Raw genomic sequence first — 47,131 nt, forward strand, 5'->3', positions numbered from 1 at the left:
GCGCAACCACGCGCTGCGCGAGGTCTTGAACGGATTGCGCTGGATCGTCCGCGCTTCGGCAGGCTCAGCGCATCGCACGGGAGCGCCCTGGCGCATGATGCCCAACGCTCCGCCGCCGTGGTACACCGTCTATCAGCAAACACAGCGCTGGCTGAAGGCCGGGGTCGTTGCAACGCTCGTCCATGATCTGCGCGCGCCCCCCCTTTCCCCCCCTGCAGGGGGGGAAAGGGGGGGCGCGCGCCTGCGCCGCGCGCGGTGATCGTTGACGCGCGCACGATGCAATCGCCCCCCTACCCCCCCGCAGGGGGGGTAGGGGGGGGCGCAGCGCGCGCCGGCTATGACGGGCATCAACGTCCCCCCTTTCCCCCCCGCATGCGGGGGGGGGAAAGGTCCACGTGGCTGAAGCGGTTCATTACCTTTATGCTCGAAAGTACATAACAGGCTCTAGGGATTCGCACCGGGCGGACATCTGCGCTCGCATGTGTATATGCGGGTCAACGAGACGCAAAACATCACGCATTTCTTGCACGATGTGTGAAAGAAAACCGGTTGCCTGCGCCAAAGTCTGACGGTATATCCCTTCAGACAATTGTCGCGGAGGTGCAGGTATGCCGTATGACCCGGAGAAACATCACCGTCGCAGTATTCGCCTGAAGGGATACGATTATTCGCAGCCAGGGGCATATTTTGTTACCATCGTTACGCATAATCGCGTCTGTCTATTCGGCGAGGCGGTCAATGGCGATATGCGGTTAAGCCGGTATGGCGAAATCGTTCAACACGCCTGGTTCGATTTACCCCGCCATTATCCATATGTCCGATTAGGGGCATTTTGTGTCATGCCCAATCATATCCATGCCATTATCATTATTGTTGATGATAACCATGATGATGATGGTAACGATGATGTAGGGGCAGGTCTGAGACCTGCCCCTACGTGGGTATCACCCGCCGATTGTGGGGCGATCCCCATTGACGACGGCGCGGCGCCCGCAGATGATGGCGCAGCGCCCGCCGATTGTGGGGCGATCCCCATTGACGACGGCGCGGCGTGCGTCGATGACCGGGCGTCCCCCACGGATGTTGGGGCGCCCCCCGTCGATGGCCGCACGACGCCCGCGGACGACGGCGCGGCGCCCGCCGATTGTGGGGCGATCCCCATTGACGACGGCGCGGCGTCACCCCGTCATCCGTTACCCGAAATCGTGCGCGCCCTCAAATCATTTTCGGCGCGGCGCATCAATGACATCCGCCAGACCCCTGGCATTCCCGTCTGGCAACGGAATTATTACGACCGCATCATCCGCAATGCGATGGAATACAACTGTGTGCACCACTACATCGAGACCAATCCCGCTCGATGGATGAATGACCGTAACAACCCGCAAAAACGGCGGTGATATGCCCTGACGTACCGATCTGTGGCATCTCCTGAAGAGGTGAGACGTTTGTGCTCTCAGAACGTGTCTGAAACCTCGCCTCACACAGTGCAGTTGGGAAGACGAAGGCCGCACCTTCGCCCACCCGATTCACTGTTTCAGACACCCTCTCAGAAAAAGCAGGCGCAGTTGCAGATTGTTCATCCGCCATAGAGCACTGAGAGTACAGGTCGTGACCAGTAAGAGGGCGCCTCGAACCAGCACCCTCGCAGCGACAGGGGTCATCGTTCTTCATCTATGCATCGGCGTGCGCCATACGCCCATTTGCCACTGCCTCGTCGCCTGCGCGCACATCATCCGCCGGCGTCTGCCCGGCAGTTTCGGCGTACCCGCCAATGCTGAACTCCTGCGCCCACGCCTGCACGTCGGGCCAGTCGCGCAGCGCCAGCTCAACGACCGGATCGGGCCGCCACAGGCTTCGCAGGTATGGCAGATCGACCGTGTCGGGATGGAGACTGGCGATTGGCAGCACTGTGGTGGTTTCGCCTTTGCCCCACTGCTCCTCTTGCCCCGGACCGAGCGGCAATGCCAGTTCGTAGCAATGGATCACATCGGGATGCTTCGACCGATCCACCAGCATATCAGCAATTTCGCATACGCGCACATGATCGACCAGAGCAGCGAGGAGTTCATCGGTCATGCGGGAACGTACCGAGATCTGCACCAGGCGCGGGTAGAGCAGCCATTCATCGTGCACACCAGCGTCGGAACGATTTTGCTGCCGGATCTGCATATAGCCGCGAATCGCCATCTTTGATCGCTCGCCCTCGCCGCGCCCCCAGCGCAAACCAATCCCTGCTTCGATGGTGGCGGCAATGTTGCGCGGCGACAGACTGGCAGCCACGGTCGTCGCCACCGGACCGCTGGTGACGGGAAAGAACCGCAGACGTTCGCCGAGGTTCCAATGCCGGACGATCTGTGCGGCTGCGCCCTGCCGTGGGTGGCGGATCTCCATCTGAGACACACCTGCCTGATAGACGAATCGGTCGAACTCGTCGTCGCGCCCAACTTCGGCATACCAGCCGACATGCGAAACGAACCGCCCGCTGCCGGGGGTGAGCCGCGCTTCGTTCTTGCCGTTGGCCCACTGGATGGTCATTGCATCGGTGAACTGGCGGATTTTGTTGCGACCAATCGCCATGGCTGCCTCGCTGACCTTGAATATCCGTACATTTGTTCTATTTTATGCGATAGTTTCCTATATGTCAAGACCTGTGAGCAACTTCGTCGGGGAGCAGAGTGGCTAGAGACGTTGAGCGATCGGAGGATACACGTGGCTGCGTGCTGCTGCCGCGTCGCCATAAGGCAAGCGCTGCTGCACTTTGGAGGTGCGCTTTTGCCGACCGGCGCATTGACTCTGGCAATACTTATACTCAAGCGGTTGATGAGATTCAGCGTCGAAAGCCGATGATGGTCCCTTTCTGATGCGAACTCAGGGCAGCACCTTGATCGTGGTCAGAACCATCGACGTTTCGCCCTGGACTGGGAGGCGTGTGTGCGTTTGGGGGTCGTAAAGACTGACCAGCAGGTAGAAGTAGAGAGAAGGATACATAAACCGACGAGGATTCCAGTCCCTCTCCTGCACCATCCGTACTGCCGTTTCGACAAGGGCAGGCTCATCGGGATGCTCGACATACGGCAACCCCCAATCCAGCGCCCACAAGCGGGGTACGAGTGCGAGAAGAAAGAGCGCAACAAGCATGCGTTTCATGGCGCTCGCTGCGAATGCTGTGAAGCCAGGAACTCCTGTACCAGATGTATGAACTCTGCAGGGCGTTCGTCCTGCACCGAGAGGCGGGCGTTCTCCACAACCGCGAGACGTGCGCGCGGGTTGCGCGCCAGGAATGCATCGGCGCTGCGCAGCGGCGTCAGATCGGCATAGCGCCCCCATACCAGCAGGATTGGCTGACGCAGTTGCGCAAACGCTTCGCGCACATCGCAGTTCAACAACCCCGTCAGAAAGCAGATCGGCGCCCACTTCGCCCCTGCCTGATATGCAGCGCGGTAGAACCCTTCGATCAGATGATCATCCACGACCGCAGGATCATAGTACGACTGCGTGCGCAGAAAAAAGGCGATGCTGGGTCGACTTGCCAGCGCCCGAAAGATCAGGTCGCCCAAAGGACCGGCGAGCACGTCGTAACTCCAACCCGGCTGTTGCGGTTGTGCCAGGTTGCGAATGCCGGTCGGACAGATCAGCGTCAGCGGACCAAAGAGATCAGGATCGCGGGCAGCCGCACGAATGGTGTACGCCGCACCAAGCGAACTGGCGATCACCACTGCGCCTTTCCCAACGACTTTGCGGGCGAAGTCGCCGATCAGGTCGATATAGTCGTCGGCGCTGTATGCGCGCTTTGGATGGTCGGAACCGCCGAAACCTAGAAAATCGAGCGCGAAGACCTGATGATCGCTCCGCAACGTGGCAAATGGACGCCGCATCTCGAACGAAGAAGCGGCAGCGTTGATACTATGGATCAGCAGAATGGGTGAACCACTGCCCGCCGTGTAGTATGCAACTCGATAATTGCGCCAGTGGTAGAACTGTCGCGGCGCATCGACAGGATATCCGTTGTTGCTCATTGATTTCTCATTTCTATGAGGCTGTTGAAGCCGCTCGTATACAGTATACTCTGGGAAGTATCGACTATCGCCAGGTCCAGCCCGCGCAGGCGGGCTTCGCTTCCCGTAGCCCGCGGCTTATGGAGATTAACTAATTAAAATCGGCACACCCAGGCTGGCGGTTGAAACCGCGCCTTGGGGCGCGTGCGCGCCGGGCGTCAGCCTGCGCCGACGCGGTCCCGTTCGCGCAGGCGGGTGGCCGGCCGGAGGACCACAGGCGCGAAAGTATTCGCCAGCTCGCATACCAGGATTTAATTCTTCATGTTCATCAGCCCGCAGCGCCCCGGCGGTATTGTACGAATGACCGCGCATGAGTATACGGTGTGCCATGCCCATGCAGTTTCTTTCACTTCTGCTGATGATTGCAATCGGTATGCCGCTGGCGCCAGCGGCATCATCTGAGCCGCAGCGCCCGGCGCTCCCCGGTCAGGGACGCATTCTCTTCGCCGCGTCGCGTGGTGACAATGGCGCCTTCGACATTTTCAGCGCCGATCTCGCTGGCGAACGGGTGGTGAATCTCACCGCTGACCCGCATCCCGACCGCAGCCCTTCCTGGTCGCCTGACGCAGAGCGGATTGTGTTCGCCAGCCGCCGCAACAGTAATTGGGACCTCTACACGATGCGCGCCGACGGCAGCGATCTCCGGCGGCTGACCGATCATCCCGCCTACGACGGCGAACCGTCCTGGTCGCCCGATGGTCGCCGGATCGCGTTCACCAGCGCGCGCGACGGCAACCTCGAGATTTACACACTCGACCTCATCGGCGGCGACGTCCGGCGTATCACCAGTCATCCGGCTGCCGACTCACAGCCGGCGTGGTCGCCCGATGGACGACGCATTGCGTTTACCTCCTGGCGCGACGGCAATCAGGAGATTTATATCGCTGAGACGGAAAGCGGTGCGGTAATTAATCTGACGAACCACCCCGCGCCGGATCACAGTCCGGCATGGTCGCCAGATGGACGGTGGATCGCGTTCATTTCGGATCGTGACGGCGGCGGCAATCTGCACATGTATCACGTGATCACCGGCGAAGAACTGCGCGCCGGACCCGATAATCTGGGGTTGCGCGATCCGGCGTGGACGCCTGGCGGCGGACTGATAGCGGTTGCGCCATGGGCGTTGGGAGGGCGACGCTTCTTTTCGCGGCAGGGAGTGGCATTGTTCAGTCCTGGCGTGCAGGGTGGCACGTTCGTGGTCGCCAGTCCACACGGGTATGCCGAGCCAGCCTGGAGCAATCGCGCCGTGACGCCGCTTGTGCCGGACGAACGCTGGCAGGATGGTCGCTTGTTCGGCGCAACCACGCCGCCGGTCGATATGGCGTCGCTTCCGCGCGGCATGATCGCGCTCGGCGATGTGCGCGCCGGCGGCATTCCAATGCTGGCTGCGGCAGTTAAGCCTTCATTCGACGCGCTGCGGCGCGACGTGATCGACGCCAGCGGGTATGATTTCCTGGGGCAGTTGAGCGAAGCGTCGCGTGCGGTTGATTTTCAGAATGGCACATCATCGTTTACCAGCTGGCACAAAGCCGGACGGGCATTTGATACCCGTTGGGATTACCAGGTCAACGGGCGGCAGATCCTCTATATTTCCCCTGAATGGCGCGTCGGACGGCTCTTCTGGCGCCTTTACTTGCGTGCGGCGCAACAGGATGGCAGCATGGGCGAGCCGCTGGCGGCGCCGGTGTTCGATGTGCAGAACCGGCGACTACTGCCGCCGCCGGTCGGATATTTCGTCGATTTCACGGCGCTCGCCGCCGCGCGCGGCTGGAGCCGGATAGCGGCGCAGGAGCGCGAAACCTTCGACTGGCGCACCCAGCCGCTGGCGCTCGAATACTGGCACTTCGAGCGCCGCGACGGGTTGAGCTGGTACCAGGCGATGCGCCTGGTGCACGAAGACCAGACGCTGGAGCGCATCTTCACCCGCGAGCGGTTGCTGGCAGCCGGGACGCGCCCGCAATTCTTCCCGTTTCTGGGATTACCGTGGGCGCAATTGTCGCCTCCTGTCGCCGGACCGATCACCTTGCCGCCAGGTCATCGACAGTAGACGCTTGCTTAAGCGCCATAAGCGCCCTCGCCCCAGGGTGTGTCTGCACCAGCCCGGCGGTGGCGCGCCTGTGTTCACTTCCGCTCCACCGGCAATCCGTACACCAGGTGATTGACCGGTCCATACCCTTTGCCAATGGCTGGCGCAGAGACAATCGCATCGTGAAGGTAGGCATGCGCCTGGCGCACCGCTTGTTCGACCGGCAATCCGCGCGCAATCAGGGCTGCAATGGCTGCGGCATAGGTGCAGCCGGTGCCATGGGTGTGGTTGGTCTCCAGACGCTGTGCACGGAGTTCGATCAACTGCTCGCCATTGTACAGCAGATCAACGACGGCGCTCCCCGGCAGGTGCCCCCCCTTGAGCAGCACATACCGTGGACCCAGCGCGTGCAGATCGCGTGCAGCCTCTGCCATGTCGTGTTCATCGGTCACCTGGCGGTTCAGCAATACCGACGCTTCCGGCAGGTTCGGCGTGATGACCAGCGCCAGCGGCAACAGGCGCTCGCGCAGGGTCGTGATCGCATCTTCTTCGAGCAGGCGCGCGCCGCTCTTGGCGACCATCACCGGATCGATCACCAGGCGCTCGACGCGGTACCGATCAAGAGTATCGGCGACCGCCTCGATAATGGCGGCATTGCCGAGCATGCCGGTTTTGACGGCATCAGCGCCAATATCGTCGAGCACGGCTTCAATCTGTGCAACGACCATTGCCGGTTCGAGCATGACAACGGCGCGCACCTCGATGGTGTTTTGTGCGGTAATCGCGGTAATCGCACTGGCGCCGTAGACGCCGTGCGCCATGAAGGTTTTCAGATCCGCCTGAATGCCAGCCCCGCCGCCAGAGTCGGAGCCGGCAATCGTCAATGCTCGTGGGACCATTGGATGCTCCTTACCATACAAGAAGGATTGTCAACAGCAGTGCGGCACCAACCAGCGCTCCATCCCGCCAGCCGAACCGGTATGCGCGCAGGGAGGTGCGCTGTGGACTGCCGAAGCCGCGTGTTTCCAGACCCTCTGCCAGGTCATCGGCAAACCGCATCACACTCAATAGCAACGGCGTCAGCACGAGTGGACCATTGCGCAGAATATGGCGTCCATCGAAGCGTATGCCGCGACTCGCCTGCGCCTCGTACACCTCGCGCGCCAGCGCCCCCATCATCGGCGTGAAGCGGAGCGCCCCTTCGAGCAGAAATGCGACCTGCGACGGGACGCCGCTCTCCAAAAGCGCATCTCCCAACTCTTCCGGGGGTGTCATACCAAAAAACGCAACTCCCGCACAAACGAGCGCCGTCAGACGCAGCGCCGCGCCGAGCGCCGCTTCGTACCCGCTGCTCCACCCGGCAACCAGCGCAAAGAGCGCCAGCGTCGGCATTAACACGCGCATCACATGCAGCCAGCGCCGCCAGAGTCCTACCATGCTCAGCAACAGCGCCAGCGCGCTGCTGATGACGGCAAGCCGCACGAGATCGAGCGTCAGGATGATCGCTGCCGAGCCGATCAGGTATGTCAGCGCTTTCGCGCGTGGATCAAACGTACCTGTCGCGTTCACCTTAAAGCCGCCTGTTGCTCGTTGTGCTGCCGGATCGCCGCTTCCGCCGGCAGACGAAGATTCGCCCGCGCCATAACCTCCGGCTGGATGCAGATCGTCGTCGGCGCACCGCTGGCAACAATCCTGCCATTGCCCAACACTGCCCAACGGGTGCAGAGCGCATATGCCCATTCGGTGTCGTGGGTGGCGGTGATGACTGCCACGCCATCACGCGCAACATCGGTCAACAACGCTCTCAGCATCTGCCGGCTGACCGCATCTTGTCCCGCTGTCGGCTCATCGAGCAGCAGCACAGATGGATGCGATGCCAGCGCCGCGCCGATTGCCACGCGTCGTTGCTCACCGGCGCTCAACCGGTGCGGCGAACGGTGGAGCAACGATTCCAGACGACACCGATCAATCACGTGGCTGATCCAGGCGCGATCATGCCGCTGGAGTGCGCGCGGTCCCGCTTCCAGTTCGTCCTGGACTGTCGGTGCGAAGAGCATATGCCCCGGATGCTGCACAACCAACCCGACGCTGCGCGCAATCTCCCAGAGCGGACGTCGCCCAATTGCCTGACCCTGCATGCGAACCGTTCCGTGTTGTGGACGAAGCAACCCGTTGCCCAGTTTGAGCAGCGTCGTTTTGCCAGCGCCATTGGCGCCCAGGATGCCAATAATCTCACCCGCACCCGCCGCCAGACACGCCCGACTCAGCACCGTTCGGTCGCCGTGTGCAAACGATACGTCTTCCCATGCGATAACCGGCAGAGTTGCGGGAATATCGCCTGGCGACGCAGGAACCACACTACCGTTTGGCAACGCCAACTCAAGCGCCTCATTCAGTGTCAGCGGCGTGGCGTCAATCCCGGCAGCACGCGCCAGGCGCACCCATGGCGGCGCTTCCAGCCCCCATTTCGACACATCGCACGCCAGAACTGTCCGTGGCGCGCCATCCGCCACGACCCGACCGTCCTGGAACACAATCAGGCGTGTTGCCAGGTCCGCCACGTCAGCCAGGCGATGCTCGGCAACGATGATGGCGACACCGCGTTGATGGAGCATGCGGAGCGTCTCACGCAGCCGGATAGCGCCAGCCGCGTCGAGAAACGCAAATGGCTCATCGAGCGCCAGCACCCCCGGTCGCAACGCCAGCACCCCGGCAATCGCCACTCGCTGCACCTCGCCTCCCGAAAGCGTGATCAGCGGTCGGTCGAGGAGCGGTTCGATTTCCAGTAGTGCAGCAACCTCACGGACACGCGCCGCAATCGTTGGGCGGTCAAGCCCCTGACAGGCAGGACCGAGCGCCAGATCACGGGCGACCGTTGTTGCCAGGCTCTGCGCTTCAGGGTTCTGCAACGCCAGCCCCACATAGCGACTCAGAACGTATGGCGGTGTCTGGCGCGTATCACGACCTTCGATCAGCACGCGACCGGTCAGCGCGCCGCCGTGGAGGTGCGGGATCAGACCATTGAGCAAGCGGCAGAAGGTGGACTTGCCCGAACCGCTGGCGCCTGCCACAACCACAAACTCTCCCGGCTCGATGGTCAGCGACACCTGGCACAGTCCTGATGCGCCGTCCCGGTACCGATAGGTCACTTCATCAAAGACGACCAGCGGGTTCATTGATTCGTGTCCGGGCGCTCCAGGTAACCGGTGCGCCGCAACGCCAGCAAGCCGAGCGCACCCAGCACTGCACCGACCAGCGATGAAAGGGCAAATGGGATGATTAAAGCCGTCGCACCCATGGGGCGGTTCATCACATACGGTGCAACAACCAGCGCGCCGACCAGTGCGCCAATGAGGCCGGTGCCGATCACTTCACCGGTGACCGTCAGCGGAATGCTGCGAGTGGCGCGATAGATCAACCCGGCGAGCAGCACGCCAAAGATGCTGCCGGGGAATGCCAGTGGCGTGCCCAGACCAAGCGCATTGCGAATGATCGAGGTGACCAGCGCCACCCCCAGTCCCCACCAGGGACCAATGAGCGCCCCGGCGAGCACATTGATCATATGCTGCACCGGAAATACTTTCGCAATTCCGACCGGAATGCTGATCGGCGATAACGCCACCGCCAGCGCCGTCAACACAATGGCATACGCCAGTCGTCGCGTCTGACTGCGCACGAGGGAGGTTGCTGCTGCCATGGGTTCTTCCTTGTTGTAGGCGGTGGGGGGTTAGGGATTTGATCGCTTGCCTTAACCTTCCCACCTGCTTTTTGAACGATAGAGGGACAGAGGGTGCTGAGAGCCGCTTTGCCACCTGCCACCATCCCTCCTTCAAGATGGCATCTTCTCACCTTACGCCCTGCGCCGCTTGCCTCTGACCGGGCCTTACCTCACCATCCACTCTCAACTATCCAGCTCCACGACCTTTGCCCCTGCCGCCACCTGTTCCGGCGTCAGGTTATAGATCTGGTCGAACAGCGCCATTTTGAAGCTGGCGGGACCGTGCGCTTTCTCGGCAGCGAGTTCCGCCGCCAGCCCGAACATTGCCAACCCGCCTGCAGCCGCCAACAGATAATCACGTTCAACTGCTGCAAATGCAGCAACCATTGTTGTCGCCATGCAGCCGGTGCCGGTCAGGGTTGTCAGCCAGATGTGACCATTGCTCACGGTGAAGACCCGCGCGCCGTCAGTGATGATGTCGCGCGCGCCGGTGAGCGCCACAACTGTGTGATACGTCTGCGCCAGAGTGCGTGCAGCCGCCACGGGATCGTCTGGCGCTGCGATGCTCTCCACGCCGCGCACCTCGCCGCCAATGCCGCTCAATGCACCGATCTCGCCGCCATTGCCGCGCACGATGCCGATGTTGAGCGAACGCAGCAGTTTGAGATCGGTTGCCGTGCGCAACTGTGTCGCACCGGCGCCCACCGGATCGAGCACAATCGGGATGCCGAGTTCGTTCGCCCGTCGCCCGGCAACCAGCATCGACTCGACCCAATCGGGCGAGAGGGTGCCGACATTGAGCACCAGCGCACCCGCATACGTTACCATTTCGGCGACTTCTTCCACATCGTGAGCCATAACCGGCAAACCGCCCACGTGCAATGTCACATTCGCGGTATCATTCATGACGACCAGATTAGTAATATGGTGGATCAAGGGTTTCGTTGCGCGAATGCGAGAAAGCGCCTCGCCAATTCGCTGGTTGATAGGGTTCATGGTGCGTCTCCTTGTTGTACCAGGTCTCAGACCTGCGCCACCGGTCGTTTCCGCTGTAAGGTGAAGACACGTGTAGACCCAAAGACCACCCTCCGAGAGGGCGCCCATCGGGGCGCTCTCGTACCGGGAGTGCAGACGTCCCGCCTGCCGACCAAGACCCCCTCTCTAAGAGGGCATCCCCTTGTGGACACCTCTCGCGCATGGCTTTTTCAGATGCGAAGTGCATTCTCGGCGTCCCGATGCTCATTTCCCCTCATCCCCCCTTCTCCCACACACAGTGCGCTGAGCCTGCCGAAGCGCGGCACCGAAGCGGGGAGAATGGGGCGCTTGGGCATCCCAATCTCCTAACGCGCGCGACGCAATCGAAGGGCTGGTCAAAAATGCTCCACTTGTAAGCCTGCGGACGCCCTCTCGAACATCGTCAGGATCGCCCGCGACGCGAATCACCAGGGATGTACCTTCGCTTCTGCTGTTCACCCCTTCGTGTCCCTTCGTGCACTTCGTGGATGACCCCCGCCAGTCGTCTGGTGCGGGTTGCACCAGGCGCCCGCAGCAGAGCGACCCTGCGTGTCCCTTCGTGCACTTCGTGGATGACCCCCGCCAGTCGTCTGGCGCGGGTTGCACCAGGCGCCCGCAGCTGTTCACCCCTTCGTGGCCCTTCGTGCGCTTCGTGGATGACTCCAGGACGATGCTCTGGAGTGAACGGCTACCCGCTACGCATCCGTTCATCAAGCGCCGACGCCACAGCATCGCGCAGCGCGCGTGTCGCCGCCTCGGGGTCCGGCGCGCCGATCACAGCCGAGATCACTGCAACACCAACCGCACCCGCCCGCACAACCGACGACGCATTGGCGATCGTGACGCCACCGATGCCCAGCACCGGCAGATCGACCGCGTGTGCAATCGCTGTCAGTGGCGCCAGGCCAATCGGCGGACCGGCATCCGGTTTGCTCGGCGTGCCAAACAGGTCGCCGACACTGACATACGTCGCGCCATCGCGCACCGCCTGCTGCGCCTGTTCCACAGTTGCGACCGACACTCCCAGAATGCGCTCTGGGCCAATGATCCGTCGCACCATATCCGCCGGAATATCGTCCTGCCCGATGTGAACGCCGTCGGCATCCAGCGCCAGCGCCACGTCAACGCGATCATTGACGATCAGCGGCACGCCAGCCGCGCGAGTAAGCGGCAGCAACGCCTCCCCCAACGCGCACATGTCGCGTGCCGGAACATCTTTGTCGCGCAGTTGAACGACATGCGCGCCGCCGCGCAACGCCGCGCGCACAATGTCAACCAGCGAACGTTCACCTGCCGCGCGCCGGTCGGTAATGACGTAGACAATGCCTCCTTCGGACGGAAACGGGATCGGATCGGTCAGAACCGATGGAGATGGATCAACAGGTGTGGACAGTGCCATAAGTTTCTTCTCCTGGAGCGCCAGAATCAAAACTGCCGCCGACCCAACCAACGTGGATCAGCGGCAGACTCCGTCTGGACACTTCCCTACGCCGGCATAACCCAGGTCAGGTTCAAAGGGTCTGCGACATCGGTCGGGTCGCACTCTCAGCCAGGCTCGCCCGGCTCCCCCAGTGGCGCTGCAAAGCAGCGCGTGATTATTCATTTGTCAATGGGTAGTTAAGGATCATGATACACGACTTTTAGAAAGATCGCAAGATGTTAAGAGCCGGCATCGGCTAGACGGGAATGCGCGCCCACGCCGCATCAATCTGCGCGCGAGTGGCATCGAGCGCCCCGCTGTTATCAATCACAACGTCCGCCTGCGCCACCCGGCTTTCCTGCGGCGGTTGCGCAACAATGCGCATGCGGGCCTCGGCTTCGCTCATGCCGCGCGTTTCCATCAGGCGGCGCAGTTGCTGATCCGGGGTGCAGGTCACCACCCACACCGCGTCGCACACCTGCTTCCAGCCGGCTTCCAGCAGTTTGACCGCGTCGATGACTGCGACGCGCGCATATGTTGCAGCGTCATCGAGCCATGCCAGAATGCGCGCATGCACCGCAGGATGGACGATCTGCTCCAGGCGTCGCAACGCCTGCGGGTCTGAGAAAACAATCGCTCCCAATCGCTGCCGGTCGATCGGTCCGCCTGGTTCGCACAGGATCGTCTCACCAAATGTCTCAACAATCTGCCGGTAGACCGGTTCTCCCGGTTGCTGCACCTGGCGGGTCACCTGATCGGCGTCGATCACCGCCGCGCCGCGCTCGCTAAGCATTGCCAGTACGGTGCTTTTACCGCAGGCGATATTGCCGGTCAGCCCAATCAGATAGACCCCTTTGTACGGCATGCTTTCCAACCCTCAGTGCTCGACTCCCGCCAGTTCGAGTTCAACATACTCCTGCTTGATCAGCGCATCCTCAGGAACGCCGAAGCGCCACAGCAGTTCGCTCATGAGTTCGACCTTGTGCTCAGCATCCTTCCGGCTCCACGTGCGACTCTTGATCTCCAGGTACGGTCCAGGGCGCGCATGCCCGACCAGCGTATCGAGGTTGACCGCGAAATCGGCGTCGCGGTACTGGATGCGCCAGCGGCGGCGGCGCTTTTCGATCTCCACGATCCGATCCGGCTGGAAGTATTCACGGTAGAAGCGCAGCGTGCGATCGGCGCGCGCCGTGTAGCGCGCCCGCCCGAAGAGCACCGCCATCTGATACTCGCCGCGCTGCGCGGGCGCCATCAGGGTAATCGTGTATTTTGGTTCGGCGCGCGCGCCCGGATCGGTCCGGTGATCTTCCCGAATGCGAATGCGCCCGCGCTCTTCATCGTCCCACAGGAAGTAGGTGTCGTACTGCGTGCGCTCACTCGCTTTCGTTATCGTGATGTCGGACTCGTGCAGCAACTGCACAACCCGTTCGGCGGTCTGCGGATCGATGAGCGCCTTCGCCTGCACCTCGAAGATCTCGGATTGCTGCACACCGCCGATTGCCAGGATTTTGTCGAGCAGGTTATCTTCGCGAGCCGCCAGAAAGACGTCGACCCGATCGGCAATTGCCTGCGCGCGCTGCAACACTTCTTCCTCGTCGATGGTCAGCAACTGCTGGTTCCGCAGCAGGAAGCGTCCGTCCACCAGCACATCACGCACATCCGCCGAGCGCGCACCATAGACCAGGTGCGAGTAGATTGCATCGGGAGCGTAGTGGTACCGCGGCGCGGAGTGCAACCGTCCCAGCACGACGACCGTGATGTCGGCGCGCTTCCCCGCTTCGAGCGAGCCGATCAGGTGGTCGAGGTGGATGGCGCGCGCCCCTGATGATGTCGCCAGCGCCAGCGCATCACGCGCCGGAACCGCCGTCGGGTCGCCGCTCACCCCTTTCGGCAGCAACGCCGCCAGGTGAACCTCGGTGAACATATCCTGATCATCGTTCGAGGCCGGTCCGTCGGTGCCCAGACCGACGCGCAGGCTGGCTTCGATAAAGCGGCGGATGGGAGCAATGCCGCTGGCAAGTTTCAGGTTCGAGGAAGGACACGGAACCACACCGACGTGATGTTCACGCAGCAGTCGAATATCGTCCTCCGTGGCGTGGACGCAGTGCGCAGCAATACACTTGCCATCAAACGCACCGACGCGCCTGGCGTAGCGAATCGGCGTCACCTCGCGCTCCTGGCGACTCTCCTCAACCTCGCGTTCGGTCTCGGAGAGGTGAGTGACCAACGGCACACCGTAGCGCCGGCAGAGCGCCGCCGCCTCGCGGTAGATCGTGTCGGTGCAGGTATACGGCGCGTGGGGCGCAATGGTCGGAATAATGCGTTCGTGCCCATGCCACTGCTCGATGAATGCGCGCGCGCGCTCCAGCCCTTCATCGAACGATGCGGCATCGGGGGTGGGCAGGCGCATCACCGTCTGCCCGCAGATCGCGCGCATCCCGGCCTGATCGGCGGCGCGCGCAACTTCCTCCTCGAAATAGTACATATCCACGAACGTCGTCGTCCCGCCCCGGATCATCTCGGCGCACGAGAGTTGCGCGCCGGTGAACACGAACTCCGGATCGACGAAGCGGCTCTCGACCGGAAACATATACCCGAACAGCCAGACATCAAGTTGCTGGTCGGCAACCAACCCGCGCAGCAGGCTCATCGGCACGTGGGCGTGGGCATTGATCAGACCGGGGATGATCGCGCATCCCTGGCAATCGACCGTCTCGCCGGCGGTGAATCGCGCAGTCAGATCGTCGGACGGACCGACCGCAACGATCGCGGTGCCCCGCACTGCCACCGCCCCATCGAGGAATACGTGCCCTGCGGCGTCCATGGTGACCACGGCGCCGTGGATGAGCAGAAGATCGACAGTTTCCATGAAAACTCCTTACTCGCGTGTGAAGCGCAACGCCGATTGGAGTCGCGCCTCGAGCGCCTGTGTTATGCTCTGAAGTTCCACCCGTGGATCGGCTTGTAGTCCCAAACATCGCGCGACGCCTGCTGTGTTTGTGCTCCATGTTGAACTCGGGGTGATACCAAATGATTGCCTGTCCGGGTCTCTACTCATGTGATACACGTGAAACCGCAGCGAGTCACTAATAACAGGCGGATTATGAAGGTGGTCGAAGGTAAACTGCTGCTTCATGTAATTGAATAACCTGTCTTGAAGGACCAAAACTATCTTCTTGCCGATATACTCGAAGGTCTGCACCTTGTGATGCATCTGGACAAGAACAGTCTTTGCGGTCATTTTCCAATTAATACCATACGAGGCTTTTTCTCCTCTGCCTCTTTCGTCTTGCTCGACACCCAAATCTCTTAGCAGTCTCTGCCGTTCTGGCCATACAGTGCCCGTTGTATCGAGCGCTTGAGTCTCTATTCCCACGAAATCTACGACCTTACCATTTCTGCTTGAGACCAGGAAGAAATCCACATTTCCACCAGGAACATTGACTTCCGATATAACGTATAATTCAACTCCTGATTCTGGCGGATCCATAAGATCAAGACAATCAAGAAACACTGTATTACCTGCCGTAAAGCGCGTAGGACAAATGATAACAGGATCTTGTTGATCTCCATAAATAACCGTACAGGACCCGATTGAGATCGAAGGGGCGCTTTTGCGGACCTTATAACACTTCTTTCCAAGAAATGGACACTTTTGCTCTGACACGATATTCTGCCAATCGATACCCTTCTGACCGGCAGAATATCCAAAAAGCTCCGCTACCCGACTCATAACAATGTTTGACACCGTTGCAATGCTATTTCGAGATAGCTCTGCGAAATATCAATACCTATCGATCTCCGCCCTAGATCACGCGCCGCCAGGAGTGTGGTTCCTGTTCCGCAAAACGGGTCAAGAACCACGCCATATTCTGGACAGGTGGACAGGATAGGGATTCGACAGAGATCGACAGGATACGGTGCAAAATGCACATCTCGCCGTTGCGTATCCTCAGGGAGAATGTCCCACACATCCCCGGGCTTGCTGCCGTGAGGATGGTAGCGTAAAAAATAGAATCCTTTCTCCTTCAGCTCACGCGCTCGTCCCGACACACGCTCGCGATCGGAATGGGTAGCCCTCTGCTGTCCGCGAATGATCATCCGGAAATCGGATATTTTACCGGCAGCGACATCTTCCAGCATTTTGTTCAATTCCCTGAGCGCTTCCTGCTTCTCTTCGTCAGAAAGAGCGGTTGAAAGTTCGATCTGACGGCGATAACGCACCCCAGAAACTCCTGTCGCCGATATGACCGAGCCGTTCACAACTCGGGATTGCCGTGGTTTTGAGCGAATTGCGTCGACGTTGTAGTAGTATTTCGGTTGTTTCACAAAATGAAACAGATATTCATGAACATTTCCTAATCGGTTCTTTGCGGTATCCATACCACTTTTGACCTTATTCCAGATCACACTATTGCGCAAGATCCATCCCTGATGATCGGTCAGTGCGAGCGCCACACGCCAGGGAATGCCGAGCAGGTGCATATGATGATAGGTATCGCCAAGGTTGAGCCAGAATGATCCTTCAGGTTTCAGCACCCGCTTGATGAGAGAACATATCTGTGTGAGATGACGGATGTACTCACGATGGTCATCCTCCATCCCAATACCGCCATCGTCGTATTCACGCTTCCCCCAGTACGGAGGAGAGGTCATCACCATATCGATACTCGCTTCTGGCAATTGCTCCAAAACGGTCTGCGCGTCGCCGAGCAGCAGGAGCGGTTGCAGCCGTGTGTCGCACAGATAGGCGTCAACCCTGGCGCGGTGATGAGTCTCGACAATCGTTGATCGCCACTGATCGGGTGTGACGAATGCTTGCGGCTTTGTGGCTGCGTCCATACGGCTTTTACCCTCCCTCCGCCGATGTCGGCGCATTCGCCGGGGATGCCGCCGGCTGCGGCGGACGGCGCGCATACAGCAGCATCTGAACCTGATCAACCGGCGTCAGCGACGCCTGACCGGGAAGAAAGACGCCATCGCAGCGACGACAGTAGGAGAGTTGCTGCCAGCGTTCACTGGCGCGATGCCAGGCGGTGAACGCCCGGCGGAAATAGCGACTTGCCCGCGCCTGCCGCCAGACAAACATCGCGTGCACGCCGACAAAAACGAACAGAAAGGTAATGATCCCGGTGAACACCGAGGTGTCGCGCACGCCGAACAGCAGACCGGTGCGCGGTGCGGTTGCAGTCAGTTCGGTCAGTCCTGTCGCAAAAATAGCGGCGCTGATGCTAACCATCGTGACAAAGAACGATGTGGCGCAGCCGATAACGGCAACCGGCTGCGGCGATCGCGGTGCGGCAAGTTTCTGCGCCAGCGGCGACTCCGGTTCATCCTGAACAAGGTCGCTGACTCGACGCACCTGATCGGTCTGCCCACACTGAGGGCAGACCGGCGGCGGAGTGGTATTGGCAGTCATAGGTTCGGACACGGTTCCTCTCAGTCGCGCGGCGGCGAGGATAGCGATGACCGCCGTTGTTCATACTCGTCGCGCGTGATAAATGCGCCGCCTTCGATCGTGCGGTTGATCTCACGGCGACGCACATCATACTCAATCTCGGCGCGCATTAACCGGAAACAGCGCGAGTCCATGATCTCCTTGATCAACCGGTAGCCGGTGAGATCATCGCCATCACCATACTCCGGCATCAGGTCGTTACGCGGATCGACGCGCACGTGCACAACCGCATGACAGCGCCCACACTCGACATACACATGGATCGCGCCATCATGCTCACGATTGTTGTCGTTGCCGCTAAACAGTCGTCGCAGGAAATGCATCTCGGGTACTATGCCTGGTCACTTCTTTCCGGCAAGTATACCACGGGCGCGCTATCACGGTTCGGCGATGATGACCCGCCCTTCAGCGGCGCGTATCAGCCGATCGCGAATGGCCAGACTCAACCCTTCCTGACCAGGATCGCGCACCAGGATCAGATCAACGCCAGTGCGTTCGATCTCGCGCAATGCAGCGAACAGACGTTGTGCCACCTGTTCTGGATCGGCCGCAGAACCAAGCATGACCAACTGCACAGGCAGGCCCGCCAGTGCCACTGTGTCCTCATCGAATGCCAGCACACCGACCCGTCTGCCAGCGCCAGCAGCGGACAACACATCAGCGCGAATACGCGCTAATGCCGCTTCACGCTTGCCTGCCACCACAATCAATGGAGCATTGGGGGCATAGTGCCGCAACAGCATCCCCGGCGCCGGCGCCGCTTCGTCTTCGGCAGTCAGATAGCGTGGCGCAAAAGTCAAACCGGGCAACAGCTCGAGCAGCGCCCCAACCGTCACACCGCCAGGGCGCAACAACACCGGCGGATCGACGGTCAGATCGACAACGCTCGACTCGACGCCGACCGGCGTGGGACCGCCGTCGAGTACCAGATCGATGCGCCCCGCCAGATCATCGAGCACATGCGCCGCCATCGTCGGGCTGGGACGGCTGAAACGATTGGCGCTGGGCGCAGCAATCGGCGCATCAGCCGCAGCGATCAACGCCAGCGCCACCGGGTGTGCCGGCATCCGCACCGCCACCGTCGCACGCCCGGCAGAGAGATTGGCGGGCACAATTGGTCGTCGCAGCACCACTAGCGTAAGCGGCCCGGGCCAGAAACGCCGCGCCAGCGCATACGCAACCTGCGGCACATCACGTGCCAGCGTATCGAGGTGCTGCACATCGGCGATGTGCGCAATGATCGGGTCGGTTGCCGGACGCCCCTTGGCGTGGAAGATTCGCGCCACCGCATGCTCGTCGAGCGCATTGGCGCCCAGACCATAGACCGTTTCGGTGGGAAACGCCACTAGTCCGCCCGCCCGGATCACCGCAGCGGCTTCCGCGATGATCTGCGGGTCGGGAGCGGACGGATCGACGGTCAAAACGCGGGTTGGAATGTGATTGGTCACTTCAACTCGTGATATCCGCGACGATAGTAGATAAGCGGCGAACCTTCGCGGATCTCTGCATTCTGCACTTCACCGACAAAGATCGAGTGGTCCCCGCCCGGAAACGTATCGGTCAACCGGCACTCGAACGCCGCCAGTGTATCGTCGAGGATCGGCAACCCCAGCTGGCCGAAATGCCAGGCGATGCCCATGAACTTATCGATTTCCGGCGTCGCAAAGCGGCGCGACAGATACTCCTGGTGTTTTTCGAGAATATTGACCGCGTAGCGCCCGGCGGCAGCAATCGCGTCGTGCGCCCGAACCTTCTTGTCGATACAGATCAACACCAGCGGCGGGCGCAGCGAGAGCGAACAGAAGGAACTGACCGTCAATCCAAACAGTTGCCCTTCGTGTTCCGTCGTCACCACCGTCACCCCGCTGGCGAAATGACCCATCAACTGGCGAAAACGAGATTCATCGACTGGCATGGAGACTCCATTGTTTCAGTAGAACTCACCGTATTATACGGCGCTGCGCTTCCTCTGGTTGGCGCCCCTGAGGGGCAGTCTGCGGTTGCCAGCGATTGATGAAGATTAAGCCTTCATTTGGGTATACCGACGGTGGTGCGCCCCCTTCGACCCTTCGACAGGCTCAGGGCTCAGGGGGTGCGCCGCCCGTCCGCCCTTCGACAGGCTCAGGGCACGGGCGGCGGCGTATGCCGAACTCAATAATCGGGTATCGCCGGGTCTAGCCCACGCAGGCGGGCTTCGCTTCCCGTAGCCCGCAGCTTGTGGTTTTTGAGCAAATAATCGGGTATCGCCACGTCCAGCCCGCGCAGGCGGGCTTCGCTTCCCGTAGCCCGCGACTTCAGTCACCGGGCTACAAGGCGGAGAGCGGAATATATATTCAAACTCCATCAGCCACCAGGCGCCAGTTTTCCGTTCCGGGGGCTGCCCTCGAACTCCCGTTTTGGGCGACCGGCGGCATCGTTGACCCCAACCGTGAACAGTTCCATGACGATACACTGGCGCTCTGCCCGCTACACCGGGCAGATCAGGTTGAACGGGCATGAATCGCACTGCGGACCGAACGACGGTTCCCAACGTCGCGCGCGCATGGCTTCCAGCAGACGGTCGATCTTTTCGGTATGGTTCGCCAGCACGCGCTCACTCGGCATGGCGGGTCGCATGTCGCCGGTTCCGGTGTAGGCGATGACGATCTCGTCAGGGGGATGAGCCGTCTCCTGACGCGCCAGAGCGTACAGCATCACCCGTTCCGCCAGGTGATCGTCACTGCGCGGCATACCCGGACGCACCCACACCCAGCGCGTTATCCCGTTCTGCGTCTCCTCACGATCAATCCGCACCTCGATAGTCCCGGCAGGTCGCCGCACGATCACCCGCCGGTCCACCTGTTCCGGCGTGATCCGCCCGTTGCGCAGGTCGTCCCATACGGTCTGCACATGCCGCAGCGTCTCGGCAGCGTAGTCATCGGCATACAAGACGGTGTCGAGTTCGTAGCGTTGCAACTGGCCAAACACCAGGGTGCGCAGTGCGGCTTCATCAGCCGGAAGAACGCCATCACGCGCCTGTTCGGTCAGAGTCTTGACGCATTCGCGGATTGCCTGGTGCATGCGCAAGAAGGGCGAGAGGTCGTCATACAACTGGTAGACGTACTGGTAGAGAAAGCGCCGTTTGCAGCCATCAAGATCAATGCTCGACGCCGGCAGCAGCATACGCGGCAGCGGCGTGTCGTACAGGCGCATGTCAAGCGTCGGGGGCGGGCAGTTCGCTGCACCCTCCAGCACGCGAACGCGCCATGGAACGCCATTCCCTTGACCATCTCCGGGCAGCAGCGACGAGCGCTCTACCGGTCTTGCGCCGTCGCTTCGCATCAGCGCCCGGCTGAGCACCAACCGGTTGCGCGCGCGGGTCATCGCCACGTAGAGCAGGTAACGTTCCTCCTGCTCTTCGCTCTCGATTGGACCGCGGATGAGACTGTCGGGCAACTGGATGCCTCGCCGGTTGCCACGCGCCGGGAAGCGTCCTTCCTGCAACCCCGGCACATACACGATAGGAAACTCCAGCCCTTTTGCGGCGTGAACCGTCATAATCCGCACAGCGTCCACCTGCGCATCACTCGATGATCGCGGGCGCACACCGGCAGCGCGCAGTGCGCGCACGTAGTCAATGAAATGAGGCATATCACCTTCGTCCGCTGCTGCCAGGCGCACGAAGGTGCGCGCAATCGCAAGGAGTTGACCGAGTGCGGCGAGTTCACGCTGCGCCTTGACGTCCTTCCGCGCGGCGCGGATCAAGCGCTCGCGCATCGCCTGGCTGTGCCGGAACAGGTACGCTGTCAACACCTGCCAGGCATCGCCTTCGCCCTCCAGCGCTTCGACCATCGCCTGGAGCTGTGCGAGCGTCCGCTGCCCCGCTTCACTGAGGCGCGCAACAATCTGCGGGTCGCGCGCAGCCCGTGTCAGCGCCTGTTGGGTGTGCCGCGCCAGATCGACCAGCCGGTTGAGATCGGCGGAGTCGAGGCAATGTTCGGGCATGGTCAGCGCACGCAACAACCCGGCGCTGTTTGCTGCGCCAACCTGAGCGCAGACCGCCAGGGCATCCTTGACTTCGGGCGCATCGAACACGTCGTTGATGTAATCGACTGGCACGCCGTGCGCTTCGAGCACGGCAGCAAGCGCACCTGCCTGCTCGTGGGTGCGGCAGAGGATAGCATGATCGTAGAAGCGCCACCGGCGGATCGACAGCGGAGAACGCCGCGCCATCCGCCGCATCCTTCCAGAGCGCGCCATCCCGCGCCGCGCCGCGCAGCCCGGCGCCAACCGGCGGTTGCGCAGTCGCACCCGGCGCAGAATGTCGTGCGCAATGGCGGCATACTCATCCGGGCTGCGCGGCGCGGCCCACTCGACGACCGTGCGGGCGCCGCCGCCGTTGCGCTGCGCCACGAGCGGGGGACGTTCAGCGGCGCGCGGATCGCTCGCCATCACCGCAGCGCTGGCGTCGAGGATCGGTTGCAACGAGCGATAGTTGCGCGTCAGGTAGCGGATGTGCGCATCTGGATAGTGCTGCGTGAATTCGTCGAGGTTGGCGGCGGACGCGCCGCGAAAGCGGTAGATGCTCTGCCATGCATCGCCGACCGCCCACACCTGCCCGCGCCCGCCGTCGAGCAACCGGATAAGCTCGCCCGAAGCGTAGTTGATGTCCTGAAACTCATCGACCAGCAGATAACGATAGCGGCGACGGAGATCGGCGGCGATTGCCGGATGGTCGCGCAGCGCCTTTACCGGCAGCACAATCAGGTCGCCATAGTCTAGCGCGCCCGCTTCGCGGAGCATGGCTTCGTAACGTGGATAGACCTGCGCCAGTTCACGCAGAGTGGCGGCCCGGCGCACAGCGCGTTCGCGCACTTCGGTCGCTTTACGGGTCGTGCCGGGGTGATCCCGTTCCGCATCTTCGATCAGGCGTCGCGCTTCTATTTCCGCCAGACGCGCAAACTCCTCCGGCGACCAGAGCTCATCCTTGATGCGACTGATCGCCTGAATAATCGTCAGCAAATGCCGGGTTGGTTCGCGCAGGTCTTTGAAATGCTCCAGGCGCAGATCGTTCAGGCGTTTCGACAGCAAAATGAAGAGATCGGCAGTGTCGAGCAGACGCGCATCGACCGGCAGCCCCAGGCGCGCGCCGTAGACCCGCAGCATATTCAAGCCCCATGAGTGAAAGGTGCTGATTTCGATGCATCCGGCGAGGTGCGGCGCTTCCTGGCGGAGCGCCGCAATAATCCGCTCGCGCATCTCTTCCGCTGCCCGGTTCGAGAACGTCAACGCCAGCGTGGACGCCGGATCGACCCCCTGACTCACGAGTGACACATATTTCGCCACAATACTGCGCGTCTTGCCAGTGCCGGGTCCTGCGGCGAGCAGCAGCGGCAGCGGCGCATCGACCGCCGCCCGCTGCTCCGGGTCGGGCGTGAATGTGGAACCTGACCCGGCAACCGGCGCTGCCAGCAAAACCGGCGGTTCGAGGCAGCAGACATTCACCAGTTGCGCGCGCAGCGCATCGGAAGAGACGGCAAAATGCGCTGCCAGCGTCTCGATGCTCCACTCCGGTTGCTGCACCGCCTGCCAGAGTTCCTCCGCCGGCACGAGCAGTTCGAGTGCAAACAGGTTCGCCTCCTGTTCACGGCGCTCGCGCGTGTTGTAGGTGCGCACCGCCGACTCATCGACACCCTCGCCGGCTGCGCGCTCATCGAGGGTATCGGCAGTATCACGGAAGGAATCGGCGGTCAGTCCTTCGAGCGCCACGTGACCAATTTCGTGCGCCACCACGAAGCGCAGGCGGGTCGGCGGAAGATCGCGCCGCACCCGAATGACCTGAAGTTCCGGCTCGACCTTGCCCTGAATGCCTTCGGCGAGCGTTGTTGTCGGAACGACCGTCAACTCCCAGAGCGTCTCCGCCAGATCGTCGAGCGGGAGCGGATGGTCAGGCGCGCCACCGATGCGCTCCAAGTACGATCGACGAACATCACGCGCCAATGCGCGGATATGCCTTGAACGCACACTCATGGTCGCCGTCGCTCCTCATACCAATGCGCGGTCAATCGTACAATACTGCCGGGGCGCACAGCGGGACGCCGGGGCGCTGCGGGCGAAAGCCCGTGCTAAGGACATGAAAGTTTGCTTTGCTGCGCCATTCCGCCCTTCAGATAACCAGCGCTGCGGGCGAAAGCCCGCGCTGAGGACGCGGTTCGACATGCTCACCGCATGCGGTTCGACGGTGCTCACCGCAAGTGGAAGCCCCGCCGGGGCTGCTGATACCACTGCGCAGTCATGCGTCCACGACACGGACTGCCGGTGTGCGTTGACTGGTGCGCCTTGCGAACCGGGCGCGCGAACATCTTGTCTGACTGACCGCAAGTCAGTATCACATCGGCACAGGTCTTACCCGGTTCATCGCCTGCGCCAATTCAGAACCGGCGCGATCACTCACCGCGCGCATACTCCCCCGTGCCGTTCTATACAGTGCATCCGTGTTGGGCGGCAATGCAGGTATGACCATTCACCTGTTTTATCGTCGGTCCTCTGGCAGCACATCAGCCCAGGCTGCCCGCTCTTCGTCGGTCGGAGCGCTGTCTGCGAACGCCCGTGCGAAGCTGACCACTGTCTCTTCCGGCTCGACGATTCCATCTTCGGCGTTGAGACGCGCTCCTGTGCTGGCAGGCGGCGGCGCGAGCAATGCCGCTTGAATAACGGACGTAGCGGTTTGCAGCGCATCGGCAAGGCGCTCAATCAACCGTTCGGGGATCGTCGCAACGCGCACTTTGCCGCGCTCCAGGCGCGCCAGCAGATCGACCGGCAATTTCAAGTGGCGCGCCAGTCGCCCGACCGTCATATGACGCGCCTTGCGCAGGTCGGTCAGATTCTGGAGCGGCTTGCCGCTCAGCTCGCGTTCCCACGCCGCCCCCGCCAGCGCCATCACACGGTCGGCCGCCGCCTCTTCCGTCGGCGATAGCACCGCCGGCTCGTCCAATTCGCCGAGCGTCAGGTTAAACTCGAGAAACGCGCGCAGTTCCTCGCGCACCTCTGGCGGTTCCTGCGCCACAAATGCATCGAGGCTGATGATCTGCCCCGATTTGAGCAGTTCCTCGTAACGCAACGCCGCCTCGATAAAATACGAACGGTCTTTCATGATGATTCCCCGGCAGCCAATGCCTGACGCAACCGATTGATTGCGCGCTTGTAGATACGTGAAACATTTGCGGGCGACATAACAAGCATCTGTGCGATGTCGATCCCGCGCACTCCGTTCAGGCGATGCGTAACAACCACACGTTCGATTTCAGGAAGCGCCTCGATCGCTTCGTACAATCGTTTGCGAACCTGTTCTTCGTCATGCTCTTCGGCAAGACGCGCTAGCGTCGGATCTTCGATGACCTCGTGGAGCGGTAGACCATCGTCACCCATCGGCGCATCCAGACTCTCAAGAGAAGATAAGATGTGCTGCTGGTTGTTTTTTCTTTCGTAGAGAATGCGGTTAACTGTTGTTGAGATGTACGAGCCGAGTTTGCGCTCCATACTGCGGAATCCGGGACTGCGCAGATCGCGCTGGAGTTGTTCGATGAACGCGAGCAGCACATCGGCGCAGGCATCCTCATCGAGTCCCGATTTGCGCGCCCGACCGTAGATCCAGTTGCGCGCTGCAAGGATCACGTTGTCGAGGTCTTTCTGAAGCGCTGGCGTCCACTCGCCGCCCGTCGTGAGCACTGCGCGGATGCGCACCACACGCTCCTGACACTCCTGCACCACTTCATACCACGAACGTTCCTGTGCCATGTCATCAACCACCTTCACCAGAGCGCCAGAGCCTCAGCACCCATCACGCATCCCGGTTCTCGGTTCTTGGTTCTCGGTTCTCCGAACAGACGTGCATGGATGACTTCACTGCAAAAAGCCGTAACCACGAAGGTCACCAAGGGACACACAGGCAATGCGCTTCGTGTTTATCCACCTTCGTGCACTTTGTGTCCTTGGTGGTTACTTCACGGCACAAAGCGAACCACGAAGGTCATCAAGGGACACACAGGCAATGCGCTTCATGTTTATCCACCTTCGTGCACTTTGTGTCCTTGGTGGTTACTTCACGGCACAAAGCGAACCACGAAGGTCACCAAGGGACACACAGGCAATGCGCTTCGTGTTTATCCACCTTCGTGCACTTTGTGTCCTTGGTGGTTACTTCACGGCACAAAGCGAACCACGAAGGTCCCAAAGGGACACACAGGCAATGCGCTTCATCTTTATCACCCGCCGTGCGCTTCGTGTCCCTGGTGGTTACTTCACGGCACAAAGCGAACCACAAAGGTCACCAAGGGACACGAAGGCAATGCGCTTCATGTTTATCCACCGCCGTGCGCTTCGTGTCCGTGGTGGTTACGCCTTTGTGCAGTGGACTCATTCATGGATAATACCCAATCGCTTTGGCGGTTGTCAACCGACAGAGATGAAAAAGCGGCGCGCGACTGTCTTATCTTGTTCATAGAAACAGGCTATGCTCAATGCAAATAGACGCTCTCCAGAGACAGGAGCGGGCGTCGCACCTGAATAGAGGAGGCTCGCATGATCGCCATCAGCAACCACGCACGCCTGCGACAGGCACAACGCAACCTGAAGGACGACGAGGTGGCATTCATCATGCGACATGGGCGTCGCATCCGCAGCGGCGGCGTGCTGCACATCTTCCTTGGAAGGCGTAACATCCCTGCTGATCGGGCGACCTTTCAAAAGTATCATCATCTGGAAGGCGCCACCCTCGTCATCAGTGACGCCGGTGAGACCCCGGTGCTCATCACCGTCTACCGCAACCGGCGCGCCCTGCGCGACATTCGCCGCAAACAGAAGTACGATCGGACGGCAGTGAAGGCGCTTGTAAGCGCCTGAAGCAGGAAGATACGAACGCGCGCAAAACCAGGCGCGCGGCAAGGGGCAGGCGACGCGAGGGTTGCGCTCAAGCGGAGCGTTGCCGATCACCAAAACCCCACGCGCAGGGCTGCGGGGCGATTGCGGACGCCAGATGGACAATGGTTGTCACCAATTCCCCGCGTGCAGGGCTGCGAGTAGGTTGACGACCGATGCCGCTCTGCGCCGGTTCGCCTGGCGACTCAAGTCGCAGGCTCCGGCGAGCGAAGCCCGCCTGCACAGGCTTGACCGGGCGATGCCATACTCATGAGCGGTCATTCGTACCATACTGCCGGGGCGCGCAGCGGGGCGCCGGAGCGCTGCGGGCGAAAGCCCTCGCTAAGGACGCGGCTCGACCCTGCTCGCCGCAGGCAGTTCGACCATGCTCACTGCAGGCGGTTCGACCGCGCTCACTGCACGTGGAAGCCCTGCCGGGGCTGCTGTCGCCGATGCGCGGGCGAGACCGGATTTCTTGCTCAATATTCATCAGCCCGCAGCGTCATCGCATACCGGATGTCATACGGCATCCTGGCGCCTTTGCGCCTTTGTGTGAATCTTCTACGAATGCGCGGTCACAATACCGCCGGAGCGCACGGCAGGACACCGGGGCGCTGCGGGCGAAAACCCTCGCTCATAGCGCGATCAACCGCAACCTGGAACATCAAGGACGTGGAGCGGCTGACGTTGGCTTCGACACGCTCAGCCGGCTTCGACACGCTCAGCCAACGTCAGCCGCTAGACGGTCACCACAAGCAAGTCTTGGGCAACATCCGGGCGGTGCGCGTTGATCGCTGATCCTTGCGAACCGGGCGATCAAACATCTGGTCTGACTGACCGCGATGTGGTATCAGACGTGTGGGTACTGTACCGACTGCGGGAAAAGGGGATGTTGGGGCAAGGCGTCATCTTGTCCTTACGCACATTCTGATGCTCGCAATGGGCGATAGAACTCAGACACACACCGCAGTATCCACCCCTAACTAAGGAACAGTCCAGATAGGGTGAACATGGCGCCTCACCCCTCACCCCTAACTCCTAACCCCTCGTCCCTGGCTTGACCGGGCAGGTATTGATGCCCAGCACCGAATAAAGCGGGCATACGCCGATGACAGCCGTTACGAGTAGCATAAACGCGACCACGCCGGCAACGATCTGCCAGACGCCGCTCAACAACGTGAATGCCGCCACCAACGCTGCGATGCCAAGCACCGCACGAATGCCACGATCCATCGGGCCTTCATTCTTCGCGAACATTGTCGGGCTCCTTTTCTAGTAGGCTGAGAAATATGTCTGATAACCGCCTCACTCTTGAAATGCAGCCATCGGCAAAAGGTTACACAACCACGGTAATAGCGCTGAGGTACAATAGTGACAGGAGCAGTCACTGCAACGCCTGCAAGAGAAGCGGCGCCATCAGACTGCCATTAATGCACCGGCGCGCAACGAGTTAAACAGACTGCGCGCCGTCTTGTTTGTGAGGAGAGAACATGCAGGCTACTGATCACCTTGAATGAATGGTCTGGCGACATCATTGAACGCCAGCAGGCGCCAGCATTACAACGCATCCTGCTCGCTATCAGCGGCGCAGCACTGATCGCGCTGATCGTCTTCCTTGCAGCGCTGGGCATCAACCCAACCGACGGCGTGCCTGCTGTCGGCGCCGTCGTGGTCATGCTGACCAGTATGGCAGGAGTGGCAGTCCTTCGCCGCGGGCGTTTTCGCCCGGCGGTTCTGGCGGCATCTGCCGGTCTGGTAGCAGCAGTGTTCTTTGTGACGGTCATTTATGGCTACCCGGCAGCGACGCCATTCCTGCTGGTGACGCTGGCACCGGTCATCTTAACCGGTCTCTTGATAGAAAACAGTCGATTGATTGCGGTCTCGGCAGCAAGCGGCTTGATCCCCGCCCTTGTCTTCTTCCTTAAGCCGGTGATCGCCCCGTTTGTCGCCACAGTCCAACCGCCCGGCGATCTCACGGTTGTCGCAGTGGCACTGTTTCTGCTTGTGCTGTTTGTGGTCACGACGATCATTGCATCGTTCGGTCCGGTGTTGCGGCAATCACTCGTGGCTGCGCTGGCGCGTGAACAGGAACTTGCTCATTTGCGAGATACGCTTGAGAAGACGGTGCAGGAACGAACCGCTGAACTTCAGGAAGCGCTCCATACCGTTGAGCAGCGCGAAGCGCAGTTGCAGCAAACGCTTGCCGATCTGCGTGCAAGCCAGGAAGCGATCCGCGAACTGAGCGCCCTGGTTCTCCCCGTGTTGCCTGGCGTGCTCATTGCACCACTCGTCGGCGCCATCGATGAAGCGCGCGCAGAGACGTTCGTTTCGAATGTCCTCCACGCTATTGAGCGCGAACGCGCACATCATATCATCTTCGACATCACCGGCGTTCCACTTGTGGATACGCAAGTCGCGCGCATGATCCTTCGGGCTGCCGATGCCGCACGTCTCCTGGGAGCGCAGGTCATCGTCGTCGGCATTCGCCCCGAAGTGGCGCAGACGGTTGTGGGTTTGGGGGTTGCGCTCAATCGGATGCGCACCTTTGCAAACCTGCAACAGGCGGTGATCGCGCTGGGTCTTGTGTCTATGGCGCGTCAACAGAATATGTCTGCCGGCATGAATGCCCAATCGTCAAAGGTGGAAGACGTTTGACCACGCACGATTTCTTGGGTACTGTGCGCCTGAGAGAATGTGTGCAGAAGAGTGTGTGATGGCCACTCCCGCAGGTTTCTTGAGGAAATCCGCCGCACTCTAGCCCGACCTTGATGAATATCGAGACAACAATCTGGCTGGTATCGCCTGGTCAAGCCTGTCTGCGCGGGCTTCGCTTGCCGGAGCCTGCGACTTGACTCACCAGGCAGACCGGCGCAGAGCGGCACAGGTCATTAATCTCCACGCCAGCCCCGCGCGCACGCAGAGACGCAACAGATTTGCGCCTTTGCGTCTCTGCGTTAACGCAGGCCCCGCGCGCACGGGATTTCGGTCGCCCTGGTGCCGCACACAGCGGCGGCGCTCGCAGGCCCCGCGCGCGCACGGGATTTCGGTCAGTCCGGTGATCGCCACAATCTGCGTACATGCAGGCCCCGCGCACGCACGGGGTTTCGGATGATCGGCGCGGGTAGTGATGCCCGCGCGTGTGATCTGATACGGCGCATGCCTGCAAGGAATGGGGTCGATAACGCAACGCGACATGTGTTGGAGCGATGCGCCGCCTCGACTGTGCCTACATCCTGATGCCTGAAACGGCTGATACGACGTGGAGGCTTGCTAAAAACGCTTCACGTGTTGTAAGCGCCCTGCTCCCGGGTTTGCAGCGTTACCCCAACGCTGAACACGCACAACCTGCGTTTGACGCGCGCACGACTCTGTGGTATCTTCTCCGCGTCTCGCAATCTGTAAACAAAAAGTAAATAGGTCCACGGCGACACTATGAAATCACGAAGCAGACAGCTGCGGCGTTGGCTTGCGCTGGTGATCGTTCTTGTTGCGTTCGTGCAGGCAGCGCCGATTGCGGCAGCAGACCACGCTGGCGTCGCCCCCGAACTCTGGTTGCCGACGCCCCCCGGTGAGCAGTGGCGCATCATTCAGGGGTACGCCTGTGGCACGCATAATGGCTGGGATCGCTACTCACTCGATCTGGTTCGGGTTGGAGGTCCAAGCGCCGGCGCTCCGGTACGCGCCGCCGCCGACGGCGTCATCTTCGTTTGGGCGCGGCGGAGTGGCACGCTCATCCTCCGTCACGAGGGCAATCTCTACACGATGTATACGCATATGCAGAGCGCCGAACATCCGCAGATCGGGCGGATCGTGGCGCGCGGCGAAGTGATCGGCGCCGTTGGTGATCGCGGGTCACCGGGGGTGGTGCATCTGCATTTCACGGCATTCACTGCAGAGGGACCCTGGGCGCGCAATCGGCGTTCTGTGCCGTTGCGCTTTGCAGAAGGGTATGACTTGCCGGAGATTGGCGGGTGCAACCAGCACGGCGGCAGGGTGCTGGAGGCCGGCAGCACACCGCTATCGAACATCGAGGGGATCGGTTTTGCCGGAGCGGAAACCGGTCGCTGGTACAGTGGCGATGTACGCATTGAATTCAGCGGCACAGCAATGACGGCGGGGTATCGCGCAGCGTGGGGGGCCGATCCCGCCGGCGCGGCGCCAGAGATGCCAACGCCGAATGGGAGCATACGCCTCGCCGAGGCGGGCGAAGGGTTGCATACGCTCTTCGTGCGCGGATGGGACCGCAACGGTCAACAGACGGTCGCCACGTTCGGTCCGATAGGGTATGACACGACCCCGCCGGAGTCCCCGCCGGCAATCGAGCCAATCGCACTGAAAGCCGGGCAATCGACGCTCATCGCCTGGGAACCGGCAGGCGACGCCGCTTCCGGGGTTGCCGGTTACCGCATCTACATCGGCAGCGACCCCACTGGAGTCTCGGAGTGGTTCACCCCTCTGCCGGAGGTCGAAGCGCCGCCGCTTGCCATTGGCGAGCACCTGTTGCGCGTACAGCCGATTGATTATGCCGGTAATGCGGGCGAGTGGGTAACGGTTGCCAGTATTATTGTGCGACCGTAATGGCAACATTTCTGACAAGGCTTGCCCCTGATCGCAGGGTGGGCTTCGGCAGGCTCAGCCCACTCAATCGTTGAGCGCAACATGTGCGAGATTGCTGCCTGATAGCGCAGAGTGGGCTTCGACAGGCTCAGCCCACCCTGACTGCATGACGACCCATGCGGGGTTCAAGCACTGCGAGAACAGCATGCACCCGGCAGTTTCGCCGCGTGCATGCCCACGCCCTCAAATATCCAGGTTCCGCACCTCGAGCGCGTGAGTTTGAATGAAGCGTTTGCGCGGCGGAACCAGATCGCCCATCAGCATGGTGAAGGTCTCGTCCGCCTGCTGTGCATCTTCGAGCGTCACCTGCAAGAGCAGGCGATTGAGCGGATTCATCGTCGTTTCCCACAGTTGCGCCGCATTCATCTCACCCAGCCCCTTGTAGCGCGTCACGACCGCTTTGTTCCGTTCCGAAGGCGAAAGGGTTGACAGATACTGATCGCGCTCGGCGTCGGTAAAGACATACTTCTCGGTCTTCCCATGGACGATGCGATACAGCGGCGGCTGCGCCAGGTAGAGGTGCCCGTTTGTAATGATTTGACGCATATAGCGGAAGAAGAACGTGAGCAACAGTGTGCGAATGTGGCTCCCGTCCACATCGGCGTCGCACATCAGAATGATGCGATGGTAGCGCAATTTGGACGGGTCGAACTGCTCGCCGACGCCGGCACCGATGGCGGTAATCAGCGCCTTGACCTCGTTATTGGACAGCATTTTGTCGAGCCGGCTCTTCTCGACATTCAGGATTTTGCCGCGCAGCGGAAGGATCGCCTGATAGCGCCGGTCGCGCCCCTGCTTTGCGCTCCCGCCGGCGCTATCACCCTCAACGATGAACAACTCGGTGCGCGCCGGGCTGGTATCCGAGCAGTCGGCTAGTTTGCCCGGCAGCGAGAACCCTTCCATCGCGCTCTTGCGCGCCGTTTCCCGCACTTTCTGCACCGCGATGCGAGTCCGTGCCGCTGAGATGCACTTCTCAACGATACGCCGCGCTTCCTGCGGGTTTTCCTCAAGCCAGGCGCTGAAGGCGTCGCCAAACACCGTGTTGACCGCGCCAGTGGCGGAAGGGCTGACCAGTTTCTCCTTGGTTTGCGAACTGAACTGCGGGTCGCGCAGTTTCACGCTGATCACGGCGGTCAACCCTTCACGCACATCATCGCCGGTCAGGTTCCCCTCGTTTTCCTTGAGGAACCCTTTGCTGCGCGCATACGCATTGATCACCCGCGTCAACGCGCTGCGAAAACCGGCGACGTGCGCGCCGCCATCGGTATTGTTGATGCCATTAGCAAATGCGTACACCGAATCGGTGTCGAAGCTTTCGGTGTATTGCAACGCCACCTCGACCAGCACATCATCGACGACGCGTTCGACATAGAACGGCTGCTTGTGCAACACATTCCGGTCTTTGTTGAGGTGACGCACATACGAGCGAATGCCGCCCTCGAAATAAAAGTTCACCTCATTCCCATCACGCTCATCGACGAACTTGAAGCGCAGCCCTTTGTTCAGGTACGCCATCTCGCGGAAGCGTTGCGCCAGAGTCTTGAACTGGTAGTCCAGCGTCTGAATGATCGTCGTATCCGGCAGGAAGCGCGTGATCGTCCCGCGCCGGGTGGTGGGACCGACCTTCTGCACCTCGCACTGCGGCGCGCCACAGCGGTACTCCTGATAGTAGTGCATCCCATCACGCGCATTATGGACATCAACGCGCATATAAGACGAGAGTGCGTTGACGGCTGACACGCCGACGCCGTGCAACCCGGACGACACTTTGTAGCTTTTGTTGTCGAACTTGCCGCCAGCATGGAGGACCGTCATCACCACCTGAAGCGTGCTGACGCCGAGTTTGGGATGCGGACCGGTCGGGATGCCATAGCCGTCATCGGCGACCGTCACCGACCCATCTTTATGGATCGTGACCTCGACGGTGGTTGCGCGCCCGGCCATGACTTCATCGACCGAGTTATCGACGACTTCGCGCACCATGGTGTGCAGGCCGTTGACATCAGTTGGGCCGATATACATCCCGGGACGACGGCGAACCGCCTCCATCCCTTCGAGCACCTGGATCTGATCTTCATCGTAGCCGGTCACATCGACCGATCGCAGCGGTTCTGTTGTCATAGACGACTCGAATCGTTCATTCATATGATTGCAATAGTGAGTCCACTGCACAAAGGCTTAACCACAAAGGACACGAAGCGCACGAAGGTAAAAAATGAAGCGCATTTCCTTTGTGTCCCTTTGTGACCTTCGTGGTTGCTTTTTGCAGTGAAGTCAATAGTTCTACCCTTTGGCAGGCTCAGGGCGCCGCTCCTGGGCGGATCGCCTGTTGTTCACTCAAACGGCGCAGGCGTTCGCGGTAGAATGCCATCCGCGCCGCTGCCAGACCGGCGCCGATGTAGGCGCTGCCAAGCGCCGCCGCCACGCCGCCAAGCGTTGATGTTCCCAGCACCTCCCAGATCACCTCGGTGCCGCGAACGATCAACAGCGAGAGAAGCAAGAACCCGACCACGCCCCACAGATTGCGGCGCACGAGTTCAAAACTCGCCCGCAGCGCGCGCAGCGGTCCGACGCGGCTCATCACAATCGCCTCGTTGGCGAAGCCAACGTAGATCTGCACCCAGATGATCACGACCAGGATCAGGCTGAACGCCAGCACTCCCAGCACTTCATTAACCGCCATAAGGAGCGCTGCCACAAAGGTGAACGGCACACCGATCAGAACGAATGCGGTTGCCAGAATGGCCATTACCCCAAGGACCGCGGCGCCAATGCGTGCTATGATACGCCACAGGTCGCGCTGCCATGCCGGTTCACCGCGTACTGCGGCGCCAACCAGCGCCAGAAACAGCACACCGATGGGAAAAACGATCACATTGATCACAACGAAGGTCAGCACTGCGGCTGGCACGCTGGCAATCGTGATCGCCGCGCCTGCGCTATTGGTCGCTAGCGCGCCCGGTGCAAAACGCGGAATAATGAACCGCGGCATTACGCTCATCAGTGCCAGCGCCTGACGCAGGTCAGTCTGACCGAGTTCTGCCAGCAGTGCGCTCATCTGGCTCTGCGCCTCGCCGTCGTATTCCGCCGACGCGCCTGCCAGCCTGGTCAGGAAGCTATCGAAGCGATCAAACAGCGGCGCAAACGAAACCGGCGCCGTCAGCAGCAACGCCAGGTTGAATGCGAACACCAGGAGCAGCGCAGCCGGCCTTCGGTGAATAGCGCGATATCCTTCGCTCAACGTGTCGATAATCGAGGCAGGTTGCCGCATACTGGCGCTCTAAAGATGTCATTACACAACCCTTGTATTATATCACATATCGCCGGGTGGCGGGGGTGATATGAACATGCGTTCCGCAACAACGGAAGGCGAAGCAGAGCGCGAGGCAAAAGTCGAGAGGTCACACGCAGGAGGATCGAATTCGAAGGCGGCAGGGAGAGATGAATCCATGGACATCTTACCGTTTCTCGAGTTCACGGAGCCACTTTTTGTCCAATCCGGAGCATTGTGGTTCGCGAGGGACATAACGCACGAACACTGTATCACGTGCTGCAAGCATAGAGTAGATTTTTCTGCTAATTGATTGCGCCTTTCTGAAGTGAACGGCGTCACCTCTTTGATCGGGTACGGTGAATTCCCACGCGATGTAATAAGATGTTTCGTTTGCTTTTTCCCCTTCTTCCACCCAAATATCAATAATACGCGCCTCGGCTCTCGACCCGCTCATTAATCGTATTTTCTCGACGATTGACAGGACAGGAATGTATTATCATAATAAAGACCCACATAGCCGCAAACGGAAGAAAGAGTAGCGTCATGACGATAGATGTAAGGTGTTCTTTTCCGAAGAAGGCCCCGAGGACTCCTATCACTATCCCTACGAACACATAGGTCAAAATGGCAAATGGTAAAAAGGGCGGAATGTATCTTCCGGTAAGTTTCCATCGCTCAATCTGACTCAACGACTCTCGCTTTGATCTCGAAGCAGGACTGTGCGGCAATATGCGTAGAAGCGATCCGCAGAAGCGGCACCGCCGGTCTGCTGCATCAATTTCCGCAGCGCAGTTCGGGCAACGACCGGCGCCAGCGGGCAGAGATGGACTGCCATACGCCGGACCTGCGATGCGCTGCGCTGATGCAGGCGCAACAGGCGGCGCCGTCACGCCAAGCGACCGCAACTTACGCCGTGCAATGCTGTTTTGCGGATTAATTGCCAGAGTGCGCTCGAGACATTCACGCTTATGCTGCGGCGTTTCAACAACGGTCGCCATCCAGAGCCAGGCGTTTTCGCAGGATGGGTTGTCGCGCAGCACTTGCGCAAGCAACGCGCGTCCACGCTCCGTTTCACCCGCACGAATCGCGGCAATGGCTTTGTCCAGCGTCTGTTCGGAGTCTTGTGATGGAGGGAGTGACATTGGCAACCTCCGATGTCGGGAACCATCTCAATCAGGTAGCGCGTCACCATGATTGTAGCCGGAGTCATGTACGCAGAGCGCTCCGATTCGATTGCAGCATTGCGATAAAGTCGCAATCTTCCGATACTCGCTCCCGAACAGGCGTTGGCTGAGCCTGTCACAGCCAACACCAATCACCAGACGGGCAAAACCGCTCTGGTTCTCAGAACATCGCCAACGGTGTTATAATAGAAAGGATTTATCCCATCAGAAAGCCTTGAAATGGCGATTTCCACCGTGCCGGATCAGGTCGTATTCACCCCGGAGGCGCTCGCTGCACTGACGGTCCCCGGCGCTACGGAGCGCTGGAATGCCGTTCAGGAACGGTTGCAGCCGGTGCTGGCGGGATTCGCTGCCCGCTTTAGCGCCGAGGCATCCCGACGTTTTTCGCGTATCTGGAGCCTCTACGAGATCAGTTACCGCACGCAGCGCTATGTCAACCGCGGTCGCGGCGTGCGCGATCCGATCGACGACTACTACCTGGTCATTGATCGACCACCGCGCGGCGCAGGGGTCTACCTGGCGGTCAGCGGCGTCGAGCGCCTGATCCTCGTCGCCCTCCAGGTTGCACGCCGCCGCAAGGCCGACCTGGCGCACGTGTGGGAGGAATCGCGCGCGATCTGGTTGCCGCTGGTAGAAAACATCCGCGAGGTGCGCTTCGCAGACCGCGAGCGCATGATCGATCCGGGAGCGCTGTGGATCGACCGTTACCTGGCAAACCGCACGGCATCGTCACTTCTGGCAGGGTTCGCCTACCATTGGGACGACCCGCAGGTCTTTCAGCCGGCGTTCATCGAACGCCTAATCGAGGATGCGCTCGCGTTGCTGCCGCTCAACGAGGCGCTGATGGAGCGCGCCGAGGCGCATGATCCGACCGGCGCCGCCTGGTTGCGTGAGCAGCGCGTCGCCTATCTCATGGCGGAAGAACCGCCGATCGAGGTGATCATCGAACGTATGCGCGCGCGCGGATTGACGGTGTCGGAACAGATCATTCGCGCCTACCATGTCGCGCTCCGCACCCGTCCACTGGTCATCCTGCCGGGAATCTCCGGCGTCGGCAAGACCCGCCTGACCCGCCTGTACGCCGATGCGCTGATCGGCGAACATCTGGCGCCCGGACAGGAGAATGAGCGCTACCTGCTGGTGGCGGTACAACCCGACTGGCACAGCGCGCGCGATCTGCTGGGGTACTATAATGCGATCACGGGGAAATACCATGCCACGCCGTTTCTGCGCTTCCTGCAGCGCGCTGCAACTGATCCGACTGCACGTTATTTCGTCTGCCTCGACGAAATGAACCTGGCGCGCCCGGAATACTACCTGGCGCCGATCCTGTCGGCAATGGAGACCGACGACCGCCTGATTGACCTGGGAGCACCTGCTGCGACTGTGGAGACGGTGACCGGCGACGTTCTGAGCAATCCCTTTCGCCTGCCACCGAACGTGGTCATCATCGGCACTGTTAACGTTGACGAGAGTGCGCACGCACTTTCTGACAAACTGCTTGATCGCGCGAATGTGATTGAACTGACCGATGTCGATCTGGAAGGGTTCCGCGCCGCCTACCCCGGCGCGATCAACGACGCCCTCTGGAAGGTGATTGTTCAGGTTCACGGCATCATGGCGCGCGCAGGGCAGCCGTTCGGGTATCGCGTCCTGAGCGAGATGCTGCGTTATGTCGAGCAATCACAGGGGATACTGATGCCACAGCAGGCGCTGGACCTGCAGATCAAGCAGAAAGTGCTGCCAAAACTGCGCGGCGATGACACGCCGCGTTTGCGGCGGGCGCTAACCGAACTGCTGGAACTGTTCCTTGGCGCGCCACAGCATACCTGGAAACACGCTGCGCAAGTGGCGTCCGCAGCGATGACCGCAGCGCCCTTTCCAGAGTCGGCGGAGAAAGTGAGGCGCATGCTCGAACGCCTCGACGCCGATGGGTTTACCGATTTCTATGGCTAACACACATTGCATCCATAACTGCACCACAGCACACGACTATCAGGCTCATCACGCGCTATGCTGCTCGATTGCCGCAACCCACTGCGGGTCTAGCGCAGCGATAGCCGGTTGATCGGGAACAAAGCGCACCTGCACCGCGTCACGCTGTTGAAGCTGATGGAAAAGCTTCTTGCTGATGCGCTGCGCTCCCCGGTGTTGCACGGGACGTCCCTTGCCGTCGGAGAAGGTCAGTTCCCAGGCGACGATAGACGGCTCGCCTTCATACCCTCGTTCCTGCCAGACGTCAAGGATCGGCGCGTCGGTGACGGCGCTTGCGGTGCGTAGCAGCTGTGCGTAACGATACTGCTGTATTCCCTCGACGATCAGCTTGACTCCTATTCCCGCAAATGCTATCGGCAATGAAAATGAAAAGGCTATCAATGCCAAGACAACAGCCATATGGACAGGCAGAGCATTCAGCCGGTCGAGGTCTGTCGAAGCCGTTTCTGAGAACGCTAAAATAATGGGTGCTATGCCAAGAGCCAGCACAAGCATACCGACAATGGTCGTCGGATTGAAAATATGTGCTGCACCGGTTCGCTTTTCTGACTCTCCGGCGAGGCGTCGTTGGTCGTTGCTGGTCAAGGCGCGACGTTTCGGGTATGATGAGGAAGAAGCATGGAATGAAGCAAGGGCGGGTTCCGCAGCGTGCGCAACACGGCTGCCGCAGAAAGCGCACGAGGAGTCGTTGTGACTCAGCACAGCGCCGCATTGTGGACAACGCTGCGCTATTGGATTGCACTCGTGCGTCGATGGAAGGGATGTTTCACGTGAAACAGATGTGCTTACCGGATGGGAAGTCGCACGCGCCGCGTCGGCATCCATCGGCTTTGCCATACTGTCTGTCAGGCGGGTGTGATCGTGCATGGGCGTGGTAGACGTCTGCCCAAGATGCGGTACCGGTGCAGACGGCGCTTGAGTTCGGTCGAACATCTTCAACCCCTGGCGTGCAGTATCGTTGTGCGGATTGATCGCCAGCACGCGATTCAGGCATTCACGCTGTTGTTCAGGCGTCTCAACGACAGCGGACATCCAGAGCCACGCGTGTTCGTGCTGCGGGTTGAGGCGCAACACCCGGGTGAGAAGTATGCGTCCGCGCTCCTGAGCGAATCGCGGCAATGGCGTCGTTCACCGTTCGGTCGGCGTTGGGTGACATGAGAGGCGACATAGCAACCTCCGACGGTAGATACCTTGGTGCAGACGCCGGGTTGAGCGTCCGGCTTCAATTATACGCACGCTTATGAATGAGTCCACTGCACAAAGGCTTCACCACCACGGACACGAAGTGCACGAAGGTGGATAAACATGAAGCGCACTTCCTTCGTGTCCCTTGGTGACCTTCGTGGTTCCGCTTTTTGCGGTGAAGTCATGGAAGGCTTCACCACCAAGGACACGAAGCGCACGAAGGGGAATAACGATGAAGCGCACTTCCTTCGTGTCCCTTGGTGACCTTCGTGGTTCCGCTTTTTGCGGTGAAGTCATGGAAGGCTTCACCACCAAGGACACGAAGCGCACGAAGGTGGATAAACATGAAGCGCACTTCCTTCGTGTCCCTTGGTGACCTTCGTGGTTCCGCTTTGTGCCGTGAAGTAACCACCAAGGACACGAAGCGCACGAAGGGGAATAAAGATGAAGCGCACTTCCTTCGTGTCCCTTGGTGACCTTCGTGGTTCCGCTTTGTGCCGTGAAGTAACCACCAGGGGCACGAAGCGCACGAAGGTGGATAAACATGAAGCGCACTTCCTTCGTGTCCCTTGGTGACCTTCGTGGTTCCGCTTTGTGCCGTGAAGTCATGGAAGGCTTCACCACCAAGGGCACGAAGCACACGAAGGGGAAGAACCACGAAGCGCATGTCCTTTGTGTCCCTTCGTGACCTTCGTGGTTACAGATTTTTGCAGTGCAGTCATGGATGGTAAACGTTCGGAATCATTGCAAACATGCGACAACGTCGCTATTGAAGGAGAAACGAGATGTCGCTGACCGCTCTTTCGCCGCTCGATGGCCGCTACCGCGCCGATGTCGCCGATCTCGAAGCCTATTTCAGCGAGGCGGCGTTGCTTCGCTATCGGCTGCGCGTCGAGGTGGAGTATCTGCTGTTTCTGACACGCGCGCAGGACGTCGATTTCGTGCCGAAACTCGATCCGCGCGCGGCAGCGGCATTGCGTAATCTGTACCGCTCATTCTCCATCGATGACGCTGAAGCGATAGCCGCATGGGATCGCAAGGTCAACCACGATGTCAAGGCGGTCGAATACTGGCTGCGCGAACGGCTCGATGCGCTCGGTCTCGGCGCCTGGAAGGAAGCAGTGCATTTTGCGCTCACGTCGGAAGATGTCAACAATCTTGCACACGCATTGATGACCCGCGAGGCGCGCGACCTGATCCTCATGCCCGCAGTTGGCGAGATTATTGCGGCACTGCGCGACCTGGCGTTCACCGAAGCCGAAACGCCAATGCTGGCGCGCACCCACGGACAACCCGCTACGCCGACGACCTTCGGCAAGGAGATGGCAGTGTTCGCCGCGCGTCTCAAACGCGCTTATGAACAGGCGTCCGCCATTCGACTCACCGGCAAATTGAACGGCGCCACCGGCACATTCGCTGCGCACGTCGCGGCGCTGCCGCAGGTGGACTGGATCGCGTTCAGCCGCGGGTTCATCCGGTTCCTCGACCTGGAACCGGTGCTGTTGACCACGCAGATCGAACCGCACGACACGCTCGTCGAACTATGTGACGCGCTGCGACGGCTCAACACGGTGTTGATCGATCTGTGCCAGGATATGTGGCGCTATGTCAGCGACGGCTACCTGGTGCAGACCGCGCCTCCCAGCGAGGTCGGGTCGTCCACGATGCCCCACAAGGTCAACCCGATCGATTTCGAGAATGCCGAAGGCAACCTGGGGCTGGCAAACGCCTTGCTGGAACACTTGAGCCGCAAGTTGCCGGTTTCGCGCCTGCAGCGCGACCTGACCGACAGTACCGTGTTGCGTAACCTTGGCGTGGCGTTTGGGTACTGCCTGCTCGGTTATCGGCGCATTAGCAGGGGATTGGGAAAGATCAACGTTGACCGGGAACGTCTGCTCGACGATCTGCGCCGTCACCCGGAGGTGCTGGCGGAAGCGGTGCAGACGATCCTGCGCCGCGTCGGGTATCCTGAGCCGTATGAGGCGCTCAAGCGCCTGACGCGCGGACGGACGCTGACGGTTGCGATGCTGCATACGTTCATCGACGAACTCGATGTCGCGCCGGAGATCAAAGATGAGCTGCGCGCACTGACGCCGGAAACGTACACCGGTCTGGCTGAACGCCTGGCGCGGATGGTGTGAGGTTAAGGGGTACGGGATGCTGTTTCAAACGAAATAGTGCGGCTACGGCGATCTGGCGGTCTTCAGGCGCAAGATGACGATGGTCTTGATAATCGCCAATCCGATCAGAAACACGCGCATGAACAGGCTCTCGACTGCGAAGATCGCTGCTGCAAGCAGCATCATCCAGGCAAGTCCTAAGACCATCGCCTTTGCACGCAGCGTCATCGAGCGATCCTGCTGAAAGCGCTGAAGATGTGGACGGATCAGCGGATGACCGGTCATCCAGCCGTACAGTCGAGGCGATGACCGAAAAAATAACGCCGCAGTCAACAGAAAAAATGGCGTGGATGGAAGGACAGGCAAAAAAGCGCCCAGAAATCCAAGAATAAGGAAACATGTCCCACCGATCAACAAAAGTGGACGCAAGAGCGGATGAGACGGTTTTGCAAGCGTGGTTGAACGGTATTCATAATCGTTCATACTGAACCCTCTCCTGGTGGATGTCTTCCCATAGATCACGTTGCTGTGCAAAGAGTTGTGCGTATATTCCGTTGCGCTCAAGCAACGCTTCATGCGTGCCGCGCTCGATCAGACGAGCATTTTCGAGGACCAGAATCTCGTCTGCGGTGTGCACTGCCGAAAGCCGGTGCGCTATAATGATTGTTGTGCGCCCTCTCCGTATCTCGTGCAGCACATCTTGAATGTCGCGTTCCGTCTCTGAGTCGAGATTTGCGGTCGCTTCATCAAGCACAAGAATGGGCGCATCCTTCAAAAGCGCGCGCGCCAGCGCCAGCCGTTGCCGCTGACCTCCTGAAAACCGACTGCCAAGTTCACCGACCAGCGTATCGTAGCCATGCGGCAGCGTCGTCACGAAGTCGTGCAGGCGAGCAGCCTTAGCGGCTGCGATAATCTCGCCGTCTGAAGCGGACGGCCTGCCCAGGCGGATATTCTCGCGGATCGATGTATTGAACACATGTGCGTTTTGTGAAACGACTGCAATATGGTCACGGAGCGCGGTCAACGAAAACTCGCGGATGTCAATGCCGCTCACGGTAATCCGTCCGGCCGTCGGGTCCCAGAACCGTAGCAAAAGCGCAAGCAACGTTGATTTTCCTGCGCCGCTCCTGCCCACAATGGCAATGGTGCGGCCAAATGGAATATCGATTGTTCCATCATCCAGGACAAGCATTGTATTTTCTTCCCTGAGCGCCTGCAGATAGCGAAATGAGACACGCTCAAACCGCACATGCAGCGGTTGATTAACGGGAAACGGTTGGGGGGAGTCAGTTTCCCGGACAACCGGCGGACGATCCATCAACTCGAATAGCCGCTTCGCACTCGCCATGGCGCTGTTGAAATCGTTGATCACGCCAGTAACCCCTAGCAGCGGCTGAAACGCCATCCAGCCCAGCGTGACGACTACCGGAACGTCGCTAAACGCCAGCATGCCCTGTTGGACAAGCCAGACGCCGAGTGCGAGGAGCGTCAATGTACCACCTGCCAGCGAAGCTTCGATGACACCGTTCTGAATGGCGCTAATGCGCACCATCCTGACCTGAGCGTTGCGCAGACGTTCACCCGACTCCCGCAACAGCGCACGGCGACGTTCGCCGTAGTCAAACGCCAGGACATCGCGGATGCCCTGGAAACTTTCTGTCAGCAGTGCACTGATCTCTCCTGCCAGGTGTCGTGTGTATGCAGCAGGAGTCCGACTTGCACGATAGATCCACGGCACGATAACGCCGACCAGCAACAAAAAGGGCAACAGTCCGATCACGAGAATGACGTTGTAGTATCCCAGCACGATGAGCAGCGTCAGCGGTGCGATAACTGCCGCAAAGAAAGGGGCAATCGTGTGCGCATAGAAGGGTTCGATTCGATCAATATCCGCAATCACGCGAGAGACGGCATCGCCGCTGCGTAGATGCTGCAACCCGGCCGGCGCCTGCGGTTCCAGTGCGTTGTAGAACTGATACCGCAACTGTGCGAGTAGATGAAATGCAACATAGTGACCCGTATACTGCTCGATGTAACGCACTGCACCCTTGAACAGCGCAAGCGCCACCGGCGTCGCTACGACTGTCGCCAGCGACAGCGGCTCGCCGACCGCAAGCCGCACGATAGCATAGACGCCAAATGCAAGCAGGGCGGTTCCGGCAAGAAGGTTCAAGATACGCGCCGCAATGGAAACGACCATGACCCAATACATGGGACGCAGGAGCATGAGCAGACGTGCAAGAATACGGGATCGACTCAATGCCCACCTCCTGTGGCTAGGTGAACCAGACGTGCAAATACGCCATTTTGCCGCAGCAGATCGGCGGGGGCGCCTGTCTCGATAATTCGTCCGCTCTCCAGAACTACGACGCGATCCGCACGACTGGCTGTGCTCAGGCGATGAGCGATGATGAGTACTGTCCTGCCCCGGAAGAGATGATTGATAGAGTCCTGGATAATCGCTTCCGTCTGGCTATCGAGTTGCGACGTCGGCTCATCAAGCAACACAACAGGCGCATCCTTCAAAAACGCGCGCGCCAGCGCCAGGCGTTGTGCCTGCCCGCCGCTCAGCGTGCTGCCACGTTCGCCGATGACCGTCTTCAATCCGTTGGGAAGTTGTGCTACAACATCGTCGAAGTGGGCTGCGCGCAAAGCGCGCTCCAGTTCTTCTGCAGAAGCGTTGGGGTTCGCAATGTGCAGATTTTCCTCAACGGTCCCGTAGAAAATGTACGGGTCCTGCGACACCAGCGCAATACCAGCGCGCAGATGATCAGAAGAGTATGCTGTAATAGGAATGCCGTTGATCAGGATCGTCCCTTGCTGTGCGGCAATAAAACGCAGCAACAACTGAAATACCGTACTTTTCCCTGCGCCGCTTGCGCCGACAAGTGCAACTCGCTCACCAGGCTGAATGATGAGCGAAAAATGATTTAGAGCAGGGGCGTCTCTGCCGCCGTACTGGAACGTCACTCCTTCGAAGCGGATCTCAGGTGCGCCAACGATTGGTCCTGCCGACTGCCCTGGCTCAGCTACTCCTGGAGGCATATCAAGAAATGCCGAAATCCTTTTCGCAACCGAGCGCCCAATCGCCCCGGCGAAGAAGAACTGACCGATAAGATTCAGCGGTCGCGCCAGCTCAAAACTGAGCAGAACAAACGTTACGGCTGTGCCCAGAGCGATGCTCTCCGTCGAGAGTCGCCAGAGCGACGTCAGGGTCAGCACCGTTGTGGTTGCTAGCGCAAATCCGCTATCGACGATGAACAACATTACCTGATTGACCGCCAGCAGGCGCATCGTCTCTCGCCGAAGCGCCTCACTTTCCTGGCGAAACTGCTCACCACGCGCTCTTCCCTGATTAAACATCTTGAGGGTCGTCAATCCCTGCAAACTATCAAGGAATTGTGCGCTCAAGCGGTTTGCCGCTGCAAAGAAACGATCACTTACAGCCTTGAACCGCTGCGAGGTCACTCCCAACAAGAGCGGCGGCAGTGGCAGGGTCACCAGCAGGATGAGCGCCGTCAGAATGTCCTGAGTGGCAATATACCCGATCACCAGCGCCGGGCTGAGCATACCAACAATAAACTGCACCCAGTAGACGCTGTAGTACTGTTCGAGCCAGTCCATACCATCAACGGCGGTATTGACCAGTTCCCCCGTGCGTTTGCGATCAAGACCGCCTGGTCCGATCCGCAGGGCATGGGCGTATATGGTGTCGCGGACGGCGATTTTGGTATCGGCGGCAGCCTGTGCTGCTGCAATACGTTCAAGCCATCCAGCGCATCCCTTGCTCGCAATGAGCGCTAACGCGCCAATAAGGACGTTGAGGGAAAAGACGGACTCGCCAGTCCAGACTGCTTCGATCACCCAACCTAGTGCAGCGAAGAGCACAATATTCAGCATTACTGTCACCAGTCCGGCAACAGCGGCGACTGCAACCCATACTCGTGTCTGGCGAGAGAAGAGACGTCTGTCAATGCCTAACATACGCTACTCTGTCAATAAGGCTGCATGAACTGCGCCTGTATGGTAGCAACAATGATAGAAACTGTCAATAAGAATCCTCCAATATTCACTGAATAACCGATCGCATGGCAGACAAGATGGAACCGATGAGCACTGGGCAGTGATCTGGTCGTTGATTCGCAAACGAACGATTCGGAGCAGAGCATCCATGTGCAGACAACCAGTGCATACTCAACGGTATCCTGTGACACGGTACAATGTCGAGACGAGAAGAATGCCAGACGGCGCACCGTATGACCGGCGCGCCGCCTGGGGGGAATAACGAGATCGGCGTGGCAATCAGCGCTTATGTCGTTCCAGGTAGGAGATAACCTGCACGTTCGGATCGCCGAGGAACCGCAGAATACCGCCTGGCTCGCCGATCACGACCCCATCAATGTAGTCCTCCTGCTTCAGTCCCGCTTCCCGCGAACAGCTCGGACATGCAATGACCTGACCGCCGGCGGCGATAAACGCCTGAAACTTTTCGTGGATGTTCATCTTGCTATTGCCTCCCGTCGCCGGCAGGCGCTCGCGGTCGGCCAGGTAGACCCCGCGCACGTTGAGGAAGATGATGACCGGCGCCATTCCCTGTTCACGCGCCTTCGTCGCCAGGTCCAGCGCCATATTCGCGCTCCAGGTGTCGTCGGTGGTTAGATTCACCAGCAAACCTGCTTTTGACTGATCCTCGTGCGCCAGCGCTGGCTGCGCAATAGCGCCTGGCATTCCCAGCGCGAGACTTCCCAAAAATCCGACGATCATTCCAAACAGCACCAGGCTGACCACACTGATAAAGCAGCGTTTCATGACGCCCTCCTTGGTGGGTTACAGAAGCATACCGTCAGGATACGCTCTTATGAATTCGCCAAAGTGAACGACAACGAGTAGTGAGCGGCTATACGAAAAATCGCCATGTGACATGACGCCGGCGAAGCAAAGGCGATGACTTCGCCTGTCCAACTCACACGGGCAGCGTTGTGGCGCTCAGAAGCGTATCGAGCGCGGAGGCGGCGTGGGCGGCGGGTCGCAGCGGGACAGGACGACGAACGACGGTTGGTTGACAGGCCACGCCGGTTGCAGCAGCAACAGGATCGGTGTGGACTCAACCGGACCGAGCGATGTGTAGAACGCCTGGGGTGCTGATCGATCAGGCGGTGACGGCGCAGGCGCTACACGATCCACTCGGGCAACGTCGGCGCGCCCCGCCATCGACACTCGCGCCATCGTCAGGTCCGCCCGGCGGGTTACCCGTATCTCCTCGCTTATTCTTTTCTTTTTTGCCTCTATCTGCGCTAACGAAATCGCACCCAAACCGATCAATTTCCGGTACTGTCGGGCGCTTGACCTTCGCCGATCTTCCATAGTATGCTTTCGCAGGGCGGATGAATTGTTGTTCATTTGTAATCCTTGCCATGACCGACACACGATCCGATTTTGCCGGACAAACCGACCAAAACATCCTGCTTATCCGCCTTGCAGATGAGATCTACGGGTTGCCGTCCGCCTACGTGCGCGAAGTCGGGCGCTACCGGGCGTTCACCCCCGTCCCTGGCGCTCCGCCCATGATTCCTGGGATTATCAGTCAGCGCGGCGTCATCCTGCCGGTGGTGAACCTGCGCCTTTTGCTGGGCATGCCAACCGTCGAGACAACCCGCTCGACACGTCTGGTGACCGTCGTGTACGAGGAGATTGACATGGCGCTGCTGGTCGACTCGGTCATCGACCTGACCGCGCTGCCGGAGGACGCCTTCGGGCAACCGCCAGCCGGTCTCGATCCGGCGCGCGCCCGATTCCTCCGCGCTGTTGCGTTCTATGAAGATCAGACGGTCGCCATCCTCGATGTCAGGGAGATTGTTGCAGCGCTGCGCGAAGCGTAGCAGAGGCACAAGATGCCAGGCGAGAGGCTAGAGGGAAGGCGCGAAGCGTCGCAGAGGCACAAGATGCCAGGCAAGAGGTAAGAGGGAAGGCGGGAGGCGTGGCAGAGGCAAAAGATGCGAGGCAAGAGGCTAGAGGGAAGGCGCGAAGCGTCGCAGAGGCACAAGATGCGAGGCGAGAGGCTAGAGGGAAGGCGCGAAGCGTCGCAGAGGCACAAGATGCCAGGCGAGAGGCTAGAGGGAAGGCGCGAAGCGTCGCAGAGGCACAAGATGCCAGGCGAGAGGCTAGAG

38 protein-coding genes and 1 riboswitch are annotated in these 47,131 nt (G+C 60.2%); of the genes, 9 read left to right on the forward strand and 29 right to left on the reverse strand.

From position 1 onward, the window contains the following. Together AC3EA7_RS02230 and AC3EA7_RS02235 are read left to right on the forward strand one after the other, a co-directional pair. Positions 1–259: transposase (locus tag AC3EA7_RS02230; RefSeq protein ID WP_488612394.1), on the forward strand; the 259-nt coding region annotated here is incomplete at its 5' end. A 349-nt stretch (positions 260–608) separates the two neighbouring features. Beyond that, positions 609–1,400 (forward strand): transposase, encoded by a 792-nt coding sequence (locus AC3EA7_RS02235; protein WP_488612395.1) that lies wholly within the window; start codon positions 609–611, stop codon positions 1,398–1,400. Positions 1,401–1,674: 274 nt separating this feature from the next. Here AC3EA7_RS02235 and AC3EA7_RS02240 read toward each other — a convergent pair whose 3' ends face one another. The 3 genes from AC3EA7_RS02240 to AC3EA7_RS02250 form a co-directional block, all read right to left on the reverse strand. Next, complete coding sequence (locus AC3EA7_RS02240) at positions 1,675–2,580, reverse strand: hypothetical protein (protein ID WP_488612396.1); 906 nt, start codon at positions 2,578–2,580, stop codon at positions 1,675–1,677. A gap of 291 nt (positions 2,581–2,871) precedes the next feature. Continuing rightward, the gene (locus tag AC3EA7_RS02245) at positions 2,872–3,150 is read right to left on the reverse strand and encodes a hypothetical protein (protein ID WP_488612397.1); all 279 of its coding nucleotides are present in this window, start codon (positions 3,148–3,150) and stop codon (positions 2,872–2,874) included. Then, a complete protein-coding gene (locus AC3EA7_RS02250; RefSeq protein ID WP_488612398.1) occupies positions 3,147–4,019 on the reverse strand; it encodes an alpha/beta fold hydrolase in 873 nt (290 codons plus the stop codon). The genes AC3EA7_RS02245 and AC3EA7_RS02250 overlap by 4 nt, the downstream gene beginning before the upstream one ends. Before the next feature lie 373 nt (positions 4,020–4,392). Here AC3EA7_RS02250 and AC3EA7_RS02255 point away from each other — a divergent pair, with 373 nt between their 5' ends. After that, the gene (locus tag AC3EA7_RS02255) at positions 4,393–6,105 is read left to right on the forward strand and encodes a DPP IV N-terminal domain-containing protein (RefSeq protein ID WP_488612399.1); all 1,713 of its coding nucleotides are present in this window, start codon (positions 4,393–4,395) and stop codon (positions 6,103–6,105) included. Positions 6,106–6,179: 74 nt separating this feature from the next. On the opposite strand, the gene thiD is transcribed toward AC3EA7_RS02255, so the two are convergent. The 17 genes from thiD to AC3EA7_RS02340 form a co-directional block, all read right to left on the reverse strand. Then, complete coding sequence (thiD, locus tag AC3EA7_RS02260; RefSeq protein ID WP_488612400.1) at positions 6,180–6,983, reverse strand: bifunctional hydroxymethylpyrimidine kinase/phosphomethylpyrimidine kinase; 804 nt, start codon at positions 6,981–6,983, stop codon at positions 6,180–6,182. Positions 6,984–6,993: 10 nt separating this feature from the next. Further along, positions 6,994–7,653, reverse strand: coding sequence for an energy-coupling factor transporter transmembrane component T family protein (locus AC3EA7_RS02265; protein WP_488612401.1), 660 nt, complete (start codon positions 7,651–7,653; stop codon positions 6,994–6,996). Further along, positions 7,650–9,260: an ABC transporter ATP-binding protein gene (locus tag AC3EA7_RS02270; protein WP_488612402.1), complete on the reverse strand. Its 1,611-nt coding sequence runs from the start codon at positions 9,258–9,260 to the stop codon at positions 7,650–7,652. The genes AC3EA7_RS02265 and AC3EA7_RS02270 overlap by 4 nt, the downstream gene beginning before the upstream one ends. Then, positions 9,257–9,781 (reverse strand): energy coupling factor transporter S component ThiW, encoded by a 525-nt coding sequence (gene thiW / locus AC3EA7_RS02275; RefSeq protein WP_488612403.1) that lies wholly within the window; start codon positions 9,779–9,781, stop codon positions 9,257–9,259. The genes AC3EA7_RS02270 and thiW overlap by 4 nt, the downstream gene beginning before the upstream one ends. A gap of 204 nt (positions 9,782–9,985) precedes the next feature. Then, positions 9,986–10,798: a hydroxyethylthiazole kinase gene (gene thiM, locus AC3EA7_RS02280; protein ID WP_488612404.1), complete on the reverse strand. Its 813-nt coding sequence runs from the start codon at positions 10,796–10,798 to the stop codon at positions 9,986–9,988. Positions 10,799–11,504: 706 nt separating this feature from the next. After that, positions 11,505–12,215, reverse strand: a complete 711-nt coding sequence (gene thiE / locus AC3EA7_RS02285; protein WP_488612405.1) for a thiamine phosphate synthase — start codon at positions 12,213–12,215, stop codon at positions 11,505–11,507. A gap of 66 nt (positions 12,216–12,281) precedes the next feature. After that, a riboswitch (TPP riboswitch) is annotated at positions 12,282–12,396 on the reverse strand. Between the two features lie 96 nt (positions 12,397–12,492). Next, complete coding sequence (gene coaE / locus AC3EA7_RS02290) at positions 12,493–13,101, reverse strand: dephospho-CoA kinase (RefSeq protein ID WP_488612406.1); 609 nt, start codon at positions 13,099–13,101, stop codon at positions 12,493–12,495. Positions 13,102–13,113: 12 nt separating this feature from the next. Further along, complete coding sequence (locus tag AC3EA7_RS02295) at positions 13,114–15,105, reverse strand: amidohydrolase family protein (protein ID WP_488612407.1); 1,992 nt, start codon at positions 15,103–15,105, stop codon at positions 13,114–13,116. A gap of 9 nt (positions 15,106–15,114) precedes the next feature. Next, positions 15,115–15,984, reverse strand: a complete 870-nt coding sequence (locus AC3EA7_RS02300) for a NotI family restriction endonuclease (RefSeq protein ID WP_488612408.1) — start codon at positions 15,982–15,984, stop codon at positions 15,115–15,117. After that, positions 15,966–17,078, reverse strand: coding sequence for a DNA-methyltransferase (locus AC3EA7_RS02305; RefSeq protein ID WP_488612409.1), 1,113 nt, complete (start codon positions 17,076–17,078; stop codon positions 15,966–15,968). Before AC3EA7_RS02305 ends, AC3EA7_RS02300 begins: the two co-directional genes overlap by 19 nt. Positions 17,079–17,085: 7 nt before the next feature. Continuing rightward, positions 17,086–17,667 (reverse strand): hypothetical protein, encoded by a 582-nt coding sequence (locus AC3EA7_RS02310; protein WP_488612410.1) that lies wholly within the window; start codon positions 17,665–17,667, stop codon positions 17,086–17,088. Positions 17,668–17,675: 8 nt separating this feature from the next. After that, the gene (locus tag AC3EA7_RS02315) at positions 17,676–18,017 is read right to left on the reverse strand and encodes a hypothetical protein (protein ID WP_488612411.1); all 342 of its coding nucleotides are present in this window, start codon (positions 18,015–18,017) and stop codon (positions 17,676–17,678) included. Between the two features lie 54 nt (positions 18,018–18,071). Continuing rightward, complete coding sequence (locus AC3EA7_RS02320) at positions 18,072–19,142, reverse strand: L-threonylcarbamoyladenylate synthase (protein ID WP_488612412.1); 1,071 nt, start codon at positions 19,140–19,142, stop codon at positions 18,072–18,074. Next, positions 19,139–19,609, reverse strand: a complete 471-nt coding sequence (locus tag AC3EA7_RS02325; RefSeq protein ID WP_488612413.1) for a flavin reductase family protein — start codon at positions 19,607–19,609, stop codon at positions 19,139–19,141. Before AC3EA7_RS02325 ends, AC3EA7_RS02320 begins: the two co-directional genes overlap by 4 nt. 551 nt (positions 19,610–20,160) lie before the next feature. Then, positions 20,161–23,703, reverse strand: coding sequence for a UvrD-helicase domain-containing protein (locus AC3EA7_RS02330; RefSeq protein WP_488612414.1), 3,543 nt, complete (start codon positions 23,701–23,703; stop codon positions 20,161–20,163). 502 nt (positions 23,704–24,205) lie between these two features. Then, on the reverse strand, positions 24,206–24,826 hold the full coding sequence (locus AC3EA7_RS02335; RefSeq protein WP_488612415.1) for a helix-turn-helix domain-containing protein: 621 nt from the start codon (positions 24,824–24,826) through the stop codon (positions 24,206–24,208). Continuing rightward, on the reverse strand, positions 24,823–25,470 hold the full coding sequence (locus AC3EA7_RS02340) for a sigma-70 family RNA polymerase sigma factor (protein WP_488612416.1): 648 nt from the start codon (positions 25,468–25,470) through the stop codon (positions 24,823–24,825). The genes AC3EA7_RS02335 and AC3EA7_RS02340 overlap by 4 nt, the downstream gene beginning before the upstream one ends. Positions 25,471–26,253: 783 nt before the next feature. Here AC3EA7_RS02340 and AC3EA7_RS02345 point away from each other — a divergent pair. Continuing rightward, on the forward strand, positions 26,254–26,574 hold the full coding sequence (locus tag AC3EA7_RS02345) for a DUF4258 domain-containing protein (RefSeq protein ID WP_488612417.1): 321 nt from the start codon (positions 26,254–26,256) through the stop codon (positions 26,572–26,574). Positions 26,575–27,627: 1,053 nt separating this feature from the next. On the opposite strand, the gene AC3EA7_RS02350 is transcribed toward AC3EA7_RS02345, so the two are convergent. Beyond that, the gene (locus AC3EA7_RS02350) at positions 27,628–27,846 is read right to left on the reverse strand and encodes a YgaP family membrane protein (RefSeq protein WP_488612418.1); all 219 of its coding nucleotides are present in this window, start codon (positions 27,844–27,846) and stop codon (positions 27,628–27,630) included. 252 nt (positions 27,847–28,098) lie between these two features. On the opposite strand from AC3EA7_RS02350, the gene AC3EA7_RS02355 reads away from it, so the two are divergent. Both AC3EA7_RS02355 and AC3EA7_RS02360 read left to right on the forward strand, forming a co-directional pair. Further along, positions 28,099–29,244, forward strand: a complete 1,146-nt coding sequence (locus AC3EA7_RS02355; RefSeq protein WP_488612419.1) for an STAS domain-containing protein — start codon at positions 28,099–28,101, stop codon at positions 29,242–29,244. A 777-nt stretch (positions 29,245–30,021) separates the two neighbouring features. Continuing rightward, on the forward strand, positions 30,022–31,167 hold the full coding sequence (locus AC3EA7_RS02360; RefSeq protein WP_488612420.1) for a peptidoglycan DD-metalloendopeptidase family protein: 1,146 nt from the start codon (positions 30,022–30,024) through the stop codon (positions 31,165–31,167). Positions 31,168–31,389: 222 nt separating this feature from the next. Here AC3EA7_RS02360 and gyrB read toward each other — a convergent pair whose 3' ends face one another. Beyond that, entirely contained in the window at positions 31,390–33,327 is a 1,938-nt protein-coding gene (gyrB, locus tag AC3EA7_RS02365; protein ID WP_488612421.1) for a DNA topoisomerase (ATP-hydrolyzing) subunit B, read from the reverse strand. A 178-nt stretch (positions 33,328–33,505) separates the two neighbouring features. Then, on the reverse strand, positions 33,506–34,477 hold the full coding sequence (locus tag AC3EA7_RS02370; protein WP_488612422.1) for a hypothetical protein: 972 nt from the start codon (positions 34,475–34,477) through the stop codon (positions 33,506–33,508). Between the two features lie 1,406 nt (positions 34,478–35,883). On the opposite strand from AC3EA7_RS02370, the gene AC3EA7_RS02375 reads away from it, so the two are divergent. Then, the gene (locus tag AC3EA7_RS02375; RefSeq protein WP_488612423.1) at positions 35,884–37,620 is read left to right on the forward strand and encodes an McrB family protein; all 1,737 of its coding nucleotides are present in this window, start codon (positions 35,884–35,886) and stop codon (positions 37,618–37,620) included. Positions 37,621–37,668: 48 nt separating this feature from the next. On the opposite strand, the gene AC3EA7_RS02380 is transcribed toward AC3EA7_RS02375, so the two are convergent. Next, positions 37,669–38,244 (reverse strand): hypothetical protein, encoded by a 576-nt coding sequence (locus AC3EA7_RS02380; protein ID WP_488612424.1) that lies wholly within the window; start codon positions 38,242–38,244, stop codon positions 37,669–37,671. Positions 38,245–39,629: 1,385 nt separating this feature from the next. Between AC3EA7_RS02380 and purB the strand changes: the two genes are divergently transcribed. After that, on the forward strand, positions 39,630–40,985 hold the full coding sequence (gene purB, locus AC3EA7_RS02385; protein WP_488612425.1) for an adenylosuccinate lyase: 1,356 nt from the start codon (positions 39,630–39,632) through the stop codon (positions 40,983–40,985). A 42-nt stretch (positions 40,986–41,027) separates the two neighbouring features. Here purB and AC3EA7_RS02390 read toward each other — a convergent pair whose 3' ends face one another. The 5 genes from AC3EA7_RS02390 to AC3EA7_RS02410 form a co-directional block, all read right to left on the reverse strand. Then, positions 41,028–41,447 carry a YbaN family protein gene (locus AC3EA7_RS02390; RefSeq protein WP_488612426.1) on the reverse strand — a complete coding sequence of 140 codons (420 nt, stop codon included), beginning with the start codon at positions 41,445–41,447 and terminating at the stop codon, positions 41,028–41,030. Then, positions 41,434–43,224, reverse strand: a complete 1,791-nt coding sequence (cydC, locus tag AC3EA7_RS02395) for a thiol reductant ABC exporter subunit CydC (protein WP_488612427.1) — start codon at positions 43,222–43,224, stop codon at positions 41,434–41,436. The genes AC3EA7_RS02390 and cydC overlap by 14 nt, the downstream gene beginning before the upstream one ends. Further along, a complete protein-coding gene (locus AC3EA7_RS02400; protein WP_488612428.1) occupies positions 43,221–44,948 on the reverse strand; it encodes an ABC transporter ATP-binding protein/permease in 1,728 nt (575 codons plus the stop codon). The genes cydC and AC3EA7_RS02400 overlap by 4 nt, the downstream gene beginning before the upstream one ends. Positions 44,949–45,266: 318 nt before the next feature. Continuing rightward, positions 45,267–45,773, reverse strand: a complete 507-nt coding sequence (locus AC3EA7_RS02405; RefSeq protein ID WP_488612429.1) for a DsrE family protein — start codon at positions 45,771–45,773, stop codon at positions 45,267–45,269. A 177-nt stretch (positions 45,774–45,950) separates the two neighbouring features. Continuing rightward, a complete protein-coding gene (locus tag AC3EA7_RS02410) occupies positions 45,951–46,364 on the reverse strand; it encodes a hypothetical protein (RefSeq protein ID WP_488612430.1) in 414 nt (137 codons plus the stop codon). Between the two features lie 14 nt (positions 46,365–46,378). Here AC3EA7_RS02410 and AC3EA7_RS02415 point away from each other — a divergent pair, with 14 nt between their 5' ends. Further along, positions 46,379–46,843, forward strand: a complete 465-nt coding sequence (locus AC3EA7_RS02415; protein WP_488612431.1) for a chemotaxis protein CheW — start codon at positions 46,379–46,381, stop codon at positions 46,841–46,843. The last annotated feature ends 288 nt before the right edge of the window (positions 46,844–47,131 follow it).

This window comes from Roseiflexus sp. (genome assembly GCF_057785375.1).

Bases quoted from the DNA above. Each gene is read 5' to 3' on its own strand.
- AC3EA7_RS02235 (WP_488612395.1), top strand. From the start codon at position 609: ATGCCGTATGACCCGGAGAAACATCACCGTCGCAGTATTCGCCTGAAG.
- AC3EA7_RS02240 (WP_488612396.1), bottom strand. From the start codon at position 2,580: ATGGCGATTGGTCGCAACAAAATCCGCCAGTTCACCGATGCAATGACC.
- AC3EA7_RS02245 (WP_488612397.1), bottom strand. From the start codon at position 3,150: ATGAAACGCATGCTTGTTGCGCTCTTTCTTCTCGCACTCGTACCCCGC.
- AC3EA7_RS02250 (WP_488612398.1), bottom strand. From the start codon at position 4,019: ATGAGCAACAACGGATATCCTGTCGATGCGCCGCGACAGTTCTACCAC.
- AC3EA7_RS02255 (WP_488612399.1), top strand. From the start codon at position 4,393: ATGCAGTTTCTTTCACTTCTGCTGATGATTGCAATCGGTATGCCGCTG.
- thiD (WP_488612400.1), bottom strand. From the start codon at position 6,983: ATGGTCCCACGAGCATTGACGATTGCCGGCTCCGACTCTGGCGGCGGG.
- AC3EA7_RS02270 (WP_488612402.1), bottom strand. From the start codon at position 9,260: ATGAACCCGCTGGTCGTCTTTGATGAAGTGACCTATCGGTACCGGGAC.
- thiW (WP_488612403.1), bottom strand. From the start codon at position 9,781: ATGGCAGCAGCAACCTCCCTCGTGCGCAGTCAGACGCGACGACTGGCG.
- thiM (WP_488612404.1), bottom strand. From the start codon at position 10,798: ATGAACCCTATCAACCAGCGAATTGGCGAGGCGCTTTCTCGCATTCGC.
- thiE (WP_488612405.1), bottom strand. From the start codon at position 12,215: ATGGCACTGTCCACACCTGTTGATCCATCTCCATCGGTTCTGACCGAT.
- coaE (WP_488612406.1), bottom strand. From the start codon at position 13,101: ATGCCGTACAAAGGGGTCTATCTGATTGGGCTGACCGGCAATATCGCC.
- AC3EA7_RS02295 (WP_488612407.1), bottom strand. From the start codon at position 15,105: ATGGAAACTGTCGATCTTCTGCTCATCCACGGCGCCGTGGTCACCATG.
- AC3EA7_RS02305 (WP_488612409.1), bottom strand. From the start codon at position 17,078: ATGGACGCAGCCACAAAGCCGCAAGCATTCGTCACACCCGATCAGTGG.
- AC3EA7_RS02315 (WP_488612411.1), bottom strand. From the start codon at position 18,017: ATGCATTTCCTGCGACGACTGTTTAGCGGCAACGACAACAATCGTGAG.
- AC3EA7_RS02325 (WP_488612413.1), bottom strand. From the start codon at position 19,609: ATGCCAGTCGATGAATCTCGTTTTCGCCAGTTGATGGGTCATTTCGCC.
- AC3EA7_RS02330 (WP_488612414.1), bottom strand. From the start codon at position 23,703: ATGAGTGTGCGTTCAAGGCATATCCGCGCATTGGCGCGTGATGTTCGT.
- AC3EA7_RS02335 (WP_488612415.1), bottom strand. From the start codon at position 24,826: ATGAAAGACCGTTCGTATTTTATCGAGGCGGCGTTGCGTTACGAGGAA.
- AC3EA7_RS02340 (WP_488612416.1), bottom strand. From the start codon at position 25,470: ATGGCACAGGAACGTTCGTGGTATGAAGTGGTGCAGGAGTGTCAGGAG.
- AC3EA7_RS02345 (WP_488612417.1), top strand. From the start codon at position 26,254: ATGATCGCCATCAGCAACCACGCACGCCTGCGACAGGCACAACGCAAC.
- AC3EA7_RS02350 (WP_488612418.1), bottom strand. From the start codon at position 27,846: ATGTTCGCGAAGAATGAAGGCCCGATGGATCGTGGCATTCGTGCGGTG.
- AC3EA7_RS02360 (WP_488612420.1), top strand. From the start codon at position 30,022: ATGAAATCACGAAGCAGACAGCTGCGGCGTTGGCTTGCGCTGGTGATC.
- gyrB (WP_488612421.1), bottom strand. From the start codon at position 33,327: ATGACAACAGAACCGCTGCGATCGGTCGATGTGACCGGCTACGATGAA.
- AC3EA7_RS02370 (WP_488612422.1), bottom strand. From the start codon at position 34,477: ATGCGGCAACCTGCCTCGATTATCGACACGTTGAGCGAAGGATATCGC.
- AC3EA7_RS02375 (WP_488612423.1), top strand. From the start codon at position 35,884: ATGGCGATTTCCACCGTGCCGGATCAGGTCGTATTCACCCCGGAGGCG.
- purB (WP_488612425.1), top strand. From the start codon at position 39,630: ATGTCGCTGACCGCTCTTTCGCCGCTCGATGGCCGCTACCGCGCCGAT.
- AC3EA7_RS02390 (WP_488612426.1), bottom strand. From the start codon at position 41,447: ATGAACGATTATGAATACCGTTCAACCACGCTTGCAAAACCGTCTCAT.
- AC3EA7_RS02400 (WP_488612428.1), bottom strand. From the start codon at position 44,948: ATGTTAGGCATTGACAGACGTCTCTTCTCTCGCCAGACACGAGTATGG.
- AC3EA7_RS02405 (WP_488612429.1), bottom strand. From the start codon at position 45,773: ATGAAACGCTGCTTTATCAGTGTGGTCAGCCTGGTGCTGTTTGGAATG.
- AC3EA7_RS02410 (WP_488612430.1), bottom strand. From the start codon at position 46,364: ATGAACAACAATTCATCCGCCCTGCGAAAGCATACTATGGAAGATCGG.
- AC3EA7_RS02415 (WP_488612431.1), top strand. From the start codon at position 46,379: ATGACCGACACACGATCCGATTTTGCCGGACAAACCGACCAAAACATC.